This window comes from Bartonella sp. CL162QHHD, assembly GCF_042195435.1.
GTDB lineage: Bacteria > Pseudomonadota > Alphaproteobacteria > Rhizobiales > Rhizobiaceae > Bartonella.
The window spans coordinates 1-57,671 of record NZ_JBHIOG010000024.1; the positions used below are offsets into that span (position 1 = coordinate 1).

Genomic DNA, 57,671 nt, shown 5'->3' on the forward strand with positions numbered 1-57,671 from the left:
GGACCATGCCCACAAATAAAACAAACATCATCGCCTAAGGGTAAAACTTTTTCTCGAAGAGATTGCATCAATTTTTCATAGGAACAGAAGGGGAAGTCCGTACGTCCAATAGAACCACGAAAAAGAACATCACCCAAGAGGGCTAAGCGCTCTTTTTCATTGAAATAAATAACATGACCAGGGGAATGTCCTGGGGTGTGAAAAACCTTAAACACATGTCCAGCAAAATGAACACACTCACCATCTTCTAACCATTTGTCAGGAATACAGATGCAAGCATCAGTGATGCCATAATTTTTTGCGCTTTCGCTCACAGCATCCATCACAGGCTTATCATCGCGATGTGAACCGATAATTTTTACATTAAGCGCTTCTTTCGCTTGCATTGCTGCTCCTACATGATCAAAATGACCATGTGTTACCCAAATAGCCTCAACAATAACACCATTCTTTTCGATTACGTCTTGAATCCGCGGCCAATCACCACCAGGATCAACGAGAACCCCCGTTTTACATTCACTATCAAAAAGCAAAGTGCAATTTTGTTGGAATGTCGTAACGGGAATAATATGTATATTAAGACTACCCATAATATCCTTTTCAAAAGTAACTTTTTTAAATTTATAAATAAAACTTTCTCTCCTTTAAGGTAAAGGTGCTGCTCGACAGCTTTATACAACTTATGTAAACTTGCATTTTGTGTAAACTAAATTTTTATCAAGGTTTTTTTAAGAATGACCAATCACGTTCAAGTTTTGTGTGACGATGCCCCTCACCTTCTTGTGATTGATGACGATACTCGTATTCGCAATCTTTTATTTCAGTTTCTCATTAAAAATGGATTTCGTGTTTCAGTTTCAGCCAATGCGAATGAAGCAAGACGACTGTTGGCAAGTTTAGATTTTGATCTTCTTATTGTTGATGTCATGATGCCTAGCGAAAACGGTATTGATCTCACTCATTCACTCCGCCAAACAAAAGATGTTCCTATCTTGATGCTAACAGCTTTATCAGAAATAGACAATCGTATCCGTGGATTAGAAGCAGGGGCCGATGATTATCTGTCTAAGCCGTTTGACCCTCGTGAACTTCTCCTTCGCATCAACGCCATTTTACGACGTGGTTTTCCCCTTAGCCAACCTAAAATTGAGCAAATCGTTTTTGGTCCTTATATATTTTCAATTTCACGACGCGAACTCAAAAAAGGAGGAGAAATTATTAAATTAACAGATAAAGAACAAGAAATGATGGTCATGTTTGCCGAAAATGCAGGCGATACAATTCCGCGCCATAAATTCGCGACAGATGCCAGCAATATAAGTGAACGTGCCATTGATGTACAGATAAACCGCCTTCGTCGTAAGATCGAAAAAAACCCAGCACTGCCTATATGGCTCCAAACCGTGCGAGGAATAGGGTATAAACTCTCTATTGAATAGGCACAAGAATGATCAAACCTTTAAGATTTTTTCTTCGATGGTTAACGAAAAAAATGCCTAAACGGCTTTATGCTCGCTCTTTAATCATTATTATCGCTCCCATGGTGCTTCTGCAAACGGTCATTGCTTATGTCTTTATGGAACGCCATTGGCAAATGGTAACCGAGCGTCTTTCAACGGCTGTCGTGCATGATATTTCAGCCATTATTGATATTCTTGAAACATATCCCCAACAAGATAACTATGAAGATATCAAGCGTATTGCACAACAACGTATGGGATTAAATATTTCTATTCTATCTCCTACCTCCTTACCCCCTCCAGGACCTAAGCCATTTTTTGCAATTCTTGACTATTTTTTAAGTGAAGAAATCACCCGCCAAATTAACCGTCCCTTCTGGATTGATACCGTAGGAGATTCTGATCTTGTTGAAATCCGTATCCACCTTGGTCACAACATCTTACGCGTCTTTGCTCCACGCAGCCAAGCCTATGCTTCCAATACTGCTATTTTTTTAAGCTGGATGGTAGGAACAGCTCTTGTTTTATTGCTGATAGCAATTTACTTCTTGCGCAATCAAATCAAACCGATTCAACAATTGGCTGAAGCAGCAGAAAGCTTTGGACGCGGTCGTCCTTTACCAAAAGGTTTTCAACCACAAGGAGCTGATGAAGTCCGTCGTGCAGGCATCGCTTTTTTACGCATGCGTGAACGTATTGAACGCCAAATTGAACAACGTACCATGATGCTCTCAGGAGTAAGTCATGATTTAAGAACCATTCTTACACGCTTTAAACTTCAGCTGGCATTAGTAAATACTGACTTTGATATTAAACCGCTTGAGCAAGATGTAAGTGACATGCAAAATATGTTAGAAGATTATCTTGCTTTTGCTCGTGGTGAAGGAAGTGAAAGTGTCAAGACTTTTGATTTAAATGCTCTTATGCAAAAATTCTCCACCGATGCTCGTCTTCACAAACGTCAATTTTCTTACACCATTGAAGGTCCTACAGAAATACAAGTACGTCCCCGTGCTTTCACACGCTTAGTCAGCAATCTTGTAACAAATGCATTTTGTTACGGCACGACTGTTAAACTAACCGCTAACTCTCAACAAGAATCTTTTATATTGATAATCGATGATAATGGACCTGGAATTCATGAAGATATGCGCACAGAAGTTTTTAAGCCATTCTTTCGACTTGATAAAGCGCGAAATCAAGATGCAAGTGGAACAGGACTTGGTCTTTCTATTGCTCAAGACATAGCACGCAGCCATGGTGGCAATATACAATTAGATGAGAGCCCACTCGGGGGAGTGCGCGCTATTCTTGATGTCCCCCTATGAGCAATATTTCCGCAAACCGTCTGTAAAAATAACAGACTGTATATTTTAGGCATTCCCTACAGTTTCAAACAAAGTGTACTGTAGTGCCTTGTAAGCACTTTCTCCCGACAAAGCAACCATCTGAAATGCAACATAATGGCTTTCACAGGCTTTAAGTGCATGTATCAACAATGTTTCAACCTGTATATGAGATGGATGCATCCCACCAGCCAAAAGAAGACCTTGTCGATAAATGACTGAATTATTCCTTTGCCAGTAATCAAAATGTCCCAACAACAACTTTTCATTAATTGCTAGCAATAAGCGCTGTATTTCAGCTGTTCGAGCATTTTTAGTAGAGAGATCAAACGAACAAGCTAAATGAAGTGCTTCATGCTCTTCCATCCATGAAAAAGCAAGACGATAGTTTGCGCGTTTTCCTTCCACACAAACGCTAATTTCATCTTGTGCATCCCGCTCAAACGACCAATCATATTCACAGGCAATCTGTTCGATAAAGTCAACAGGGTGCTCTTTTCTTTCTGTGGCGCAAAATGCAAGCCTCATCACAATCCTCAATCATCTTAAAACATTGTCAACAGAATATAAAACGTCTAAACTGTAACAATATTTTGCTACAATCAGAACCTTTACACCAAACAAATACACATAAAAACATCGACAGTACACAAACACCCAGAACACAATCGCGCTGTTTAGGGCAACCTGATAGTCATAAAACGAATCATCAAGTCTTTTCAGTGTATTGATACAATTTCATAGCGCCAGCCCCCCTGATTCAAAAAAATGTATTTTACCCAAAAAAAAATCAAAAATAAACAAATGCTCCGCTCTAACAGACTCAAGATTAAGCATTTTTTAGTTTCACGCATCACATTGAAAAATTGGGGATATTTTTTGAAGATTCTTTTTTTAAGAAACTATTTTACTTTTTTGTGTCTGCGTTTTTTTAATCACCTTTCTTTAAATCATCAAGGCGCCTTTTCAAATCAGCATTATCAGCATGGATTTTCAGCACCATCTCCTTAAAAGTCTCAAACTCTTCGCGAGAAACAAGATCAAGTTTGTTTGCTATCTTTTCAGCCTGCACACGAAAAGCTGTTCCAGCTTCACGTCGTATGCCTTGCGCAACGTCAGCAGCATCCGTTGCTAATTTTGCTAATTCATCAAGAATACGATTTGATCCATTACGCATAACATTTTTCCTTAAATTTTAATTATTGACGCACGCATTATAGCGTATTCTCATAACATTTAGATACTGTAATTTGTTCCTTTTACTCTATATTTTACATCCTATGTAGACTTTTCATAACGATTTTGTTTAAGATTTTTTAATATTCCTTTATCACCATATTTTTTACCGCGATAAATCAGTGGAAATCTATCTCCCTTTCTGACTAGCCTCCCTACTGACTTGACCATTGTGCATTCATCTGTCATTTCTGACCATCAGAGTCACTTCATATTCATCTCGTATAATGTAAAATGCTTAACTCATGAACAATCTGTCTTGTCCAGCCATTGCTTTTCCGTCTTTCCTTGATCCTGTCATTATCCAGCTAGGTCCCATAGCACTTCATTGGTATGGACTTGGTTACGTACTGGGTATTCTTTTTGCTTGGTGGTATGCGCAAAAATTATTAAAAAAAACATCTCTATGGTATAGAGACCACCCTCCTATGGATAAAGAAAAGATCGGAGATTTTGTTGTCTGGTCTGCCATAAGTGTTGTTATCGGAGGGCGTTTAGGACAAGTTCTTGTATGGGATCCCATTTACTATTTTAACCATCCAAGTGCTATCATTGCCGTATGGGATGGGGGAATGTCCTTTCATGGCGGACTTATTGGTATTATCATTGCTATGATCTGGTTTGCCCGTAAAAATTATATTAACATACGAGCCATGTTTGATATCATTGCTGCAGGTGCTCCTATTGGTATCGGCATTGTACGAATCTGCAACTTCATCAACCAAGAGTTATGGGGCAATATCACTACACATCCTTGGGCTGTTTGTTTTCCTCTCGATCCTTACTATTTACCGCGCCATCCAAGCCAGCTTTACGAAGCATTTATGGAAGGATTTCTTCTCTTCATCATCTTGTGTCTTCTTATTTTTGGGTTCAAAGCATTAAAGCGTCCTGGTGCTGTATCAGGAACATTTATTATAGGCTACGCAGTAGCACGCAGCATTTCTGAAGTTTACCGTGCGCCTCAAGAAGATCCAGAATGGTTTTCGACACTTTTCCATTCTACTGGTTTTACCTATGGCATGGCTTTATCTCTTCCCATGCTTCTTTTAGGGGGGTATCTTCTTCTCCACGCCTTTAAATATAAATCGACAGAAAATGGCCAATCTAAAAGAAAAAATTAAAGAAATTATTGTCCTTAATGGACCAATCACTGTTAGCCAATATATGACGTTGGCACTTACAGATCCTCAGTTTGGTTATTATCAAACACAAACACCTTTTGGACGTGATGGTGATTTCATTACAGCACCTGAAATAAGCCAATTATTTGGAGAGATGATTGGCATTTGGACTCTTGCGAGCTGGAAAGCTCAAGGTTGTCCTCATCCTTTTATCCTCGCTGAGATAGGTCCAGGACGTGGAATTTTGATGGATGACATTTTGCGAACCATCCAAAAGCTTTCTACAAGAGCATTTAATGCTGCTGAAATTTTTCTGATCGAAATAAGCAAAAAACTTGCAAAAGAACAAAAAAAGCGCCTTTGCTCTTATCAAAAACAAATCCATAGCATTGAAAATTTTAATCAAATTCCTTCAAAACCTCTCTTCCTCATTGCTAATGAATTTCTCGATACACTCCCTATCAACCAATATATTAAAGTCAATGGAGAATGGAAAGAGCGCTGCATTACAGTCAATCAAAATGGAGATTTCATCTTTATTGCTGCCCCGCATAAACTTCCCTCTTCTTGTCTACAAACCTATTGTTCTAAAGTGCCTGACGGAACAATTTTTGAACATGCCCCTTTACGGCATCAATTCATGCAACAAATCAGCCACCATTTAGTGCAAGTGACAGGTTCTGCTTTACTTATCGACTATGGTGCTTGTGAGCTTGCCTTTGGCGATACCTTGCAAGCACTCTCAAAACATAGATTTCGTGATGTTTTTGATGCCCCTGGTGAACATGATTTAACATCCCATGTTGATTTTTCTTTTTTAAAAAACATAGCTCTTGAACAGGGCTGTTTTGCTGAAATCTTAGAGCAAGGAGAATTTCTTTTTAAAATGGGGCTACTGGAGCGCGCAAACCAGCTTGGAGTTGGCAAAAGTGCTCCTTTGCAAGACAAAATCCGCCAAGACATCGAACGGCTCGCTGGTCCAGATCAGATGGGAAAATTATTTAAAGTTTTACATTTCAGTGATAAAAACATCTCCATACCTCCTCAATTTTGATGATCGGCGCTTTTGTCAATAAGCACATCATTATCTGAAATATTCATTGACAAATATGAACATCTCCATCCTCATTTCAAATAATCTCCATAAGGAACTTTTATGAAATCTATCCCTCATCCCATTCTTGCAAAAAATCTTTCTACTTTACACACCCATGGGATAAAACATGGATTTTTTACACGTGAAGGTGGTGTTTCAAAAAATCTTTATCATAGTCTTAATGTTGGGAAAGGTTCAAATGATCAGCTTGAATATATTGTACAGAATCGTCTTTTGATCGCCAATTACTTTTCTATTGAGGCGCAAAATTTAGTCACAGTCAATCAAATACACTCCTGTAACGTTGTCGTAGCTCATCAAGCAATTATCGGTGCACCTCCTCAAGCTGATGCTCTGGTTACGACCACCCCAGAACTCGTTATTGGGGTTCTTACAGCAGATTGCGGACCCATTCTGTTTGCTGATCCACAAGCTGGAGTCATCGCTGCAACTCATGCTGGCTGGCGTGGAAGCTTAAATGGAATTATCGAGAAAACAATTGCTGTTATGGAAAAACAAGGAGCCAAAAGACAATCAATAACAGCAGTCCTTGGACCTTGTATTGGCCCTTATCACTACGAAGTAACAAATGAATTTTACGACCAATTTATTGATTACCACAGCAAATACCAAAAATATTTTTTAAAAACAGACAAAATAAATCGCTTTTATTTTAATCTATGGGCATTTATTATAAACCAACTCAAAGAAGCAGGCGTTAATGCTTCTTGTGTAGAGCTTTGTACCTATCAAGATGAACAGCGTTTTTTCTCCTATCGCCGTGCAATACACCGCAACGAACCCGATTACGGACGGCAAATTTCTGCTATTATGCTGAAAAACAAAAGATGAGCCCCTTTTATACTTGAGAACAATACCAAAACTGCAAAACTAAACTTTTTACCCAAATGTAAAAATAAATCCCATTGGACTTTGCTTTTTTCACAAAATTATCTACCAGCACATAAAATATGATAGCCTTCGCTGTGATCATTTTCAATGTTTGGTTATAATAATTGAAGGCAAGATGATACTTCTTTTTATTACTCCCCTTCATTCATCTTAAATATGAAACATTCCCCATATTGAAAGCATTTTTATAAAGTAATAACCAAAAAGATTAATCAATATGTATTTCTTTGCCGCATGGAGAAAAAACTTTGCTCTAAAAGTAACAAACTTTTGGAAAAAGAGAAAACATACTGCATAGCTCTTTAATAATAATCGATAAAATTGTAAGGCTTTTGTAATTGTTCTCTTGCAATTTAATAAAAAGAAATTAAAAACCGTGTCGCATTCCACCATGATAATTCAGAGGTTCTACTATGAAACTTTTCTGCGGAAATTCTAATCCACGCCTAGCTGAAGATGTTGCAAATTATTTGAACATCCCCTTAGGCAAAGCAACTGTAAAGCGCTTTGCTGATCAAGAAATTTTCGTAGAACTGCATGAAAATGTACGTGGCCAAGATGTTTTTGTTTTGCAATCTACATCCTATCCCGCAAATGATCATTTGATGGAATTGCTCATCATGATTGATGCCCTTCGTCGTTCTTCTGCACGTCGTATTACAGCTGTTATCCCCTATTTTGGCTATGCCCGCCAAGATAGAAAACCAGGACCACGGACTCCTATTTCTGCAAAACTTGTTGCCAACCTAATTACGGAAGCAGGGGCCCATCGTGTTTTAACATTGGACCTTCATGCAGGACAAATTCAAGGTTTTTTTGATATCCCTACGGATAATCTCTATGCTGTTCCTGTCATTTCTCGCGATGTCAAAGTGCATTATTCTCTTGAAAATGTTATCGTTGTTTCACCTGATGTGGGTGGTGTGGTTCGCGCGCGTGCGCTCGCCAAGCGCTTGAACAGTTTGCTCGCTATTGTGGATAAACGTCGCGAAAGCCCCGGTGAATCAGAAGTTATGAATATCATTGGAGATGTATCGGGAAAAGATTGCCTTCTGCTTGATGATATTGTTGATTCAGGTGGAACTTTATGCAATGCAGCAAGTGCTCTGCTTAAACATGGTGCCAATAGTGTCACGGCTTATATCACGCACGGTGTTCTTTCTGGTAATGCAATCGAACGAATTGCCAATTCAGAGATGAAAGAATTGGTTATTACAGATTCAATTATGCCAACACAAGCTATTGAGAAAACCCATAATATTCGTGTTTTGCCCATTGCCGACCTTATTGGAGAAGCAATTGCAAGGACAGCAGCAGAACAATCGGTTTCCAGCTTATTTGGTTAAAGTGGTTCCTTGGGGTCTCCCGGTGCTGTTTCAACACCAAGATCAGGAAATGCAACAATACGTTGACCACTAAAATGCGTATGAATAACAATAAGTCCACGCTCTTCAAAGTAGGTTAAAAGTCGGCGTGCACGGCTTAAAGAATGAGTTCCATAAAGACGTGCTAAAAATGCATCAGATGGACATGGCTTTCCCCCTAATGCGGCCTGTGCCACATTCAAGAAGACTCCTTGAACATCTTCTTCCAAACTTTCTGATATCTGCAAAATATGTTTCCAATGTTCACTGACAGCCGTTTGTTCATCAACAAAAGCCTGAGCAATAGCCAATTTACGCCGAAATTGTGAAAGATTAAAAGGAACCTTTGACATACCATGGATACGGCAACGAACTGAAAAATCTTGATAAAGCACCGCTGTTGAACGATAAAAAGCCTCAGAATCCTCAAGAATTTCCCGAATAATATGTTCTGCTTGGCCGTCACGCTCAACATCAGAAAGTTCAGGAAATAAACTCAGGTTTTCTTCCAACAGCTCTTGTTTTTTATGCACTACCTCCTCTAACATCTCGTGCATTGATTTTTCCCTCATCGGCTCTCGTGTTTGTTTAAATGGCGTTAAAATTTCCTCTGGTGAAGCAGTAAAAACGAGCTCTTGCACATCATCCCGCTCTGTTGGAAGTGGCATTAATTTAGGACTAGAAGAGCGTGCCAAAGTTTCAACAGAACCGATAATGATTGGTAAGGGACGTCGTGATAAAGCAGGGCCTAAAGCTATAAAATTTCCCCGTTCAAGATCTCTAAACATTTCCGCTTGGCGACGCTCCATTCCCAAAAGATCAGCAGCGCGCACCATATCAATATCTAAAAAAGTCCGCCCTATTAAAAAGTTTGAAGCTTCAGCAGCAACATTTTTGGCAAGCTTAGCCAAACGTTGTGTCGCAATAACACCAGCAAGACCACGTTTACGTCCTCGACACATAAGATTGGTCATAGCGCTCAAAGAAATTTTACGCGCTTCATCAGAAACTTCTCCTGCTGCAGTTGGAGCAAACAATTGCGCTTCATCGACAACGACAAGCATAGGATACCAATAATCACGTTCCACATCAAAAAGTGCCCCAAGGAAAGCCCCTACAGCACGCATCTGTTGTTCAGTATCCAAGCCTTCAAGATTAAATACCACTGAAACTCGATGTTGTCGAATGCGATGGGCAATACGAGTCAACTCTAATTCACTACGTTGAGCCTCTACAATAACATGACCAAATTTATCTGCCAAAGTTACAAAATCGCCTTCTGGATCAATTACACAATGCTGCACCCACTTAGCACTTTGCTCCAAAAGACGGCGTAAAAGATGTGATTTCCCTGAACCGGAATTACCTTGTACAAGAAGACGTGTCGCCAATAATTCTTCTAAGTCAAGAAGTGCTGGCATCGATTTATGCAAAGCACGATTCTCTGACATCTCACCCAAGGCAATCTCAACCTTCATAACATCTCCAGTGTTTGATTTTGAACATATCAGTGCCAGCACATATTGGTTGATTCTCCATCCACACCGCAATTTGTAACATTTCCTCCTTTTTAACGGTAGAAATCATCGATTTTTCCCACAACTCTTGCATCTATGAATAGTTTGAACTATAGAACAAACTTCTGCGTAGACACCCTTGGAGGCAACGTAGAATGGAGTGATCGCTGTTGGTTAGCGCATATCTTCATATCCATGCAAAAACTATTACTGTTTTTGAAGGATCTCCAATCATGTAAAAAGGACTTAAATTATGAGTAAAAGCTACACTCTTAAGGCCGAAAAACGCGAGCGGGTTGGTAAGGGGTCCTCCCGTGAACTTCGCCGCAACGGTCTTATTCCTGCTGTCATTTATGGTGAAAAACAACCACCCTTGGCAATAACAGTTCCCTATAAAGAAATTTTCTACAAAATTCATGCCGGTGGCTTTCGTACCACCATTGCAACGATTATTCTTGACAAGCAAAAAATTATGGTTTTGCCAAAAGATTATCAATTAGATCCCGTGCGTGACTTTCCCCTCCATGTAGACTTTTTACGCATTTCAGCAAAATCTGTTGTAGAAGTGAATATTCCTGTCCACTTCCTCAATGAAGATACGGCACCTGGACTTAAAAAGGGTGGTGTCCTCAATATTGTTCGGCACGAAATTGAATGTACAGCTCCAGCAAGTGCTATTCCTGAAGCTATTGAAATTGATCTCTCCAGCTACTCTATTGGTGATTCTATTCACATTTCAGCAGTGCAACTGCCAAAAGATGTGACTCCCATCATCCAAGATCGAGACTTTACCATTGCAACTATTGCAACTCCTGCTGGCATGGATGTCAGCGATGAAACTTCTGAGCAAGAAAATGATGAAGAAAACACGGAAACTTCATAAAACTCAAAAGGCGGGAATTTTTTCCGCCTTAATTTATGAGGCATTACCCTTACTCATACTTTGACTGAAGATACACATGTGGCTTATTGCTGGTCTTGGCAATCCTGGTTTACAATATCAAAATAACCGCCATAATATCGGTTTTATGGCTGTTGATGCCATTTATCAGTCCTTCTCTTTTTCTCCATGGTCAAAGAAGTTTCAAGCAGAAATCTCCAATGGTTTCATAAGTAATGAGAAAATTTTTCTTATAAAACCACAAACTTTCATGAATCTTTCTGGTCAAGCTATTGGCGAAGCTTTGCGATTTTATAAATTAGATTTGAAGAATTTGATCATCATTTATGATGAGTTAGACCTGTCACCGGGAAAAGTTCGTATAAAAATTGGTGGAGGAAATAATGGGCATAATGGCATTAAGTCTATTGATGCCCATTGTGGTACTGACTATTGTCGTATACGCATAGGAATTGGTCATCCTGGAAGCAAAGAACTTGTTCATCAGCATGTTCTGGGAAATTTCACCAAATCTGATCAAGAATGGTTATCCCCTCTCTTAGAGGCAATTGCAAAAAATATTGCTCTCCTTATAAAAGATGAGAAATCCCTCTTTATGAATGAAGTTTCACAAACGATAAAAAACAATCAAAACCATTGGCTTGAGTGTCCCAGTCGCGTGAAGAATATGGATAAGAACTCTTAAAAAAAATCCTCTTATAAACTTTCTCAAAGGAAAAATCTGTTGGCAACGTGAGAAGCTAAAAAATAGAATCAGAATACAAGCTTGTATGCACTTTTGAAAAAGAAAGGCTTATTTTCTCTTTTAAGAAAAAGAGAAGATTGAACAGAAAACCAAAACACTTAAACAGCTCTCTCCAATCTTCTCCCCAAAATTAAAAAAATTCATTTGGCTGAATGGTCGACTGTAGCGGATCATAGCCATTTGATTGTTGACTATAAACTGTAGGAATACTCCTATTGTTTTGCAATACCACAACACGCGAACCAACGGGAACACGATCATAAAGATCGATAATATCTTGATTAAGCAAACGAATGCACCCACTTGAAATAGCACGCCCAATTGACCACGATTCGTGTGAACCATGAATACGGAAAAGTGTATCTTTCCCATTTTTGAACAAATAAAGTGCCCGCGCACCTAATGGATTATCGGGTCCTGGTGGCATTCCTTTCCCAAGATGTCCATAACGTTCTGGTTCTCGAGCCATCATAGCTGCAGTAGGAGCCCAATTTGGCCACCGACGCTTGCGCTGTATAACCCCCTCACCTTCAAATGCTAAACCTTCCTTACCGACCCCAATCCCATAACGCAAAGCTTTTCCATTTTCACCAATAAGGTAAAGAAAACACTCTTGCGTATCTACAACCAATGTTCCAGCTGGATAAGATGTATAATAAATCACTTCTTGTCGCCAATATTTTGGATCAATTGTCGCAAGATCAACAGCAGGTAACGAATAAGTCTCATTCGTTACAGGACCATACAAAGCCTGTATTTCTGGTGGAATGTATCGAACTTGTTGAAAAGAAACCGATGACATATCTGACTGATGTGTAGCACATCCAGCCAAAGCCAAAAGTGCTGCAATTAAAAAGGCACAACGAGATAACACTCTTCTATTTTCTCCGATTAATTATTTATGCAGATTTGCATACCATGAAAAACTTAGCACAATATTAACATTAATTCGAAGTTTTCTTATCCTTGAAACTAAGGAGAGAATTAAGATAAGAAGAACTAAGGTAAAAAAAGCAGATACCTGCTACTTTATACTTTTTTCTCACTTATCGCAAGGCAAGGACTATAACTCTTATGAAAATATGCTATAAAAAAGAAGCTTTATCTTGACTATAAAATCAAACGAAAAGAAAGACTCTCATGGGCTTTAAATGCGGTATTGTCGGATTACCTAATGTTGGGAAATCAACTCTTTTTAATGCATTAACAAAAACAGCCACTGCACAGGCTGCCAATTATCCTTTCTGTACCATTGAACCCAATACCGGTGAAGTTGCTGTTCCAGATTTACGAATGGAAAAAATTGCATCAATCGCTGGTTCAAAAGAAATGATTCCTACACGCATTAACTTCGTCGATATTGCGGGGCTTGTGCGAGGAGCTTCAAAAGGCGAAGGTTTAGGAAACAAATTTTTAGCCAATATTCGCGAAGTCGATGCCATTGTCCACGTTTTACGCTGTTTTCAAAATGAAGATATTACCCATGTAGAGGGACGTATTGATCCTGTTAGTGATGCAACAACGGTTGAAACCGAACTCATGCTTGCGGATCTTGAAAGTCTTGAGAGACGAATCATACAAATTCGTAAACGAGCAACCGGAAAAGACAAAGAAGCTCTCACAATTTTGCCTATTATGGAAAAAGCATTAAACATACTGCAACAGGGAAACCCTGTCCGGTTATTGCTCAAAGATATCTCTTCCGATGAACACCACATTCTTAAAAGCTTGAATCTTTTAACCTCCAAGCCTGTACTTTATGTTTGTAATGTAAGCGAAAATGACGCCGCTCATGGAAATAGCTTTACCCAAACAGTTGAAAAAATGGCAACAGAGCAAAATGCGCAAAGCATTATCATTTCTGCTTCTATCGAAGCGGAAATCACACAACTGAGTGATGCTGAAGCATCAGAATATCTCAATGCTTTAGGACTCTTTGAACCGAGTCTCAATCGCCTCATTCGCGCTGGTTACCATTTACTTGATCTCATTACTTACTTCACCTGTGGGCCTAAGGAAACACGAGCATGGACAATTACGCGTGGTACAAAAGCTCCCCAAGCAGCTGGCGTTATTCACTCAGATTTTGAGCGCGGTTTCATTCGTGCCCAAACCATCAGCTACAATGACTATATTGCTCTGGGTGGAGAAAGCGGTGCAAAAGAAGCAGGAAAAGCCCGCGATGAAGGAAAAGAATACATTGTGCAAGATGGCGATATCATGTTATTTAAACATAATACTTAAATCTTCACTCTGCCTTAATAGTTTATCTTGAAAACTTTGGTAATAGCTCCCTGGAATCTTGTCGCAAAAGCTCTCAAGAGTTTTTAGAACAAAAAGACTGTTGCTAGCATATGATTATGATAGCAACAGTTTTATCCATTAAAGAATGAAAATATAAAATTAGCGTGTCCAACGCCCTTCGTATTTAAATGTTGGAGCGTCCTTTAAAGAATCTTTTGTCGCATTTGTAATGAGTTTCCATTTACCATAATCATTTGTCATCTGGATTGTTTCTGGAGAAACGACCACATAACTCTCGCCTATGCCAAGAAAACCACCAACAGCAATAACAAATCCTGCAATATTATTTTCACGTAAAATAATATCTTTTACTTCACCAATATTTTCATCTTCTATATTATATACATTGGCGCCTATAAGACTGGAAGCTACAAAATCCGTTGCTAAAGGTGTCACATAACGCACAGACTTATCTATCCCCACCTGTACAATACCCGTCGAAGAGATCATTTCAGGTTTTGAAGGCACTTCAAAAGACTGAGCATAAGTACTAGAAACCATCAAAATTGACATAAGAGTAGTACATGCAATTTTTTTCATTTTAACATCTCCATTTTTACTTTGCTTTTACTTTATAAAACCTCAATGCATCATAAAAAGATTTGTTCCTTATGCTCTTTATACTCTATACTTTTTCGAGTCTTGTCGCTTTACCCTTTTCTCTTTATTTCGTCTTTTATTTCTTTCTCTAACTCTTTTTCTAAACCACACCAAATACGATTTTTTAAAATATAAACAAGCCCTGCAAAAATGATTAAAAATAAAATAACACGAAAACCGGTTTTTTTACGAATTTCCATATGAGGATCGGCAGCCCACATCAAAAAAGCAGAAACATCGCGCGCATAATGTTCAATGATTTCTGGAGTTCCATCTTCATAAGCAACCATACCATCACTCAAAGGAGGAGCCATCGTTAAAGAATTACCGGCAATAAAATAAGGATTATACCAATAACCATTCGCAATTTTTATCTCCTTCGGTGCCTTCTGATATCCTGTTAAAAGAGCTGTAATATAATCTGGACCAGCTGTATCATAATGAGTTAATACATCCGTAATTAAAGCAGGAAACGGCAAAGATACCCCACGTGCACGTGCCATCAATGACAAATCTGGAGGATAAGCATTATTCAAAATAAATCTTTCTTCTTCTTCATGTGAAAAGGGAGAAGGAAAATAATCCGTTGCAACCCCAGCACGTTTAAAAAATTTTCCTTCTCGATTCGGGCCATCGCGCACTTCATATTGCCCCGCCAAAGCTTTAATCTGTTCTTGATCATACCCTAGAGCTTTTAAATTGCGAAAAGCCACATATTTTAGCCCATGGCAGCTGGAACAAACTTGTTTATAAACCTTTAATCCGCGCCTCAATTGCGCCTTATCATAAAGCCCAAATGGACCTGAAAAACTCCATTCTTGTTTTTTAGGAACTTGTAAAGGAAAAGAAATAAATCCCTCTTCCTGATCAGAGTCATCACTCGCTAAACTCTGAGCAGAAAAGCTCATAGCAACAATAAAAATCAGTCCGACAAAAACATTTACCATAGTCTCTTTTTCTGTTTTAAATCTTGCATAATTGAAGAAGGAAGAGAACAATTTTTTTCAAACGCTGGCAAAATCGGCAAAATAACCAAAAAAAATATAAAATAATAAACAGTAGCCAATTGTGTCCATAAAAGAATTTTATCACTTATTTCTCTTGACCCCAACCAACCAAGAAAAACGACATCAATAACCAACGCCCAAAAGAAAATTTTATAAACAGGTCGATATCTTGCTGAACATATTTTAGAACGGTCTAACCATGGCACAAAAATTAAAATGCAAATCGAACTGACGAATAAAACAAAGCCCACAAAAGTTGAAGGGAAAATACCAATATCAAAAGTTATAGCACGAAGCATCGCATAAAAAGGCAAAAAATACCATTCTGGAACCACACGAAGAGGTACCTTTAAAGGATCTGCCACACTATAATTTTCAGCCTGCCCCATATAATCGGGCATATAAAACAAAAACCAGGCAAAGAAGATCAGAAAAACAGTAATAGCAAAAATATCTTTGATAAGCGCATAAGGCGAAAATGGAACTGTTTCCTTATCTGATTGTATAGCAAGACCCGTTGGATTACCTTGCCCAACACAATGGATTGCCCAAATATGCAGCCCCACAAAAAGAAGCAAAATAAATGATAAAACATAATGGAAAACATAAAAACGATTCAACGTTGGTTGTCCTACGACATAACCACCCAGAAGTGTCTCATGCAACCATGTCCCCACCAAAGGTATCGTTTTAAAAAGCCCTGCAATCACTGAAGCCGCTGAAATAGACATCATCCCCCAAACAAGCACATAACCAAAAAATGCTATTGCCATCATGATGATATAAATAAAAATACCTGTAACCCATACCATTTCTCGCATGTTTTTATAAGAACCATAATAAAGTCCACGTGCCAAATGGATATAAACAGCAATAAAAAAAAACGAAGAGCCTACACAATGCCATGGACGAAAAAGCCAACCAAACTGCCCTTCACGCCGAAATCGTTCACTGGTTTCAAAAGCCAAATGAATATCCGGAACATAATGCATAGCCAAGACAATACCAGTCAAGAGCTGTGATAAAAGCATAATGGTTAAAATACCGCCAAATGTGTAAAAGTAATTAAGATTACGCGGAACAGGAAAAATCACAAATGCATTATAAAAAAAACGAGGAAGAGGAAAACGCTTATCAAACCAACGGGCAAGAGCATTTTTAGGACAATAAGGAGGAAACCTTATCATGACTTTATCCTATTTTGAGCAAAGTATCAGAAAGAAATTGGTAAGGTGGAATAGTCAAATTATAGTTAGCTGGGCCTGACCGCACTCTTCCAGCGGTATCATAAACAGACCCATGACAGGGACACAACCATCCTCCAAATTTACCCGATTGCCCAAGTGTTACACAGCCTAGATGCGTACAAAGATTAATAACAATCAGCCAATTTTCACGTCCTTTACCTGCTGAACGCGCAAAATCTGTTGCTTCTTTTTCACCTTCAAGATTAGGATTGCGCGCTTGACGATCTTTTAGAAGTCTCAATTCAGTAGCGCGCGCATCAGCAATTTCTTTTGCCGTACGATTTCGAATAACAACAGGCTGTCCTCGCCACTTTACCGTTACCGACATCCCCTCTTCAATACCAGAAAGATCAACCTCAACAGAGGAAGATGCCAAAACAGCTTCATCTGGACGCAACTGACGGATAAAAGGCCACGCAACCGCTCCCATTCCAACTGCTCCTGCAACAGCTGTTACCAAAAACAGAAAATCCCGCCTCGTTTGCTCACCCATGGACTTAACTTAAAGAGACACTTTGCTAAAACATTCTTTTACCATACCCTCTCCCATTGTACAATGCTTGATCATTCAGTTACCTCAACCATGAAAACATCCCCGTAAAAAACTCCGCCATTTGTATGGTTTATACAAAAACTGTTTTATAATGATAATTCATCGTTTTACAGAGTGAATGAAATCCTGAAACACCGTAAGTTTCTTTCATTTCAAACCTATTCATATTAATCAATCAAAATTACTCCCCCACCCGTGAAAATCAGAGATAGCATGTAAATAAACACTTCTAAAGAAAGAAACATTGTCTTGTTATGACCATATCTCAGTAAATAAGTTGAGCTTATCGGTTATTTCTTTAACACATTTACAGCATCTCTCCCTTCCTCAATTCCAACTGGTTGCATGAGTATTTTTTTTGCTTCTGTTTTTGCATAAAAAGCATATTTTGTTGATTTTAATTAAAATGGATGATCTAACCTCATTAAATACCCCACTTTTCAACATAATGAGCCAATCCATTTCATGGATCGCTCAATAAAAGGAAGTCTCTAATAGGGAGCTTCTCTCTTATCCCAAACAGACCTGTATACATAACGTTTTCCCTGAAATTTAAAGGGAATAAAAATTAACCGTAAAAACATGTATTTCTCAAAGCATATTTTTCGAATAAATTGTGGTGCTTCTTTACAAAGTCGAAAGAAAAATCATATTACAGAGAACATGACACTTCATATAGCTCTTTTCCAACCTGATATTGCTGGTAATACTGGAACGATTTTACGTCTTAGCGCTTGCTTTGGTTTACATGTGCACATTATTGAACCTGCAGGCTTTAATCTGTCGGATCGTAATCTCAAACGCGCAGGATTGGATTATCTCGAATATGCTTCCTTAGAACGACACATTGATTGGCAACATTTTATAAGCTCCATGAAACACTTAAACCGCCGCCTGTTGCTTTTAAGTACAAAAGCAAAAACATGCTATACGCAGATATGCTATCAAAGAAATGATGTTTTACTTTTTGGTCGTGAAACAGCTGGCGTTCCCGATTATGTTCATGAAGCGGCCGATTACACATTGAAAATTCCCATGCAACCACAGGCACGCTCTCTAAATCTCGCCATGAGCGTAGCCATAACAACAGGAGAAGCATTACGCCAAATTGGTTATCATGAAAGAACCTGTAATCTATAAAACACAGCAATTCCACTAAAATTTTTAATAGAACGATAAAAATACATAAAATATGGTTTTAAATAATTAAAAAATATTTTTTATAGCGTATAATAAGTAATTAAAAGCGCATACGTTTCAATAATACTTTTGGAATAACTTACAGAATTCCTGTAAAAAAACATAAATTATTACGAAAAACAATATACAATATATAAAAAACAGTTAGAGCGTATAATGCCTATCATTTTCCAACAATTAAGTGCTGATAAAATAAACATTTCTTAGTGCCCATCATATCCATTTCATATCACCACCTATAAATGATTAAATACTCCTCCTAGTAAAAATCCATTAGACATCCCCCTCTTCATGCTCATACAAAGTACAAACAGCTATCACTATTCTCTTTATTCGTTCTCATTTTCGAGAATCCTTATCTTTGAGATGGTTCATAAGAGACATTTTTCCTCTCTGTAATCATTTTTCCTCACTTGTGACATCTAAGGCAATAATTTTGATTGATGTAATATGAACAGGTTTGAAATAACCTTACAATATTTGGAGCTCTTGTTTCACATGAAAAATTACTATTATAAATTAATATGTTGACTTAAAAAATATAAACAACAGTGGGTTTGTAAACAGATATATTATAAATCAATTTTTTCTAATAATACATGACGATCCATTAAAAATCCGCTTTCAACCCATATCATTTCTAGCTCTTTAAGCTTTTTTCCTAAAAGTACACCTTTCGTAAAACCTTTCTTTATTAAATCGTTACCATTAATAGGAAAAGTTGGAATCTGCCATTTTTTGGCAAGTTGATGAAGCTTGACATAACCCTCTGCTTTTTGCAAAGCATCACTTTTTTCCAGATGATCAAGATGTGATGCAGCGACAGACAACGATAATTGATCTAAAACTGGCTGTCGTCCATGAAAATAAATCAGTTTTTGCACAAAATGATCAGAACAGTTTTGGTTTATTATTTCTAACTCTGCCCATTCTTTTAATCGCGTTCTTTCTTTATGGGAAAAATGCAAGCGCTGTGCCATTTCATGAAGACGTATGGGGTCAGGAGGAAGAAGGCTTTCTAGCCGTAATAATGGATCAACTTTCCAACCAAGAGTCTGTTCTGTCTTCACCAATGCGTGAATTGCATCAATGCCCCATCGTTCTGTTTCAGGAAAAATGAGTGCCAAAACTCTGCTTTGTCGCATCCATAAAAGAGCACGCGTTGGATCAAACGCCGCAAGAAGCTTTTTCATTTCTGCCCAAATACGTTCAGAAGAAAGTTTTTTTAAACCGTGTTTTAAACGAACACATGCCTTCAATCCTTGCACATCAGGTCGCCCTGCTCCATACCAAGCAAAAAAGCGAAAAAACCGTAAAATACGCAAATAATCTTCGCAAATACGATCTTCTGCAACCCCAATAAAACGAACTGTTCGGCTAGCAATATCACTCAAACCTCCCACATCATCATAAAGGTTTCCAGCAGCATCACAATAAAGTGCATTTATCGTAAAATCCCGCCGTTCAGCATCTTTTTTCCAATCACGACCAAATGCCACTTTTGCATGACGACCATCTGTTTCAATATCGCAGCGAAGCGTTGTAACCTCATAAGAACATGAATGAGCAATTACTGTTATTGTACCAAAAGCAATCCCTGTAGGAATAGCTTTAAATCCTGCTTCTTCTACACGTGCAATAACCTGTTGCGGCAAACAGGTTGTTGCAATATCAATATCACTAATAGGCTGCCCTAGCAGTTGATTGCGCACTGCTCCCCCTACAATACGCGCCTCTTCCCCCTCCTCAGACAAAACACGAAGAAGTGTTTGAATATCACTTTGTTGTAACCACGCAACCTGTTTGAAGTTCTGTCTTATATTCACCCTTTAACCTTTCAAAAAAGTTGTCTTCACTGCTTTAAAGAACTCTCTTCATAAAACAAAATTTTTAAGACATCACTTATAAAACACGTCTATTCCGTCCAAAGAAACTTTTCTCTTCTTATATACGAATATGAAAAAAATGGCATATGATACTTCATTTCTTCTCATTTTCTGTTACAAACAATAAGATATTCATTATCATGCAAAGAAAATTACCATTTTTGCGACAAACGCCTTAAGGAAGAAATATGAGTCAACATGATCCATCATCCAATTTTATAAAAAAGGTCAATATCAATCATGAGGCTCAAGTCATTATTGATGATATTGATACGGCACACAAAGAATTGGATATTTTACAACAAGAAATTGACAAAGTTATTTTTGGGCAAAATCAGGTAATCGAATATGCTTTAATCGCTATTTTTGCTGGTGGTCACGCCCTTCTTGTCGGTGCTCCAGGACTTGCAAAAACACGTCTTGTTGAAACATTGGGAACAGTCTTAGGACTTGATGAAAAACGCATCCAATTCACTCCTGACTTAATGCCATCGGATATTATTGGTTCTGAAATTATGGATTCCGATAAAGACGGTAAACGTTCTTTTCGATACATTCAAGGTCCTATTTTTACGCAACTTCTCATGGCCGATGAAATCAATCGTGCTTCCCCACGGACACAGTCAGCCCTTTTACAAGCTATGCAAGAATATCATGTCACTGTTGCAGGTACCCGTTATGATTTGCCACAACCTTTTCATGTTCTTGCAACGCAAAACCCTCTCGAACAAGAAGGGACATATCCACTTCCTGAAGCACAACTGGATCGCTTTTTGATGCAAATCGATATTGACTATCCTGACCTCACAACAGAGCGACGGATTATTTTAGAAACAACAAAAGAAAAAAAAACAAATGCAAAACCAATTTTATCCGGCAAAAAATTGCAAAAAATTCAAAATATCGTTCGCAAAATGCCTCTTTCAGAAAATGTGATTGAAGCTATTTTAAAAATTGTCCGCTCATCTCGCCCTCATAAAGACAATAGCCTTGCTAATACTTATGTTTCTTGGGGACCTGGTCCACGGGCATCACAAGCCCTTTCACTTTGTGTTCGCGCCCGTGCTCTTTATTATGGACGCTTAGCCCCTTCACTTGATGATGTTGAAGCATTAGCCTATCCCGTATTACAACACCGCATGGCTCTTAATTTTTCTGCCCGTGCTGAAGATATAACCGTAAAAGATATTATCAATAACCTTGTGAAAGATGCTCTTTGAATGGCACTTGGCAAAAAAGTTTTACAAAAGCCTCCATTGTCGCTGGCAAATGAACTGCATAAGGATACTGGCAAAATGCCATATTTCCTTTTGCAAGCGCGTCATATCGCTAATACACTGATAACCGGATGGCACAGACAACGTAAAAGCGGTAATGGGGAAAACTTTTGGCAATTTCGTCCCTATATGGAAGGAGAATCCATTACCCGCATTGATTGGCGTCGCTCAGCGCGTGATGAAAATACGTATCTGCGCGAAAACGAATGGCAAATGACACAAACCGTTTGGCTTTGTCCTGATCAGAGCGCATCAATGCATTACTGTTCGCACTTTTCTAAAATCTCTAAAGGTAATCATGCCATTATTCTTACCCTTACCTTGGCATCCCTTCTTGCACGCAGTGGCGAACATATTGCTATTCCCAACTTAATGTCCCCCACAATGACATCCAATGTCGTAGAACGAATAGCCTTTGCTTTAGAAAATCATTCAGATGAAAATTCATTTCCGGATTTTTCAACGATTACACGCTTTTCACATGTCGTTATAATGAGTGATTTTCTCGACTATCCTGAAAAAATCATCCAACATTTAACCGTTTTAACTACAAAACAGGTGACAGCTCATTTAATTGAAATTTCTGATCCCGCAGAAGAAAGCTTTCCCTACACAGGTCACACAGAATTTTTGGATCCTGAAACGAAAGAGAAACATGTTTCCACTAAAGCAGAAGATCTTCGTAAGAGCTATTGTAAACTATATCACGCAAGGCGACAAGAATTGGTAAATTTTTGCGCACGCCAAGGATGGTCTTATCACGTTAGTACAACGGATCAACCTTTAACAGAGACCATTTTTCATCTTGCAAATACAATGAGCGACTCTCCATTGCAAAAAAGGAGGGCACTTTGAGTTTTGCTGCTCCCTTTCTGTTACTAGGGCTTTTGTTCCTACCGGTCATTTGGTGGCTGTTGCGGATAACTCCTCCATCTCCGCGCAAAGAGCTTTTTCCCCCTTTTCGCTTCTTACCCAAACCAACTCATCAACAAGAAACAGCAAAACATACACCTTGGTGGTTGCTCTTGTTGCGTTTAACCATAGCGGCACTTGTTATCATAGCTCTAGCACGCCCCACTTGGAATCAAAAACCAATCAGCTTTTCTGGATCTCAACCCCTTGCACTCATTATTGATAATGGTTGGGCTTCTGTAAAAGAATGGAAAAAGCGCATCTCTATCACTGAAATGCTTCTTGTACAGGCAGAAAAACAGCAAAAAAATATTTATCTTGTTGCAACGGCTGAAAATGATATCTCCAATATAGAGCCCCAACCAGCCAAGATTATAAAACAGCATTTAATGCATTTGCAACCGCGTCCTTGGCCTGTCAACCGTGTGCATGCCTTCAAAAAACTCAGCGAAATAACCAAAGGAAAACCTCTTGATATTGCTTATTTAAGTGATGGATTACGAACAAATGAAGATGAGCAAGCTTTTGCTCATCTTGAAGAATTAAAACCTAGAAACTTCTTGTGGTATTTGACTGATATTTCCGATTTAACCGGCATAACATCCATAGAAAATAACAATGGAAACATGGGCGCGCGTATTATCCGCTCAACAACACACAGCAACACTCCCGCTATACTCAGCCTCTACGATTCAAATAATCAACTTCTCGGTCAATTTACGAACAATTTCTCTGAAGGAGAAACAACAGCACTTGTTCCTTTTAATGTACCACTTGAACTACGCAATGATATCGCTTGGATAAAAATAAACAATCAAAACCATGCTGCTGCAACCTTCTTGGTAGACAGCCATAACAGGATAAGCCGTGTTGCTCTTCTCTCACCAGATACCAATGAAATGGCACAGCCTTTACTTGCTCCATTTTATTACATTATCAAAGCCTTACAAGGTCATACACAGCTTATAACAGCCGGTGGAAGAGAACTTTCAACGGATATTGATCATTTGCTTAAACAAAATCCATCTGTTTTGATTATGGGTGACATTGTTAACATACCCCCAAAAGCAGAAAAAAAACTTTCTGATTTTGTGAATAAAGGGGGAACACTCATCCGCTTTGCAGGAGAAAAACTCAGTAGTGCAGAACATTACGATAACCTTCTTCCGATACCACTACGCCCAGGTCAACGTTCCCTTGGAAGTATTATGTCTTGGACAAAACCACAAAAGCTTGCCCCTTTTGCAAAAAATAGCTTTTTCTTTGATCTTCCTTTTCCAAAAGATGTCACTGTCTCGCGCCAAATCCTCGCAGAACCAACCCCAGATCTTTTTGAAAAAACGTGGCTTAGCCTTTCGGATGGAACTCCTCTTATTACCGCAGCAAAACGTGGTAAAGGAACCCTCATTCTTATTCATGTTGCTCCTGACCCAACATGGTCTAATCTTCCTCTTTCTGGCTTTTTTGCACAAATGCTGCAAAAATTAATCACATTAGGTTCTAACGAAAACACAAACCTAACACACAGAGAAAAAAGAACCGTGGTACAAAGCCCTTGGCGAACTATAGCCGTTGACGGACAATTACAAGTACCACCCTCTGATGTTGTTCCTTTGATCTTTGACTCTCAAAATCCACCCCATCCTTCCTACCATACTCCCCCAGGACTTTATGGTGTCAAAAACAATTTTTATGCACTCAATCTCTTAACTCATTCGTCGCACTTGATGAAACAATCATCATTGCCAACTTCTCTTAATAAAAGCCCTTTATCTTACGATACAAAAGAAAAAAATCTTATTGGTCCACTTTTAGGATTAGCCATCTTATTATTCGCCTTTGACAATTTTCTCATTTTATGGATGGGAGATATTTTTTCTTTCATGAAACGGCGTAATATGTTTCTCCTCCCCTTTATAAGTCTTATTGCCTTGTTTTCATATGATCCAACTCTTCATGCACAAACGAAAGAAAACCATCATGATAGTGTACAAGCTGCCGGCGCAACACATCTTGCCTATGTTATAACCAATAATCATGAAATTGATACAACGAGTAAAAGTGGTCTAGAAGCGTTAAGTCAATTTATCGCAGAGCGCACAATGCTTACCCTCGGCTCTGTTACAGCACTTGATCTCGATAAAGATGAACTCTCTTTTTATCCTCTTATTTACTGGCCAATTGATGTTAAAAGTCCTATACCAACCCCCAAAAGCCTTGAAAAAATAAATAACTTTATGAAACATGGGGGAACAATTTTATTTGACACGCGCGATCAGATAAAGAGTAATCTTAATCTTGAAGGAGATGCCACTCCAGAAACGCAAAGATTACGAGATATCTTAAAAGAGTTAAATATTCCATCCATTGAGCCAGCATCAACAGATCATGTTGTTGCACGTTCTTTTTATATTATGCCAGATTTTCCAGGTCTCTACCGTGGTTCACCTTTATGGATTGAATCCTCCTCAACAAACAAAAAAAATAAAAATTCTCTTGCCAGCGGCGATAATGTAAGTTCTCTTCTCATTACTGCCAATAACTTTGCCGGTGCTTGGGCACTCGATGAAAAAGGGACATGGAAATATCCCCTTGTTCCCAATGATCCCATGCAACGTCTATGGGCATTTCGTGCAGGTTTAAATATTGTCCTTTATGTTCTTACAGGAAACTATAAAGCGGATCAAGTTCATGTTCCAGCACTCTTGGAACGCTTTAAAAGAGAAAGAAGGCAATGATATCATTTTTCACTTTTCAGCCTTTTTTACCACTCATTTGGATTCTGTTCTTAAGTGGAATATCGATTCTTTTTGTCGTTGTTGGTCTTGTTACGCAACGGCAAGGTTCTTTATTTCGTCTGATGGCATTAAGCGCCCTCATCCTTGCTTTGCTCAATCCAATGATCATAAAAGAACAGCGCGAACCACTGAAAAGCACAGTGGGAATTGTTATTGACCGCAGCAAAAGCCAAACATTTGGAACACGTACAAACGACAGTGATGAAGCGCGCGCGCAATTAACTCAAGCATTGGCGCATTATCCACAATTTGAACCACGCTTTATTGAAGCTGGAAAACTTGCTGATAATCAGTATGCGCCCTCAACGAATTTGTTTGAGGCTTTAACACAAGCAGTATCTGATGTACCGCTCTCTCGTTATGCAGGAACCATTTTTATCACCGATGGACAAGTGCATGACATTCCTGACCTATCAGACCTTCATCATGAAGCCCCTCTCAATGCCCTGATTACAGGGCACTCAGATGAATTTGATCGCCAAATTAAGTTTATCTCTCCTCCACGATTTGCCCTTGTCAACAAACCACAAACGCTCTCCATTTTGGTAGAAGATAAAGGCCCCACCAAAAAAACAATACCACAGAAAGCAAATATTACATTAAGCGTCAATGGACAAGACATTGGCCATTATTCTGTGACTCCTGGCGTGATTTTTCAAACTGAAATTACCCTTCCTCATGCTGAAAAAAATATTATCCAAGTTATAACCGATCCACACAAAGGTGAACTAAGCTTTGAAAACAACCGCGCCATAACAATTATTGAAGGAATCAGAGAAAATTTACGCGTTCTTCTTATTTCAGGTGCTCCTTATAATGGAGAACGGACATGGCGAGACCTTTTGAAAGGTGACTCCAATATTGATCTTGTTCACTTTACTATTTTGCGTCCTCCCACCAAAGCAGATAATACGCCCTCAAGCCAATTATCCTTAGTGGTCTTTCCCACAAGAAAACTCTTTGTTGAAGAAATTAATAACTTTGATCTCATCATCCTTGATGGCTACCAGCACTCTACTGTTCTCCCCTTAATCTATTATGATTATATCGCCCAATATGTACAAAAGGGGGGGGCATTGTTGATGGTAACAGGACCTGAATTTGCCAAAAAAAACTCACTTGCGAAAACACCTTTAATAAGCATTTTACCGGCATTACCTAATGGAACTATTATTGAAAAACCTTTTCGCCCCACATTAACCAAAGAAGGTGAGCGCCATCCTGTCACAAGAGGTCTTGCAACACTTAACCTTCCAGCTTCTCAATGGGGGCAATGGTTGAGACAAATTGCTATTCAAAACATAAATAACGGAATCGCCCTCATGAAAGGAGCCGATGAGCAACCACTTTTACTTCTCTCTCATGTTGATAAAGGACGTGTAGGCATGTTGCTTTCTGATGAAAGTTGGCTTTGGGCTCGAGGTTTCGAAGGCGGCGGTCCTTATGCTGCTCTTTATCGACGAATTGCTCATTGGCTCATGAAAGAACCAGAACTTGAAGAAGAAAAATTAAGTGCGACCAGCAGCCATCATCATTTAACAATTCGCCGCCAAACTCTAAAAGACCATCCAGAACCCGCTGAAATAATCTTTCCCTCTGGAAAAAAAGAAAATATTACTCTGACCAAAGAGCAAGAAGGCCTTTTTACTGCAACTGTGACCACTGATGAGACAGGAATTTTTACCATTAAAAATGGCGATTTAACAATACTTTCTTCTGTAGGGATGCTCGATAATCTTGAGTTGTTTGACTTGACTTCAACACAAGAAAAACTAGCCCCCATTATTAAGCACACAGGCGGCTACATCGGACGTTTACACCCTGAGGGAAAAGAAAACATTCATCTTCCTCCATTCAAACTGATTCAATCAAAAACAAGTCCGTCCTCTTCCCCAGCACATTCAATTGTTCTGAAAGAAGCAACAGAAACCCGTTTAATCAATACCTTTTATTTTTCGATATTTTCTGGTTTTTTTGCATTGCTTGCTTGCCTTTTACTGTTGAGCAGCATGTGGTATTATGAAGGACGTTAAAAGGTTTGAGATTTCGTATAATAGTTTTAAAATTCAGCTTATCTTTTTACGTATTTACTTGTCTTTTATAATTAGATAACGTATTGATTTATAACTAAAAATACAGTATAATTCTCCTTATTTCAAATATCCTCATATTAAAAAAATAAAAAACATTCTCTTGCGTATTATTAGAAGAGATGCAGTATGGATAGAAACCATCGAAGAAAAGAATGAAATACCTCTTATGAATCCTCTTAAAGCAAGGATTTTCATAAAATTGGAGGAAAATAGTATGATGTTTTTTATTTGCACCTTGTATAAGCGTAGAGATGGTAGTGTACAGTAAGCCCTATATACTTCACAGAAGCTTTCTATTATATATAGCATCGAATACCGGTCGTGAAATTAGCTCAAACGCATTGAGAAATGTTTTTTTTACAAATATGTGAATGTACAACACAATGATATTCTATTGGGGATATTCTATTTGGAACATTCCGCTTGAGGCGTTCTTTTTTGCAAGCTAATTTTTATTTTACAATCTTTCTTGCCTTTAAGCACTAACTTATCTTATGTTTATTTTTTAAATCGTTTTTAATACTCTACGAGCTTTTATGTTTTATCTTGCCCATATATCGGATGTACATCTTTCACCTCTCCCGCAACCTTCCCTCTTCGAACTTTCTGGGAAACGTCTTACCGGTTATCTGAATTGGCAAAAAAAACGTAAGAGTCAGATGGCAACAGACGTCCTAGAAACTTTAATAGATGCCTTGAACAAAACAAAACCTGATCACCTTGTGATCTCTGGTGATCTTGTAAATCTTGCTCTCGATAAGGAATTTGAACAAGCACGTCGTTGGCTACTTAACTTAGGACAACCTCAAGATATTTCTTTGACATTTGGAAATCACGATGCCTATGTCCGCGGCGCTTTCCAAAAAGCATGCACTCTCTTTAAACCTTGGATTACAGGTGACATCCCTCAAAAAAGCGTCTTTCCTTATATGCGCATTCGCAAAGATGTTGCCATCATAGCAGCTTCTTCAGCCATTGCGACACTGCCTTTTCAAGCTTCTGGTTATTTTGGTAAAATGCAAGCGCAAACTTTACCGCTCTTTTTAAAAGAAGCAGCACAGCGCAACCTTTTTCGTGTCGTCATGATTCACCATCCCCCCTTTCCCAATGCAACGTCTTGGCATAAAAAACTACGGGATATAAAACGTTTTCTAAACGTTATCAAATATCACGGTTGTGAACTTATTCTTCACGGACATACTCATTTACCCACATTGAATTACATTGAAGGACCAATTAAAAAAATTCCTATTGTTGGTGTTCCTTCCGCATCACAAGCTTTTGGTGATAAAAAACCACCCGCAGGCTTTAATTTATTTTCCATTGAACGCTTACAAAATCAATGGCATTGCCAATTACAACGTTATAGCATTATAAACCCCAAAAACGAGATTGCATGTACTGAAACAATTAATCTTTAAACACCTTCATAGTTGCCAAAACAACCAAAAACGAAAATATTTTTATTTCACATCCCTTTGGAAATCATAATTCTTATTTCCCTTTTTCTCCTTAAAAGACAAAGTTTCACCTTCTCTGTTAATAGATCAATTTTTCTCAGAGAATTCCATCTGCTGCCCCACTTATGTAACGAGCTTTTTACAAACTTATTGGTTTTCTTCCTTCCCGCCCTAAAGGACGAAAATTCTACCCCATCTGATTTATAAATAATCCGGATTCTTGTCGCATGGGTTCCAGCTGCTAATTGCGCATGTGATTTACTTCACAAAGCTCTACACATAAACCCTGCTTTAAATTTCATCATACACTCCTCCAAAAGCATCTAATGCGTAAAATCCTTATAATATTACAATGATGATATTTTATAGAATAATAGAGAAGCTCATTCAGCTTCTATACCTGAAAATAGATGACTAAAAAAGCCAAATAATAACTAAAGTATATAATTTCAATAACCCAACCTATTTGTGATTTATAAACAAATAATGTTGATTGATTTATCGTAAATAGATTTGAAATAATCCCTTACTATTTCACTCGACATTTATTATCGTATATTTAAAAAAAATAATAGATTATATTTCGATAACAGATATAGGTAATAATGTTTTTTATGTCTCGATAAATTCCTAATTTACTATCTATTTTTTCCTATAAATAACTTTATAATACTCTTTATAATTATTTTATTATTATAAATTATTATTTATAATATCACATAAAATATCTAATAATAAAAATTATAATATGAATTTTTATTATTATTGAGTTATATTGCGGATGTAATTTTATGTGCTTTAGAATTTTTTGCGATCTTTTTGTTATTAAATAAAATATTTTACGATAACGCAAAACAGAAAAGTCGATTGTATCAGAGGTCTTTCAAATAAAACAAAACGCCATTAAGTTGCCAATTCATGTGTTGGTTTAAAAAAGCATCTTTTACAGCACCCAAACTCATTTCCCGACGGCACCTATGAATGATGTAATGATAAGTCCATTTAGCATCACCATCTTTACGTTTATGGAAAAGCAAGCTAGTATCAAATCTCACACTTTGCCAATCCCCAATGTAGCGACAGCTTTTGGCACTTAAGATGATTCATAAGAGGCATTTTTATTCTTTCTTTAATGTTGTTTATCTCACTGCTCTCCCTCCTTTTGACGTACAAAAGACGCGGTTTTGATTGGTCAACATGGTATAGGTTTAAAATGAGAAAATCTTATGATCCTTGGATCTCTCACTCAACATGACAAAAAGTAAATTATATTTATAAATCAACGTATTGTTCGAATAAAATAGTAGCTCTTTTGAGTGAAGAATATTTTCCAGCGCATATCTGAAAAATAAAAGCCTCATTCGAAAATGAGACTTTTGAATTGTTTAATTCTGCAAAAAATTAAAATTTATAAGCTACACCCACACGGAAATCATTTGTTTTGTAGCCCATTTCAAATTTATCCTGTATGAACTTTTTTTTGCCAAAATCTGAATAACGATATTCTGCACGCACAATAACATTATCAGTCATTGCAAAATCAATACCACCTCCAAGGGTGTAACCAATCATGGTCTTTTTTTCATCATGCAACCAATCAGAAAAATCAACTTCTCCATTTTTGCTATCAGTAACTAACCCAAAAATATTCTGAAGCTGCGTATAAGCAACCCCTCCGGAAATATAAGGCATCATACGCTCAATCGCAAAACCAACTCTCACCCGTGTAGCACCAGCCCATTTTTGTTTTAAGGTATGACGTACAGCTTTAATACGCCTTGTTGAATCATTCTCATGCAAATCTCTTGTTAGACTTTTTTCTTCTGTAGGTTGTGGTTTTTCTTCAGTTGGACTTTTTTCCGGTAGATCGACATCTTTAGAATCCTTTTTACCAGACCACATAATATCCGTATCAATACCTATAATAAAACTATTATCGATATCAATATTGGAACCTGCATAAACTCCCCCTATAAAACCAGAAAGTTTAGGTAAATTCTCCTTTCCAATTGGATTCCATATCCTTGTCTCATCTTTTAAATAACTTGCAGTTGTTTTACCTGAAAAGTTACCAATCTGTCCTCCAAGATAAAATCCTGTCCAAGAAAAAGCAGGCGCTGCAATAACAGGAACAGGCTGTTCAGGAATAGCGATATCCGACGCCTGTACTACAGAAATTGAAATTAAAGAAAATATAGATGTTGAGGCTAAATACTTTGTAATCATAATTGCTCCCCTAAAAGCTAATGTGATACATAAATAATAATAAATCGTTTCACACTTTTTTCAAAAAATCTATAGCAAAAATGACACAGTTGAAAAATTAAAATCTTATTTATAATTTCCTAAAACTATTAATCTATAGTAGCTTTTATAGCTTCATATTGATCATTATTATCCAGAATTATATAAATAATTATAATATCAATTTTTTGAAAAGAATGAGATAAGGCTCATAAAGCATATCATTCACTAAACTAGTCACTCATCGCTTTTTGTATAAAGAATAATACCTAGAATAGCACATTTAACAGAGAAATTTTTTCATCACACTTGAAAAACCACTAGAGAACTTCACTCTAACCCTCTCAAGCGTGTAATGAAATAAAAGACAAAAATTAATATAAAAATGGAATTAATAATTTTTATTATTCTTATAGAATTATTTTAATGTTTCATGATTTTTGTAAAAACTGAACAGACCAATTGCCCAGTTTCTGCAATTAATTTTTCAACACGAAGCAAATCAGGTTCCCCAACACTATTTAACAAAAGGTCACTTAATCCAGGTGGCATGTCATTGGGATCAAGAGAATCATTTAAGCAAAGCCGTATAATTTGACTCAAATTTGTATAAAGACGATAGGCATAATGTAAATCAGCAATACATGACTGATTAAGAAAACTGTTTGGTAAGTGATCTAAAATATCCGCTGTCGTCGCTCCAATTTGAAACTCAATGACATGCGTAATAAGAGAAAATTGAGCAATAAACTCCAAATCCATAATGCCACCAGACATCGTTTTTAAATCCCATTGATTTTTTGGCGGCTTTTCTTTTGCAATCAAGGAACGCATTTCACACACTTCTTTTGCAACTTCCTTCTTATCACGAGAAATAGCAATAATTGCACACACTTCATTTTCTAGCTTTTGTAAAAAATCAGGATCTCCTGCAATGCCTCGAGCCCTTGTTAAAGCAAGATATTCCCATATCCATGCTTCTTGGCGATAATACTTTTTAAAAAATGGAAAAGAAACAGCAATAGGTCCTTTATTGCCTAACGGCCGTAACCTTAAATCAACGACATAAAGAACACCTTGGCTTGTAAGAGTGGATAAAGCAGAAACGAGGCGCTGTGCTAAACGCGTATAATATTGAGAAATATAAAGAGGCTTTTCTCCATCAGATATTTCTGCATCATCATCATGTTCATAAAGCAAAACGAGGTCAACATCGGAATCTGCTGTTAATTCACGACTTCCAAGTTTCCCCATACCCAATATGCCAACACGCCCCCCTTTAATACGACCATGAAGACGAGAAAATTCCTCTTGAACGGTAGCAAATGTTTTTGTAATCATAAGATCAGCAAGTGCAGTAAAAGCAAAACCCGCTCTTTCTCCTGTAATTGCACCATTCAAAATTCGAATACCAATCAAAAAACGTTGTTCATCTGCAAAAATCCTTAAATGGTCAAGAATCTCCTCATAAGAAAGAACATTTTCAAGAAAATATTCAAGCCGTTTTTCTAAATACGTTTTTGTTGGTAATTCTGAAAGAATATTTGGGTCTAACATTCCATCAAAAACGTGGGATCTGCGTGTAATAATTTCTGCAAGACGTGGAGCAGCACCCATAATAAGGACAAGCATATCCAAAAGAGAGGGATTAGACTGCAAAAGACTAAAAAGCTGAATTCCTGAAGGTAAGCCCTGTAAAAAACCATCAAAACGCAACATCGCCTCATCAGCTCGTTTTGTCCCACCAAAAGCTTTCAAAAGAGCTGGTGTTAATTCCGTTAATCTCTCGCGTGCTTCGGCTGATTGCGTTGCTTTATAACGACCAAAATGGAGCGTGCGCATAATACGACAAATATCACTTGCTCTTTCGAAGCCTAAACGGCTTAACGTTATTAATGTCTCCGGATCATCTTCTTCACCGGTAAAAACTAAATTACCAATTTCTAAACCAAGTTCTTGCTCATTCTCAAACAGTGCTGCATAATGTTTTTCAACAACCTGAAGTGTTTTTAATAAATCACGGATAAAACTGCTACTGTCTTGATAACCCATTAAATAGGCAACACTTGTGAATTGAGCAGTATCATTTGGAAGAAGATGTGTTTGTTCATCGAAAAGCATTTGAATACGATGTTCCACATTTCGAAGAAAAGCATAACTTTTTATAAGGCTATTTCTCGTTTTCTCACTGATCCAACCAAGCGTGTGAAGTTCTGCTAACATTGCAACTGTCTGACGTCCACGTAATTGAGGAAAACGTCCACCAGCAATGAGTTGCTGTGTCTGAACAAAAAACTCAATCTCACGAATACCACCACGACCTAACTTTATATTATGCCCATAAGCTGCAATTTGACCGTAATTTTTATGCGCATGAATTTGACGTTTGATCGAATGAATATCAGCAATAGCAGCGTAATCTAAATATTTCCGCCATACATAGGGAAAAAGCTCTTTGATAAAGTTAAAACCTGCCCTCTTATCACCAGCAACTGGACGTGCTTTAATCATGGCTGCTCGTTCCCAATTTTGCCCACGCCCTTCGTAATAACGCAATGCAGTCCTTACTGGTAAGGCCAAAGGGGTTGATCCTGGATCTGGACGAAGACGAAAATCAAGACGAAAAACATATCCTTCCGCAGTGCGTTCTTGAATGATACGGATTAATCGGCGTACCATTTTAGAAAATACGTCAACACTTTCAGAAAGATTACCAATATGAGGTGATGTTTCATCAATGAAAACAATAAGATCAATATCAGAAGAATAATTAAGTTCCCCTGCTCCTAACTTTCCCATCCCTAAAATAATTAAACCACAGTCTTTTTCTGGATTCTCACGGCTTAATAAATTGATCTTACCATGATCATGCGCTTCTCTTAATAGAAAACGTAGTGCTACACTTAATGCTGCTTCGCCCAAACGTGTCAACCAAGCACATGAAACTTCGTAAGTAAAAACACCTCCCAAATCAGCTAAAGCAATGAGAACATGCGCTTCTCGTTTTTTGCGCCTTAAAGCAGCCATCAATGAAGTTTCATTTATAGTTTCATCCTTATCGATAGCCGTAATATCATCTATAATTTCGCTCAGCCTTGTTTCTATATCAACATTTAATAAAGCACTAAGATATGATGGATTGGCAATTAAAACCTCACGCAAAAAAGGAGATAAGGTCATAACCGAACTGATAAAATCAATCTGCGTTCCACTCTCTGAAATGATGGAAATAAGCGATTCTAAACCTTCTTTCCTTGCTTGTTCTTCCATGTCTTTTAACCATTGGGAACTACTTTTATCGAGAGGGCATAAAGGGAGAAGCTGTGTTTTTAAAAAAGCTTGTTTCGTCTGCGCTCCCTTGAAAAGCATTTTGCTTTCCTTTCTATTGCTTTATACTTTTAAAATAGTTGTTACGTATGAAAAGAGAAAAGTGAAGAAAAATATCTTTAAGGAAATAACAAAATAGCCCTAAGCCCTGGATTTGCATTTTCAAGTAACAATTCACCCCCGTGAAGCTTCATAACTGCTTTTGCTATACTTAAACCAATCCCAAACCCAGGTTGTGTGCGGCTTTCTTCAAGACGAACAAATCGTTCTGTCACTTTTTCACGTTTATCCTCTGCTATTCCTGGTCCATTATCGCTCACAACAACTAATAAATGTTCATCACGATATTCCATTGATAAGCAAACCTCCGCTTTCCTTTCACCTTTAGAGGCATATTTAATGGCATTATCTATAAGATTAAAAATTGATTGTGCAACAAGCTCACGATTCAACTTAAGCTCTTTATCAAATATATTCCCCAACCGAAGTAAAACACCTGACTCTTCAGCAAAAGGTTCGTAAATCTCAACAGCATCCTCAAGGATCAGTTTCATATTCATCATTTCAAGATGCTCAATTGCACTGCTGGCCTCAATACGTGAAATCATTAAAATTGCATTGAACGTACAAATAAGTTGATCTGATTCTGCAATAACCCTATCAAGGACCTGACGATATTCAAGCTTTGTCTTATTTCCTGAAAGCGCTTCTTCAGCACGATTTCTAAGACGCGTTAACGGCGTTTTCAGGTCATGAGCAATATTATCTGATACTTGACGTAAACCAATATTTAACTCTTCAATGCGGTCTAACATAACATTAAGATTGGTTGACAATCGATCAAACTCATCCCCTACTCCAGAGACAGGTAAACGCCCACTGAAGTCACCATCCATCAAGCGCTGTGATGCAGCCGTTACATGATCAATCCTTTGTAAAGCTCTCCTGCCAACAAAAAACCATATGAGTAAAGCGCCTCCAACCATTGCAGCAAGTGCAATGATCACAGCTTTGCGAATAACAACAGCAAAACGTTCTGGCTCATCCAAATCACGTCCTATAAGAATCTTCATAGCATTAGGTAAATCAACAATAACCGCCAAAGCGCGATGTTCACTTGTTTTGCCATGTTCTCCAAAACGGGAATATAAAAAAGAGGTAGAAATAAAACCACTCTGATTCAAAAGACCTAATTCAATACGTGCTACATTTCCTGCTAAAATACGCCCCATAGAATCCGTGACAAGATAAAGAAATGCTCCTGGTTGTCTTGAACGATAATCAATAGTGCGCATTAATAAGGATAATCCCCCATAATTATAAGCATTTTCAATATACTTTAATTCTTCATGTAAAGCCTGTTCAGTTTGCTCTGTTAACAATGAAGCAGAAAATGCCGTCATATAAATAGAAAGTCCTGTTGCCACCAATCCAAACAATAAAATGTAAAGTGCTGAAAGCCTTAGCGCCGTCGTGCGCATTATATTAATCAAACGATTCATGCTTTGTTATCTGGTACTTTTAGCATATATCCAGCTCCACGCACTGTATGAAGAAGGGGAACATCAAAATCTTTTTCAATTTTGGCTCTCAAACGGGAGATATGGACATCAATGACATTCGTTTGTGGATCAAAATGGTAATTCCAAACATTTTCCAAAAGCATAGTGCGTGTAACAACCTGCCCGGCATAACGCATCAAATATTCAAGTAAACGAAACTCTCGTGGTTGCAATAGAATGTTTCTATCACCCCGTTTTACCGTATGTGCTAACCGATCAAGCTCAAGATTACCTACACAGTAAACAGTTTCTGCTTCTTTAGGATTTTTCCGCCGTTGTAAAACTTCAACACGCGCAAGAAGTTCAGAAAAAGCATAAGGCTTTGTCAAATAATCATCTCCCCCTGCACGCAGCCCCGTTACACGATCATTAACTTGCCCTAAAGCAGACAGGATAAGAACCGGTGTTTCATTGCCTTTAGCGCGCAATTCAGCAATAATAGAAAGACCATCACGATGTAAAAGCATTCGGTCAACAACCATAACGTCATAATTTTCCGTGGTTGCTAAAGCATATCCCGTATCCCCATCATAAGCAACATCAACGGAATGCCCTACTTCCAAAAAAGCTTTTTCGAGATAATGCCCCGTCTCATGATCATCTTCAATAACGAGTATCTTCATAAAACGTATCTCCATTATTTTATTATGTTGTAGGACAAATATTTAATAAACATTTGTCCTACAAACTAAAGCCTTACTTTTTGAAAATTGGAAGAGCAACAAAACGATTTTGATCATTTGTCCGCACTTGTAAGAGTATAGCCTTTCGTCCTAACTGCTGAGCATTTTTGATTGTGTTAATAATATCAGAGACTCGTTTAACCGGTTTATTATTTACTGTCACAATGACATCACCAGGGCGTATCCCTTTATCTGCAGCATCTGAATCGGTATCGACATCCGTTACGACAACCCCTACACCATCATCAGAAGGCATAACAATCAGACCATAATCTTCCAATGTTTCATCTAAATCACTCTGTCCATTTGAATATTTTGAAGTCTCTTTCTTACTTTCATCTTCAGACATTGAAGCGAGTTTAACCTTGATGCTCTCCTCCTTACCTGATCTCCAAATCCCTATGGTTACCATTTCTCCTGGTTTAATATTTGCAATACGTTTCGCCAGCTCACGCGCATCAGCAATTTTTTCATTATTCACTGAAATAATTACATCACCCGCTTTAATACCAGCCTTTTCTGCCGGTCCTTTTAACGGATCAGTAACTAAAGCACCTTTGGCTTCTTTCAAACCTATTGAATCGGAAATCTCCTTTGTTACCGGCTGAATCTGAACACCTAACCAACCACGTTGAACTGAACCTTTTTCAATAAGTTGTTGTACAACCTGTTTTACAGTCGCAGCCGGAATAGCAAAAGCAATCCCAACATTTCCTCCAGAAGGAGAAAAAATTGCTGTATTAACCCCAACAACCTTTCCATTAAGATCAAACGTTGGACCACCAGAGTTTCCTCTATTAACAGCAGCATCAATCTGAATAAAATCATCGTACACACCAGTGCCAATATCACGTCCACGTGCAGAAACAATACCTGCTGTCACAGTTCCACCAAGACCAAATGGATTCCCAATGGCAACAACCCAATCCCCAACACGAAGCTTTGAATCATCACCAAAATCAACATAGGAAAATTTTCTTTTATCATTCACTTTTAGTACGGCAAGATCGGTTTTGGGGTCTTTCCCAATGAGCTTTGCATTCAATTCTGTACCATCATCAAGAACAACAGTATAACTTGTTCCATCAGAAATCACATGATCATTGGTCACAATGTAACCATCAGATGAAATAAAAAAACCCGATCCAAAAGCAACAGGACGGAGTCTCTGCGATTGGTGCGGAAATTTATTTTTAGGTTTATCAAAATCATAAAACTCTTTAAAAAATCTTTTTAAAGGATGCTGATCTGGTAATTGATCAAGTCCTGGACCACTAAAAAAGTTGCTAAAGAACCTATCTTCTTTCTTTTTATTGCTCTTTACTTGTACTGCTACAACGGCTGGTTTCACTTGAGCAACAATATCGGCAAATCCCTGTTGTTGCATTAACGAAGTAAATACAGAACTTGCATGAGCCTTTGTCATCCACAAGCTTGATGTACATCCACTAAAAAACAGTGCACTTTCCAATATCGCAGAAAAACTCACTGCGACAAATGTTTTAAAGAAAGCCTTTTTAACCATTTACTCTATGCTCCTATTCAATCATACCTTTATTCCAATTCCGACCACTTATAAAATACCAGACCTTACCGTTTTCTGTCTAAATTATTAAAGTTTTGTAAGGTTTCAGTATTCCCTAATATAATTACAATAAGATTGTATGCTCATTGCAAATGATCTGATTTCTTTTATGTAACATCTTTTTTAATGCAATGACATTTTTGACTGTTCTTTTTCATTCACATAACGCATGATTATTCCGTTTGAAGTGGAAAAATATGATACTTATGCCAATGATAATAATGATCAAAGGCGAGAACCATAAAAACCAAGTTATTTTATTCAATGGTGGCTTCAAGAGAATAAATTCACCATATCGCTCAACAAGAAAGTCAGTGACTTGCTGATTACTATAGCCCATTTTTAGCCTTTCCCGAATTAAAAGCCGTAAATCACGTGCTAAAGCAGCATCTGAATCATCAATTGATTGATTTTGACAAACCGGACAACGTAAATGCGATGAAATATGGCGTGCTCGCGCTTCAAGAATCTTATCCTTTAAAATCTCATCCGGCTCTACTGCTATTGCTAATTGAAAAGGAAACGTTGCAATTAAAAAAAATACAATCCAAAGAATTTTTTTCATCTCAATGTCTTTTCCAAAAATTTAAAGCAAGCACTACCCTATTGTACATGCCAATGCGAAACCAATACCCCAGAAGAGAAAGACATCCCCCCATAGCCATCATGAATGCCCCTAACCAAATACATATTACATAAGGCTTCCACCATACGTGCACAACAAGACCCCGATTATCGATATGTCCCGGTACAATATATAGCTGCGATAAGCCATGATTTTTCAGACCAACTTCTGTTGTTGATGTATTTTGACTTGAGTAAAATCGCTTTGAGGCTGTTACATGACCCACAATGTTTTTATTTTCATATATTTTAAAATAAAACTCCATTGTCGAATAATTCGAACCAACCCCATCATACACTGCATCAAAATGAAGCGTTTTATCCGCTATCGTCACCCTATCCCCTATGTTCATGATTAAAATACGTTCTTGCCCAAAACTTGCCACACAAACAATACCAAATAGTGTAACGCCTAATCCCATATGTGCTATTGCTGCACCAAAAGTAGACCATGGCAATCCAAGAAATCTCTTAACGCGTACTGAAAAAGCTCTCTTGCCATATCCACTCTTTCCCCATAGATCCGCTAAACTGCCTAAAAAAACAAACGCTGAAAGCCCAATCCCTAAAACTGCAAAAATATCACGCACAGATGCCGCATAGAATATTATAAAACAGACGATACCAACGAATACAAAAACAAACCATAACCGTTCAAAAACTGCAAGAAAATCACCGCGTTTCCATGCCATCATTGTCCCAAACGGAACAAACAACAACAGCAAAACCATTAGCGGTCCACAGGTAAGGTTAAAAAAAGCAGCCCCTACAGAAATTTTTTGCCCAGTTAATATCTCAATAAAATAAGGATAAAGCGTACCAATCAATACTGTTGCTGTTATTGTTGTAAGTAACAAATTATTTAAAACAATAAACCCTTCACGTGAAATTGGTTGAAAAAATCTTTCTGTTTTTAAAATAGGGGTGCGCAAAGCAAAAAGAAAAAAAGCCGCTCCTGTAAAAAAAAAGAAAAGCGCAAGCATTGCTTGCCCCCGTGCTGGATCAACAGCAAAACTATGAACAGAAAGTAAAAGCCCAGAACGCACAAGAAAAGTTCCCATCAGAGAAAGGGAAAAAGTAAGCAGCGCTAAAAACAAAGTCCAACTTTTCAATATTTCTCGTTTTTCGAGAACAAGAGCAGAATGTAAAAGAGCCGTTCCTGAAAGCCAAGGCATAAACGAAACATTTTCAACAGGATCCCAAAACCAATAGCCGCCCCATCCTAGCTCATAATAAGCCCAATAGGAGCCAACCATAATACCCAATGTCAAAAAACACCAAGAAAGTAAAAGCCACGGACGAATTCCACGCGCCCAAATTCTATCAACATGTCCCATAATCAATGCCGCAACGGCAAAAGAAAAACAAAGTGAAAAACCAACATAACCTAAATAAAGTAGAGGTGGATGAATTGCTAATGCGATATCTTGTAAAAGAGGATTGAGACCATTTCCCTGCAATGCTGGTGGATTCACGCGTAAAAATGGATTGGATACAAAAAGAATAAATAAAAGAAAAGAAGTTGTAATCCAACTTTGGCAAATTAAAACAAGCGTCTTAAAATCTTCTGGCAAATGTTGGCTAAAAAAAGCCATCAATGCGCTAAAAAAAGCAAGACTTAAAACCCATAACAACATAGAGCCTTCGTGATTTCCCCAAACACCTGTAATTTTATAGAGCATCGGTTTTTCTGAATGAGAATTCTCAACAACGTTCAAAACAGAAAAATCAGATACGACATAAGCATAAATTATCACTAAAAAAGATAAAAGTAGTAATGTAAAAGTGATATATGTTAGAGGAACAGCTGTTTGCATTAACAAACGCTCTCTCCACCAAAAACCTAAAGCAGGTAAAAACGCCCCTAATAAGCTTACTGAAAATGCTGCAGCTAAAAAAATATGACCCAGTTCGACAAGCACAATCGAATTATTTCTCCATAATGTAATGTTTTTTCAAACGATCAGCTGTTTCTTTAGGCATATAAGTTTCATCATGTTTTGCTAAAATACGCATCCCTATAAAAAAGCCCTGTTTATCGAAATGCCCTTCTACAATCACCCCCTGACCTTCACGAAAAAGATCCGGTAAGGCACCATTGAAAACCACTTTTTCATGTTTTTTGTTATCCGTTACAAAAAAAATAACTCCTCTCTCTCCAACATATTGAACGGTTCCCTTTTCAACAAAGCCACCCAAACGCAAAGGGCGCTCCGTTAAAATATCTTCTCTTGTAATTTCAGAGGGCATTCTAAAAAAACTGACCGCATGACGCATTGCATACACTATGAGACTTGCTGCAATTGTCATAACCAAACAACATAATAATATGATCAGTAAGCGCCTTTTTTTTCGCTGCTCTAAAATAACCTTCCATGAGGCAGAACTCTTTAAAGATTGACTGTTCATAGACACTCTGCGAAAAAAGTTTAAATACGTTATAATTAAGTATCAATATTTTATTTTTTAAGAGCTTTGCACATCTTCTACATAGGTGCAAGATTTCTTTTCTCTGTATGCTCACTCGATAAATCACGTAACTGAATCATCATTTTTTTAACACGTGATTGTCCTGAAAAATTTTCAGGCATTGTATCAAGAAAGCTTTGTAAAAATTGCACTGCCTGCGCAGTTTTTCCTGCTTGATGCAATGCATCGGCCAACAACAAACGTGGATAAAAATCTGTTGGGGCTAAATCTGCTGCTTTTTGAAAGGCATTTTGCGCTTCTTGCGTTATCACCCCCCCTTCATAACCAACCAATGCTAAACCGTATCCGACAAGCCTTGGAGCTGTTTCTCCATTCAAACGAAGTGCATCTAAATAAGTATTCACAGCTTCTTGAAAAAGGCTTTCTTCGAGATACCCTACCGCTAACGCATCTGCTAGCTTGCCATCGTGAGGTGCACGGAAAAAAAGCACTTGTAAACGAATAAGCTTTTCTTGCTTACTGAGAGTTTTAGGATCCTTATCCATTAATTCGCTAAAAAAATAACTTTTCACTTCTGGATTGCCTGTCAGCCCATAAATACTCCATGTCATCAGAAGAACAAACAAAATACTCAAAGCCTTAAGAATATTTCTTTTTTTATAATTCATATAAAGCTTGTTAAACTCAATCATACGCTTATGGCTTCTATAACCATCTACGGTTTCAACTGTCCATTCTTTCTTTATCTCATCGTCAAAACGTAGTGAAAGAAAAAGAATACTTGCCAGAAAAGTCAGAAAAAATGCTGCAAAAATTAATAAGAGCATATCGTTTTTTTCCAATACGAACAGAGAATAACTCGCTTACATTTTATCCTCTTCATAAGAAGAGTGATGTGAATTAATAAAAATTCATTTTTTCATGGAGAATATTATAAATATCTATCATATATATCAATTAAGCAAAGAAACTAAAAACAATGTTTCCCTACTCTTTATGTATTGTCTAAAATACTGCTTTATAAACTTTATAGACATTTCTTGCTTAAGAAGAAAATATGTTATTCTCCCATCTTAGGTAACAAAACTTTTGCATACAATCCACCCAAATCAGAACGTGATAAAAAGAGATTGCCACCATATTCACTGACCATATCTGAAACAATTGCTAACCCTAAGCCTGCCCCTAGTTTACTTTCATTAAACCGCCGCCCTCTTTTTAATGCTTCATCAATTTTGTCTTCTGTTAAACCAGGACCATCATCTTCTACAAAGATACTAAAATATTCTTTTTCTTCAACATTTTCTTCTAAACAACAAGAGATCAAAACCTTTGCTCGAGACCACTGAGTAGCATTTTCAATCAAATTCCCTACAATTTCTTCTAAATCTTCCTTCTCTCCAGAAAAAACAATATCATCAACATCCATAATAAATTGAATTTGTTTTTCAGGATTAAGCTTTTTCATAACCCGCACCAAACGTTCAAGCACACTGCGAACAGACGTATGATAGACAATACTATCGCATTGTGCTGCAATCCGTGCACGCTGAAGATAATGATTGATTTGAGCTTGCATTATTTGCGTTTGCTCTCTCAACAAACAAGCCTTTTCTCCGCGCATCTTATCTGTCTCATTCATAATCACAGATAGAGGCGTCTTCAATGAATGCGCGAGATTACCAACTTGTGTGCGAAATCGCTCAATAATACGCTGATTATTATTAATGAGAGCATTCATCTCTTGTACAAGCGGCATCACTTCGCTTACTAAATCCGTATTCACATAATGAACTCTTCCTTCGCGAATATCATTCAATGCGCGTCGAATAAGCTTCAACGGTTGAAAACTAAAGAAAATAATAGCAATATTAATAAGAACACTCCCGATACCGAAACTCCAAAGAAAAATTTGCAAAGTTCGCGTAAATTCCTTTACCTGGGCATGAGCTTCATCGATATTCCCAACAAGCCGAAAACGTGCAATATGATTTTTATTATCAAGAACAACATCACTCTCAATCACTTGTAACTTTTGACCATTGTTCCCCGTTATCCGATAAGAGCGAAAGAATTTATTGTCAAAAGGTATATCAACATCACTTGGTGTAAATATCTCGCCTGTTCCCAATGAGGGGGATGTCAATCTTCCTTTTAAATTATGGGATATCGCAACAACTTCCCAATACCATCCTGTTGTTGGATCAGAATAACGAATATCATCAATCCCAGCCCCTCCTATCAAAGTACCTTCCGATGACACCGTCACTGTTGCAATAAGACTGTAGAGTTGAGCAGAAAGGATACGCTCTAGGCTTTGTTCAGTTGAACGCTTATAAAATAAAATACTTACTGCAGAAATCGATAAAAGAGAAATAACAACCCATAATGTTGATAAGATCATAACACGTAAACTGAGAGATCGAGTAATTACAAAAAAGAACCTCCTACACCAATTATTCTCTTCAAAAACATTCATTAATCACCTAGCATTCTCACGCGATACCCCATTCCTCGAATAGTTTCAATCAAATCCACTCCAAGCTTTTTCCGTAACCGACCTACAAAGACTTCCACCGTATTCGAGTCCTTATCAAAATCCTGATCATAAAGATGTTCTGTAAGCTCTGTTCTTGAAATGACCCTGTCACAATGATGCATGAGATACGAAAGCAGTCTGAATTCATAAGATGTTAGTTTAATCAATTGACCATCTACAAAAACACGAGACGTCTTTGTATCCAACAAAACATTTCCGCAACATAATGCACTTGTCGCATGTCCCGTAGTGCGACGAATTAATGCTCGCAAGCGCGCCATCACTTCCTCCAAATGAAATGGCTTCACAACATAATCGTCAGCTCCAGCATCAATACCGTGCACCTTATCAGACCAACGGTCTCGCGCCGTTAGCATTAAAACAGGCATGGAGAGCCCTTCTTGACGCCACTTTTCAACAACACTAATACCATCAATCTGCGGTAAACCTATATCAAGTATCACCGCGTCGTAAGACTCTGTGCTCCCTAAAAAATAAGCTTCTTCACCATCGAAAGCACTATCGGAAACATATCCTGCACGTCTTACAGCTTCTGCTAATTGATGGTGAAGATTCCGATCATCTTCAACGATTAAGATACGCATCACAACACCATCTGCCAAAAACTAATCAGCAGGAACAAAAAACTCAACACGACGTAACTTTTCACCATTACGGGCTGGTACAACAACTACAATTGCACACATGTCCTTTCCATCCTGAACAACCGGTTTTGAACGGACGAGAACCCCGCTCTCTTGCGCGGCAGCCTTCTTACCTACTTCAGCACACCCAGAAGCTAGAACAGAATCTGCTCCTAAAAAAGCTGCTATTATTACGAACAAGAATTTTTTTTTCATCATAAATATTTCAATAACCCATCTCTTCTCCTTGATAAAGGATAAAAGAAATAATGGTTTTTTTTAGTCGATTTAAAAATCACAAATGGAAATAATTTATCCTCTATCTTACAGAAGAACATATTAACATTACTCCAAATTTTTAAAAAATCAAAAAAATATTTTTAATAATGAGAATAAAATTTATTCAATAAAATAATAAAATATTAATACACTATCTTACGAAAAATGAATAATTCTAAAATAAACTCTTTCTCTGTTAGCACTATAGCAAAAAAATACTTCTACTCCATATAATTATTGTAGATTTGTTTGGTTGTATTTCTTTGCCATAGGCTCTCTTTAAATGTTTGATTTTTTTAAAAAAAAGAAAGGGCAACATCGTAAGCCATTTCACAGTCCTGCTCTCATTGAATTAGACGCACGATTAGACACAGCGCTTTATCACATTCGTTCTGCTAACAGTTTTTTCTGGAAAAAGGCAAAAATCGTCTCACAAAATTTTCATCTTCAAGGATGGAAACGTTTTATCGTTGAAGTTCTCGATGAAATACTGACATTAGGGTTGATGGGATTTACTCTTTTCACTATTTTGGGCATTTCTGTTTTTGAAGTGACCAAAACAGATTGGTCTTCTCCTAAAAACTTTTCCATTCTTTTTCTAGATCGCTATGGAAATTCCATTGGGCACCGTGGTGCACTGCCGGCGATCTCTGTCCCCGTTGAAGAAATGCCTGACACTGTTATTAAAGCGGTTCTCGCTACAGAAGACCGTCGTTTTTTTGATCATTGGGGCATTGATTTTCAAGGACTTACACGGGCAATTTCACAAAATATGCAAGCTAAAGGTGTGGTGCAAGGTGGTTCAACTCTCACACAACAATTGGCTAAAAATTTATTTTTAACAAACGAAAGAACCATAACACGTAAAATCAAAGAAGCTTATCTTGCTCTTTGGCTAGAAGCAAATTTTAGCAAAAAGCAGATTTTACAACTTTACCTTGACCGGGCCTATATGGGAGGAAACAATTTTGGTATTGCCGCAGCAGCAAAATTTTATTTTGGAAAAAACATACGTCATGTCTCTTTAAGTGAATCTGCTATGTTAGCAGGACTCTTTAAAGCTCCAACAAAATATGCTCCTCATAGTCATCTCTTTGCGGCTCAAACACGTGCCAATATCGTCCTTTCTAATCTTGTTAATAGTGGCTTTATGACGAAGAGCCAGATTATCAATGCGCATCGCCACCCTGCTAGGGCACTTCCCCAAATAGAAAATAATCAGCCTGATTATTTTCTTGATTGGGCATTCGAGGAAGTCAAAAAAATGCGCAATCAACTTCCAAGCCATAGTTTAATTATTCAAACGACTCTTGATCCAAATATTCAAAAAGCAGCAGAAGAATCAATTGCATATCATTTACACCAGTATGGTCAACAATATCGCGTAACACAAGCTTCCACTGTTATACTCGATAATAACGGTGCCGTATGCGCAATTGTTGGAGGACAAGATTATAAAAAGAGCCAATTTAACAGAGCAACACAAGGCGGACGACAAACTGGTTCTTCATTCAAACCTTATGTTTACGCAACCGCACTGGAACACGGACTTTCTCCCTCGACAATCGTTTTAGATGCTCCGATCAATTGGGGAGGTTGGACACCAAAAAATAATTCGGGCCGTTATTTGGGGAAAATTGATTTAGCAACAGCTTTAGCTTTTTCTATTAATACAGTCCCTGTGTATCTCACCTATCAATATCTTCACCGCGATACCCAACCTATCATAGATCTCATCAAGAATATGGGGATTAACGCGCATATTTTATCACACAAAACGATGGTTCTTGGCACTTCCAACATGACCCCCATGGATCAAGCAACTGGCTTTAATGTCTTTGCGAATGGTGGGATAGCTGGTAATCGTCATGGGTTCACGCAAATCAGAACAATTGATGGGCATGTGGTATGGGATTTCGAGCATAACGGAAATAAGTTACACCGAGTTCTCAGCAGACAATCAGCTGCTTATATGAACCAAATGATGGTGGGTGTCACAACACGAGGGTCTGGTAAGCGTGCTGCTCTGCCCATGACTCTCGTCGCTGGGAAAACTGGAACATCACAATCCTATCGTGATGCTTGGTTTGTTGGCTTTACTGGCAATTATACTGGAGCGGTATGGATGGGAAATGATAACTTTTCACCGATGAATCGTGCTTTTGGGGGTGGAGTTCCTGCCATGATATGGCAACGCATCATGCTTGCTGCACACCAAAATATTATGCTCAAACAACTCTATGGTGTTAAAGATTCTCTTCTTCCTTATCATCCCCCAATACTTTCCTCCCATGCAGATTCTGAATTTTTTTCCCCAATACCCTCTACGCTTTCTCCTGAAACATTGAATATTGTGCGATTGATTAACAAAGATCTGAAAAAACCATCTGCAATTTCTTTGAAGGTGAAAACAACTGGAGATTCAACATTTTGAATTCAAGATATTCACTGATGTTTTTTAATATCACCATTTTCTTTTTTATCTTCGCTTTTTCCATTTTATGTGGAAAACTGAGTGTCGATTATGTGCTCAATTCCTTTCCTCATTTTGAACGCTTTAGAATTGGAAAATGGAGTGCTTATCCAAAAATGGGAACCGCCAATATGGATCCTTATACCCGCGCCCGCACGACCAAACGAGGCATTGTTTCACTCGGACGCACTGAAGGTCTTCAATTCCAGATTTGGCAAGACAACCAAGGGCGTCCACTCCACCCCCACTGTCATTATTTACTCAAAGGCACCATCCCTGAAACTCGTCTTTTCACCCTTTATACAGCTGACAAATCCCTAAAACCCTATACTTCATCCAAAGAAATACCTTTTGAACTCCACACGAACGCTATTATTTATGAGCATGATGGCTCATTGCGCATCAATATTTCACCTACACCGCAAGCCGGCAATTGGCTTGCAACAGTTAGTCAAAAAGAATTCGGGCTTATTCTTACCTTATACGATACCTCAATCATCTCTGCAACGGCATTACAAAAGCTTACAATGCCATCAATAGAACAAATCCCATCAGGACAAATAAATTGTGACTAGATTCATTTATATCGCACTTCTTGCAATCATTGGCGCTATTATCGTTCATATTTGCGTTCTCTTTCTGATCCCCTATTGGGCACAAAATAATATATGGACAGCACTTAAAAAATCCGGAGCCCCTTATCAATTTGTTGCTTTTACTCCCGATAATCCTATTCAACAATCTGCTGATCCACTCTTTCTTCTTAAAGTCTGCAGATTTAATCTTGAAAATGGACCTGTTCATTTAAAAGCTTTGAAAACACGACAATTTTGGTCACTAGCAGCCTACACACACAAAGGAATTATTTTCTATAGCCTTAATGACCGAACAGCCCCTGATAATACACTCGATCTTATTATTGGAAAACCAATACAAATCATAGAACTCAAAAAATCAAAACCTAAAAAAAATGCCAATTCAGTTTTGGTTGCTAAAAATTTGAATGAAGGTTTTGTCATTTTACGTATTTTTGCCCCTTCTTCACTTGCAAAAAAAGAAAATGAAGCTTTTCTTTCATCTGCGACCTGCCGCATATTTTATGAATAAAAACGGAGTAACCTCTCATTTGTACAATACCTTACTTTCTATACAAAATACATGAAGCCTATCAAAATGGTTATCTTTTTTCTCTATTAATTGAATCTTCGAATTCAGATTTATCTGATTATAAATCCCTCAATTTTTTATTGAGATAGAATGAAATCTCTATTGCACATCATCATATCCTATTTGATTACGCATTATCTGACAGAAAAAACTCCCAGCAATCAGAAGAGAAAATCAAGAGTAAAGTTCTAGAAAAATATGCTGCTAACAACCGTAAAACTTGTTATTTGAGTTTACTTCTTTTTATTTACAAACATTCCCATAAAGTTCGCATCAACAACATGATAAACTATAGAAAAAATACTGATTACCTTCAATGAAGTGCAAAAATAATCGCTGGAAACTTATAAGACATTATGCATCCTTGACCTCAAAAATAAGTGCTTTATTTTTGTTTTATGAGCATAAGCTTTTTGTAAGATATGCACTCTGAAAAACTTGGCTTATAGTTTACAATTGAGGGGAAAAAACTTCATGAAGAAGAGATATGTTCGGTTCATTTCAAGAGCAGCAGTATGGTCCCCTCGATTTGGTGGATTGTCGTTCTTTGTTTTATTATTTTCATTCATTTTACAACGTTTTTCCGTCATTAACGTAACCGACTTCATAATTTTGATCGGAATCTCTACTGGCTGTGTGATTATTTCTCTTTTTCTTGCTTTAAAAGCACTTTACAGCTTATGGGTCTATGGAGCCCTAGGGGGAATGAAAGCTTTAAAAGGGATCATTTATTCGGTAATAACGACTACACCATTGATGCTCTTTTTTGGACTTTGGTTTACCTTACCGGCTCTTTACGATATTTCTACCGATACACAAAGCCCGCCGGCTTTTTTTCGCACAATACGTCCCAGCGATGCTTTACCGCTCAAAAGTGTTTTGACTGAACAAGCAACATTACAGATGTCACAATGGCCAGAAATATCGGGGCGCCGTTATGATGGTTCACCTGATCGTATTCGCGAATCTGTTCTCAATGTTTTAGCAGCCTATGATTGGCCTGTTGTGGCTCAACGAGAGTTTAAAGGTGAAGAAAATGCGCTTTATATTGAAACGAGAGCTAAAACTTTTTACCTTGGGTTTATTTCGGATATCGTGATACGCTTAACTGATGAAGGGGATACAACTTTTGTTGATATGCGTTCTGCTTCTCGTTATTTGCCAAGAGATTTGGGGACAAATGCTGCTTTTATTATCGATTTTATGGATGCCCTTGATACGGAAATCGCTTCCCTTCCTCTTTCACAAGACGATGAATAACGATCAAGAGCGAGAGAGAAGACACTTTATTTCACAAAAATTGCTTATTTTTCAATAAACATGATACATAAGCAAACAATCACTTTTCAAAAGCTATAAACTAAAAATTCTTATACAAAAGATAATATTCTCAAACCTAACCATTCTTGAAATAATGAAAAAGATTAAAAAAATAGGAAATAAAAAACAGAAATATTGATAATAATATTAAAGTCTCTGTCTAACTGTAATCAGTAAATATTTTTTAAAGTTTAATATTAAATAAATTATTATAAAACTCATATCAAAAACATTATTATATAAAGATAATAAATAATCATTTTTCATATAAATAACGTATACAAATAAAAAATGTTATAGAAAGTAATATAACAAATATAATGAACAAAAATGTGCTTAAAAACATTTTTTTCACAATTTCTTTGTTACTATAACCTTTAAATTTATACCGTAAAAACATTGCATAGAAAAATATAAATAAAAAACATGTAGAAGATAATAATTTTGCAATAATACGAATAATATCACTCATAAAAAATCCAAATTAAAAATATATAAAAACAATAAACATTAATATATATTATATCATATAAAACTTAATAATTTAAAATAATATAAAAAACGAATTTATTCTTAATTAATGATTTAATTTTAATATTTTTTTCATTACATACCTTAGATACATAATACAATTTAAATAAATATAATTAAACAAAAAATGCAAAAAACAATTCATAAAGTATATTAAAAATATATATAACAAATAAAATTTCCAAATTAATCTATAATTATAAATTAATAATGAATAATCATTGTTCATAGAAATAACGTATATAAATAAAAAATATTATAGAAAATAATATAAAGAAAAAAAATATTCTTAACAAAATTTTTTTCCAAATTTCTTTTTTACTATAACCTTTAGATTTATAATATGAAAACAATGTATAGAAAAATATAACTAAAGCACCTATAGAAAATAATAATTCTACAATAATACTAATAAGCTCATTCATAAAAAAAATCCAAATTAAATATATAATTTTGTAGAATTATGCACCTAAACCTTCCTGTCAAGTTTGTAGACACATAATTATGCCTACAAGCTTGTTCATTGCTTTACCGCTCAAAAGTGTTTTGACTGAACAAGCAACATTACAGATGTCACAATGGCCAGAAATGTCGGGGCGCCGTTATGATGGTTCACCTGATCGTATTCGCGAATCTGTTCTCAATGTTTTAGCAGCCTATGATTGCCCTGTTGTGGCTCAAAGAAAGTTTAAAGGTGAAGAGAATGAACTGTATATTGAAACGAGAGCTAAAACTTTTTACCTTGGGTTTATTTCGGATATCGTGATACGCTTAACTGATGAAGGGGATACTACTTTTGTTAATATGCGTTCTGCTTCTCGTTATTTACCAAGAGATTTGGGAACGAATGCTGCTTTTATTATCAATTTTATGGATGCACTTGATACAGAAATCGCTTCTCTCCCTCTTTCTCAAGATGATGGATAAAAATCAAGAGAGATAAAGCACTTTATTTCATAAAAATTGCTTATTTTTCAATAAATCATGATACATAAGCAAACAATCACTTTTCAAAAACTATAAACTGATAATCCTTATACAAAAGATAATAATCTCAAAATAACCCATGCTTGAAATAATTAAAAAGATTTAAAATAGGAAGTAAAAAACAGAATTCTTTATGATAATACTGATTTAAAGTATCTATCCCAATGTAATCAGTAAATATTTTTTTAAAGATAAATATTATATAAAAATAATAACTTATTTTTTATAAATAACTCTACAAATAACACCTTATAATTATATTTTAAAATAATATAACAACTTGATTTTATATTATTTTAAAATTCCCATATATTCAATTAATAAATTTGCAGCATAATATAATATAAAAAACCTAATTGTTGTTAATATTGTCCTTTTTATACTCCAGTTCTTACCTTTAAATCTATTGTAAAAAAACATTAAAAATCCATATATAAACGTTGCCAATAAGGAGCCAGTAAAAGTATGCATAACAAAAAATCCAGACTGAAATTTCATCTACTTTATGAATGATTTAATAGAGAGAGCAATAGAGTATAATTCAAATAATAAACTTAACTCAAATAATTATAATTTTATATATAAATAATTTTTATAAAATTCCCATATATTTAACTAATAAATTTCCAGAATAATATAATATAAAAAACATAATTGTTGATAATATTGTCCTTTTTATACTCCAGTTCTCACCTTTAAATCTATTGTAAAAAAACATGCAAAATCCAAATCCAATCGCTGTTACTAAGGAGCGAGTAAAAGTATTCATAACAAAAAAATCCAAAATAAAATATCTATTATCACACACAAAAATATCCCTGAAATCAGTTTAGCCATAGCTTTAAAGTATGTTTACAATATCACTGATCTCAGAAATATCTTACTAGCTATTTTCTAAATAAATTAGAAACAGTGTCCCTCTACTTTACGGATGACATTGATTGTACTTATCTTTAAAACCGTTAATAGCTCCTCCTAATCCGCCTGCTACTGCTGTTTCCGGACCACCTAATAAACCAATTAATGCTCCTACGCCTCCCTTTATGGCTGTTGATACAACATAATCGCTTACTTCACAACTTGGATTCGGATGGCATTCATTGTACTTATCTATCAAACCGTCAGCAGCTCCTTCTAATCCGCCTATTGCTGCTCCTCCCAGACCAAATAATGCACCAGATGCTGCTCCTATACCGCCGTGTATGGCAGCTGCTTCAACATAATCGCTTGTTTCACAACTTGGTGCCGTATAGCATGCATTGTATTTATCTACCACAGCGTCACCAGCTCCTGCTAGTCCACCTCCTATTGCTCCATTGACAAAGCCAGAACTGACACCTCCCGGTCCAGAAAAAAGACCTCCAACTGCACCAGCAATACCTCCTATTACTTCTCCTATGATGCCGCCTGCACCTGCTGCTTGGGAATGAGCTCCTGAGCTACAATCATCTTCTTCTGGAAAAAGCCAACTTTTTGGATGTGAGTTACTAATTGAATCATGTGATGAGCTTGAACTACCCATTTATATCATTCTTTTATTATTAGAAATAACTGTATCATAAAGATACAGTGGGAATTTGATTATTGTTCATTTTAGCAAATGTCAAATATAATTTGTATAAATAACAATAAAAATACTGTATAAATAATAAATACATTATATTTATATTATATTAATACAAGATATATATTTTGTATTAATATAATACTATTTACAATACTGTTTAAATATGCGACATCAATCGCTCTTTCTCTTAAATAAAATCATAAATTCAAATGAGACATTCACAAGAAAAACTAGTATCCTTTTCTCTTGGTTTACAATAACAACAAAGAAATATATTTATTATGTCATCGAACTCAGTTGCGTTGCTGTTGTTTTGCGTTTGCTGGGCTTGGTGAATCCTTTTATTTTTCAAGCGATTATCGACCGTATTCTCCCTTTTCAGCGTATTGAAAGTCTCTATGCTATCGTTGTCTTGATGGTTGCTATCATGCTGTTTAGCATGGCTCTTAGCACTCTTTCAGGTTACTTAGGTGCCTATTTAGCCAATCGGCTTACGCTAGAATTTGGACGGCGCATTTACACCCATCTTTTAAGTCTCTCCTTGCCCACTTTACGCCGTTGGCAAATAGGAGAATTGTTTTCACGTATTGGAGAAGTTGATACAATTCGCGGTTTTTTAACAGGAACCATCGCCACAACTGTGCTAAATGTTCTCTTTGCCATTATTTATATTGCTGCACTCTTTTCCATTAGTCCAAAACTGACCTTTATTGTCCTTATCATTTTACCTTTACAAATGGGTTCTTTAGCGTTTGTCGGTCCCTTCTTGCGCCGCCAATTACGCCGTGCTTTCACTCTGCAAGCTGTCCATAAATCGCGCCTTATTGAAAGTTTTACCAATCTTGAAGCCATAAAAGCACACGTAAAAGAAGCTGCTCATACAATACGCATGCAAGAGACTTTAGCCCGTAGTTTAGATCAAAGCCTTACAACTAGTAAATTGCATCTTCTCAATGGAGCCATGAGTCATATTTTTGGTGATCTTTTCACTATTTTTATTATCTTTTTTGGTGCTCAGGCAGTTCTTCAAAACCAGATTACACTAGGACAACTTATTGCCTTTCATCTCCTCGCTGGAAATGTTTCTGGTCCTATCTTAAACCTTGCATCCCTATGGGAAGAATGACAGCATTTGAAAATCTCTCGTCTTCGTTTGGGCGATATTCTTAACTCCCCTTCAGAATGGGAAGAAGAAAAGCCGCCTCTTCAACTCAGTGCTCCTCCTCATCTTGAAGCCAACGATCTCTGTTTTTCTTATGGAGATAAATCCATTATCAATCATCTTGATGTCTGTTTACAACCTGGGCAACCAATTATGTTACTTGGTCCTTCAGGGTGCGGAAAAACAACCTTGGCGAAGCTCCTTTGTGGACTCTCCCCCCCAACAAGCGGGAAGATATTGATTAACGCCCAACCTTTACAGAATTTTGATGTCCGTAGCGTGCGTGAAACAATCGCGTATTTTCCTCAAAATCCTTGCCTTTTTTCCGGAACCATTCTTGAGAATATGCTTCTTGCTAAACCAGATGCCACTAAAGATGAAATCGACGCTGCACTATATGTTAGTGCTTGCCATGATTTGATTGCTCAGTTGCCTTTAGGACTCAATACTCAAGTAGGAGAGCAAGGTGGTTTTTTATCAGGTGGTCAGCGCCAACGCTTGGCTTTGGCTTGTTTCTTTCTGATAAACCCAAGCCTTCTTATTTTGGATGAACCTACTTCCGCATTGGATGACACTGTCAGTGCACAAATTGTTGAGCATTTATATAAACTTTCGCAAGAACGTATTGTTCTTGTTATTACCCACAAAAGCGACCTCTTTCCTCAGCATGCAACCGTCTTAAACTGTACTGATTTGGAGGCAACAAATGGCAGATAAAGCTCCCTATTTGCGCCCTTTGTCACCAACGCTTCATATGGTGGTTGCTGTTTTGGTCACCTTATTTCTCTTTATTGTGATCGGCAGCTTTATCGCAAAAACAGAGATTGTTGCACGGGGGCAAGGAAGTGTTATTCCCACCGCTTACGTTCAGCTGGTCCAAGCGCAAAATACAGGACGCATTGAGAAAATCCTTGTAAAAGAAGGGCAATTTGTTCATCAAGGGGATCTCCTTATTCAATTAGATCCCCGTGAAGCCCTCAATGAGTGCGCACGTGTTCAAGCAGATATCGCGCAACAAACCCTTCAAGCACAAATCGCAACAGCTATTTTAACAGCTTTGCATGAAAGTGATCCTTTGGATAAAGATTTTGTGACCAAAGGACTTGCCTATCTGCCAGTTCCTCCTTCTGGCAACACGACTGCAAGAATAGAAGGGGAAAAACTCATTAGCGCTGCCCTTCAATCTCTCCAAGATAAATTAAGAGCGCTAAAAGCACAAGCGGACCGCGTCGAGCGCAGCGGTGCAACACAACATGCGCAATTAGATAGGTTGGAAGATGATCGTCAATTAAGCCAAGGAAAATTAAAGGCTGCAAAAAGCCTAATGGAAACAAAAGTCATCAGCCAAGCCGTTTATTTAGAGCGTTTACATGATTTTAAAAATGTCGAGCATGAAATTTTAACCAATCAAAGACGTTTGGAAGAAAATGCCGCCGAAATAAACACCCTCCGCCAACAACGGAAAAGTCTCATTTCCGATGAAATCGCCCGCTATCGGCAACTTTCGCGTGAAACAGAACTGAATCTTCAAGGATTAAAAGCAAAGCTTGATAGCACTCAATACCATCTTGACCACTTATCACTCTATGCACCTGTTGATGGACGTATCGATGATTTAAGTATCCATACTTTGGGCGGCTTTGTAGAGGCTGGTAAAACTCTCATGCGCATTGTCCCTGGTGCGGGTGGTCTCATTATTGAAGCATTTTTTGATAATCGAGATATTGGTTTTTTAGAAAAGGGCCAACGTGCTTACATCAAATTTTCTGCCTTTCCTCCTGAACGTTTCGGTGTTATCCACGGTACAGTCGTTAATGTAGGCGCTACAGCGCGCTATAATAAAGAAATTAATGGTGTCTACGCTGTTTTAATCAAAATTGACCAAGATCACATCACTTTGAATAACAAACAACTTAAATTTATCCCTGGCATGACTGTAACAACGGATGTCATTACCTCAAAACGACGTCTCATTTCTTATTTCTTTGAACCTATCACCAAAATTTTAGAACAATCTCTAAAGGAAAGATGCTGTCTGTAAATGAAAATCCATCACCATCACTCATAGATCCTCTTACAGCGTTAGGAGCTATGGTTGTTTTAATGCTTACATCTCCCTTATACCGCCGCTGGCGAATCTGGGATATCGAACGAAATTTAGGACCAGCTTTACAGACTGGGCAATACAAACTCTATAAAAATGAACGTGGAGAATTTTTACCCGATGTCAATTGGCAGAATAGAAAATACGTATGGTTTATTGATTGTGTAGCACCCTATGGCCATACTGCTCATATTGTACGCGATATGCAACGAAATATATTTCCTGATCAGCGTTATTGCTACGCTGTTCGACGTAATGAAGATGGTGGAATATGAAAAATTGCACGCTGGTGTTGCTATAGAGCGCAAAATCCAGCCAAATAGTTTTTCTAAAGCAAGTGCGCATAAATCATTTACCCCTCGTCTTATAGAAAAGAATCTTTTAAAAGAGTTCTTTGAGCGATAGCTATAGCAAGAGAACCTTACCATATTTAGAGCTAACCCACTATAAATAAGTGTTTCTCAACTTACCAGACTTGCTATGAGTAGCAATAGATGGTTAAGAGGGCTAATCCACTCTCAAGCTGAACTTTGATTAACATTTCACTAGAATTGGCTGGGGTACCTGAATTCGAATCTTAAATTTAATTGCAATAAGATATTGATTTTATTTATATTTTTTAACGGTTAGGGNTACATATGGGGGTGCTCTCTCCTCCCAGCACCCCCGCCCTTTCCTAACAACTTTCAACACATGCGTGCTTCACGCTACGGGTGGATTGTACGCAAATCAAGGAAATAAACCATGGAAAAGAAATACGAACTTACTGATGAAACAACTGAGGTTGATGGCAAAACTCTCCACCGCATTCGTGCCTTACGAGACTTTGGTGGTATTAAAGCAGACGACCTAGGTGGTCTTATAGAGCATGAAGGCAACTTATCCCATGAGGGCAATTGTTGGATTTGGTATAAGGCTTGTGTTTTTGGAGATGCACGTGTTTATGGCAATGCACTTGTTTTCGATGAAGCAAAAGTTTCCGATAATGCACATGTTTACGAGAGCGCATGCGTTTACGATGAAGCGCGCGTTTACGGTAGGGCAGAAATTTATGGAGAAGCAAAAGTTTACGGTGATGCAGAAGTTTACGGTAGGGCAGAGGTTTACGATTGTGCACGCGTTTTTGATGAAGCACGTGTTTACGGTAAGGCAGAGGTTTACGGTTGTGCACGCATTTACGATGAAGCATGCGTTTCCCATAATGCAGAAATTTACGGTTATGCATACGTTTCCGATAAGGCAGAAGTTTATGGCAATGCAAAAATTAAAGACGGACATGTAGGCGATAGTGCAAGGATTTATGGTGATGCTAAAATTTATGACAATGCACGTGTTTACGGTGAGGCATGCGTTTCCCATAATGCAGAGGTTTATGGTTATGCCAAGGTTTTTGGTGATGCCTTGG

The 57,671-nt window shown here is 37.3% G+C and carries 47 protein-coding genes and 1 pseudogene (1 of these 48 running past the window's edge); 25 read left to right on the forward strand and 23 right to left on the reverse strand.

Features of this window, described 5'->3' with window-relative positions; translation table 11 throughout:
* Positions 1-590: MBL fold metallo-hydrolase (locus tag ACFILD_RS02450; protein WP_375664713.1), on the reverse strand; the 590-nt coding region annotated here is incomplete at its 3' end.
* A gap of 144 nt (positions 591-734) precedes the next feature.
* Between ACFILD_RS02450 and ACFILD_RS02455 the strand changes: the two genes are divergently transcribed.
* Positions 735-1,439: a response regulator gene (locus ACFILD_RS02455; protein WP_375664714.1), complete on the forward strand. Its 705-nt coding sequence runs from the start codon at positions 735-737 to the stop codon at positions 1,437-1,439.
* An 8-nt stretch (positions 1,440-1,447) separates the two neighbouring features.
* Positions 1,448-2,788: an ATP-binding protein gene (locus tag ACFILD_RS02460; protein WP_273791227.1), complete on the forward strand. Its 1,341-nt coding sequence runs from the start codon at positions 1,448-1,450 to the stop codon at positions 2,786-2,788.
* A 45-nt stretch (positions 2,789-2,833) separates the two neighbouring features.
* Here the strand turns inward: ACFILD_RS02460 and ACFILD_RS02465 are convergent, their stop codons facing one another.
* Both ACFILD_RS02465 and ACFILD_RS02470 read right to left on the reverse strand, forming a co-directional pair.
* Entirely contained in the window at positions 2,834-3,334 is a 501-nt protein-coding gene (locus tag ACFILD_RS02465; RefSeq protein WP_375629408.1) for a YbjN domain-containing protein, read from the reverse strand.
* Between the two features lie 403 nt (positions 3,335-3,737).
* Positions 3,738-3,983 carry an accessory factor UbiK family protein gene (locus tag ACFILD_RS02470; protein WP_375630830.1) on the reverse strand — a complete coding sequence of 82 codons (246 nt, stop codon included), beginning with the start codon at positions 3,981-3,983 and terminating at the stop codon, positions 3,738-3,740.
* Between the two features lie 304 nt (positions 3,984-4,287).
* On the opposite strand from ACFILD_RS02470, the gene lgt reads away from it, so the two are divergent.
* The 4 genes from lgt (at position 4,288) to ACFILD_RS02490 (ending at position 8,520) form a co-directional block, all read left to right on the forward strand.
* Positions 4,288-5,166 (forward strand): prolipoprotein diacylglyceryl transferase, encoded by an 879-nt coding sequence (gene lgt / locus ACFILD_RS02475; protein ID WP_273791229.1) that lies wholly within the window; start codon positions 4,288-4,290, stop codon positions 5,164-5,166.
* Entirely contained in the window at positions 5,141-6,220 is a 1,080-nt protein-coding gene (locus ACFILD_RS02480) for a class I SAM-dependent methyltransferase (protein ID WP_273791230.1), read from the forward strand. Before lgt ends, ACFILD_RS02480 begins: the two co-directional genes overlap by 26 nt.
* Positions 6,221-6,322: 102 nt before the next feature.
* A complete protein-coding gene (pgeF, locus tag ACFILD_RS02485; RefSeq protein WP_273791231.1) occupies positions 6,323-7,114 on the forward strand; it encodes a peptidoglycan editing factor PgeF in 792 nt (263 codons plus the stop codon).
* A 473-nt stretch (positions 7,115-7,587) separates the two neighbouring features.
* The gene (locus ACFILD_RS02490; protein WP_273791232.1) at positions 7,588-8,520 is read left to right on the forward strand and encodes a ribose-phosphate pyrophosphokinase; all 933 of its coding nucleotides are present in this window, start codon (positions 7,588-7,590) and stop codon (positions 8,518-8,520) included.
* On the opposite strand, the gene ACFILD_RS02495 is transcribed toward ACFILD_RS02490, so the two are convergent.
* Positions 8,517-10,016, reverse strand: a complete 1,500-nt coding sequence (locus tag ACFILD_RS02495) for an ATP-binding protein (protein ID WP_273791233.1) — start codon at positions 10,014-10,016, stop codon at positions 8,517-8,519. The genes ACFILD_RS02490 and ACFILD_RS02495 overlap by 4 nt on opposite strands.
* A gap of 292 nt (positions 10,017-10,308) precedes the next feature.
* Here ACFILD_RS02495 and ACFILD_RS02500 point away from each other — a divergent pair, with 292 nt between their 5' ends.
* A complete protein-coding gene (locus ACFILD_RS02500; RefSeq protein WP_375630835.1) occupies positions 10,309-10,938 on the forward strand; it encodes a 50S ribosomal protein L25/general stress protein Ctc in 630 nt (209 codons plus the stop codon).
* 76 nt (positions 10,939-11,014) lie between these two features.
* On the forward strand, positions 11,015-11,641 hold the full coding sequence (pth, locus tag ACFILD_RS02505; protein ID WP_375630837.1) for an aminoacyl-tRNA hydrolase: 627 nt from the start codon (positions 11,015-11,017) through the stop codon (positions 11,639-11,641).
* 190 nt (positions 11,642-11,831) lie between these two features.
* Here the strand turns inward: pth and ACFILD_RS02510 are convergent, their stop codons facing one another.
* Positions 11,832-12,575, reverse strand: coding sequence for a L,D-transpeptidase (locus ACFILD_RS02510; RefSeq protein WP_273791236.1), 744 nt, complete (start codon positions 12,573-12,575; stop codon positions 11,832-11,834).
* A 266-nt stretch (positions 12,576-12,841) separates the two neighbouring features.
* Between ACFILD_RS02510 and ychF the strand changes: the two genes are divergently transcribed.
* The gene (ychF, locus tag ACFILD_RS02515) at positions 12,842-13,945 is read left to right on the forward strand and encodes a redox-regulated ATPase YchF (protein WP_375630839.1); all 1,104 of its coding nucleotides are present in this window, start codon (positions 12,842-12,844) and stop codon (positions 13,943-13,945) included.
* Positions 13,946-14,104: 159 nt separating this feature from the next.
* On the opposite strand, the gene ACFILD_RS02520 is transcribed toward ychF, so the two are convergent.
* The 4 genes from ACFILD_RS02520 to petA all read right to left on the reverse strand — a co-directional run bounded on the left by ACFILD_RS02520 (position 14,105) and on the right by petA (position 17,352).
* Complete coding sequence (locus tag ACFILD_RS02520) at positions 14,105-14,545, reverse strand: PRC-barrel domain-containing protein (protein WP_273791238.1); 441 nt, start codon at positions 14,543-14,545, stop codon at positions 14,105-14,107.
* 110 nt (positions 14,546-14,655) lie between these two features.
* Positions 14,656-15,552: a cytochrome c1 gene (locus ACFILD_RS02525; protein WP_375664715.1), complete on the reverse strand. Its 897-nt coding sequence runs from the start codon at positions 15,550-15,552 to the stop codon at positions 14,656-14,658.
* Positions 15,546-16,799, reverse strand: coding sequence for a cytochrome bc complex cytochrome b subunit (locus tag ACFILD_RS02530; protein WP_375654397.1), 1,254 nt, complete (start codon positions 16,797-16,799; stop codon positions 15,546-15,548). The genes ACFILD_RS02525 and ACFILD_RS02530 overlap by 7 nt, the downstream gene beginning before the upstream one ends.
* Before the next feature lie 4 nt (positions 16,800-16,803).
* Complete coding sequence (petA, locus tag ACFILD_RS02535; RefSeq protein WP_375622263.1) at positions 16,804-17,352, reverse strand: ubiquinol-cytochrome c reductase iron-sulfur subunit; 549 nt, start codon at positions 17,350-17,352, stop codon at positions 16,804-16,806.
* 723 nt (positions 17,353-18,075) lie between these two features.
* Here petA and ACFILD_RS02540 point away from each other — a divergent pair.
* Complete coding sequence (locus ACFILD_RS02540) at positions 18,076-18,552, forward strand: tRNA (cytidine(34)-2'-O)-methyltransferase (RefSeq protein ID WP_273791242.1); 477 nt, start codon at positions 18,076-18,078, stop codon at positions 18,550-18,552.
* A 632-nt stretch (positions 18,553-19,184) separates the two neighbouring features.
* Here the strand turns inward: ACFILD_RS02540 and ACFILD_RS02545 are convergent.
* Entirely contained in the window at positions 19,185-20,438 is a 1,254-nt protein-coding gene (locus ACFILD_RS02545; RefSeq protein ID WP_375664716.1) for a CCA tRNA nucleotidyltransferase, read from the reverse strand.
* 248 nt (positions 20,439-20,686) lie between these two features.
* Between ACFILD_RS02545 and ACFILD_RS02550 the strand changes: the two genes are divergently transcribed.
* The 5 genes from ACFILD_RS02550 to ACFILD_RS02570 all read left to right on the forward strand — a co-directional run bounded on the left by ACFILD_RS02550 (position 20,687) and on the right by ACFILD_RS02570 (position 28,999).
* Positions 20,687-21,718, forward strand: coding sequence for an AAA family ATPase (locus ACFILD_RS02550; RefSeq protein ID WP_375664717.1), 1,032 nt, complete (start codon positions 20,687-20,689; stop codon positions 21,716-21,718).
* A complete protein-coding gene (locus ACFILD_RS02555; RefSeq protein WP_375664718.1) occupies positions 21,719-22,630 on the forward strand; it encodes a DUF58 domain-containing protein in 912 nt (303 codons plus the stop codon).
* A complete protein-coding gene (locus tag ACFILD_RS02560) occupies positions 22,627-25,425 on the forward strand; it encodes a DUF4159 domain-containing protein (RefSeq protein ID WP_375664719.1) in 2,799 nt (932 codons plus the stop codon). Before ACFILD_RS02555 ends, ACFILD_RS02560 begins: the two co-directional genes overlap by 4 nt.
* Positions 25,422-27,518, forward strand: a complete 2,097-nt coding sequence (locus ACFILD_RS02565) for a glutamine amidotransferase (protein ID WP_375664720.1) — start codon at positions 25,422-25,424, stop codon at positions 27,516-27,518. The genes ACFILD_RS02560 and ACFILD_RS02565 overlap by 4 nt, the downstream gene beginning before the upstream one ends.
* Before the next feature lie 596 nt (positions 27,519-28,114).
* A complete protein-coding gene (locus ACFILD_RS02570; protein WP_375630853.1) occupies positions 28,115-28,999 on the forward strand; it encodes a metallophosphoesterase family protein in 885 nt (294 codons plus the stop codon).
* A gap of 1,440 nt (positions 29,000-30,439) precedes the next feature.
* Here the strand turns inward: ACFILD_RS02570 and ACFILD_RS02575 are convergent.
* The 12 genes from ACFILD_RS02575 to ACFILD_RS02630 all read right to left on the reverse strand — a co-directional run bounded on the left by ACFILD_RS02575 (position 30,440) and on the right by ACFILD_RS02630 (position 44,895).
* Positions 30,440-31,264, reverse strand: a complete 825-nt coding sequence (locus ACFILD_RS02575; protein WP_273791555.1) for an outer membrane protein — start codon at positions 31,262-31,264, stop codon at positions 30,440-30,442.
* A gap of 441 nt (positions 31,265-31,705) precedes the next feature.
* Complete coding sequence (locus tag ACFILD_RS02580; RefSeq protein WP_375664721.1) at positions 31,706-34,651, reverse strand: bifunctional [glutamine synthetase] adenylyltransferase/[glutamine synthetase]-adenylyl-L-tyrosine phosphorylase; 2,946 nt, start codon at positions 34,649-34,651, stop codon at positions 31,706-31,708.
* Between the two features lie 77 nt (positions 34,652-34,728).
* On the reverse strand, positions 34,729-36,111 hold the full coding sequence (locus ACFILD_RS02585; protein ID WP_375637409.1) for an ATP-binding protein: 1,383 nt from the start codon (positions 36,109-36,111) through the stop codon (positions 34,729-34,731).
* Positions 36,108-36,794, reverse strand: coding sequence for a response regulator transcription factor (locus tag ACFILD_RS02590; RefSeq protein ID WP_273791552.1), 687 nt, complete (start codon positions 36,792-36,794; stop codon positions 36,108-36,110). Before ACFILD_RS02590 ends, ACFILD_RS02585 begins: the two co-directional genes overlap by 4 nt.
* A gap of 73 nt (positions 36,795-36,867) precedes the next feature.
* Positions 36,868-38,379, reverse strand: coding sequence for a Do family serine endopeptidase (locus tag ACFILD_RS02595; RefSeq protein ID WP_273791551.1), 1,512 nt, complete (start codon positions 38,377-38,379; stop codon positions 36,868-36,870).
* A 214-nt stretch (positions 38,380-38,593) separates the two neighbouring features.
* On the reverse strand, positions 38,594-39,004 hold the full coding sequence (locus ACFILD_RS02600; protein ID WP_375654403.1) for a cytochrome c-type biogenesis protein CcmH: 411 nt from the start codon (positions 39,002-39,004) through the stop codon (positions 38,594-38,596).
* A 1-nt stretch (position 39,005) separates the two neighbouring features.
* Positions 39,006-40,985, reverse strand: a complete 1,980-nt coding sequence (locus ACFILD_RS02605; RefSeq protein ID WP_375637411.1) for a heme lyase CcmF/NrfE family subunit — start codon at positions 40,983-40,985, stop codon at positions 39,006-39,008.
* A gap of 7 nt (positions 40,986-40,992) precedes the next feature.
* Entirely contained in the window at positions 40,993-41,472 is a 480-nt protein-coding gene (gene ccmE / locus ACFILD_RS02610; protein WP_273791548.1) for a cytochrome c maturation protein CcmE, read from the reverse strand.
* Between the two features lie 77 nt (positions 41,473-41,549).
* Complete coding sequence (locus ACFILD_RS02615; protein WP_273791547.1) at positions 41,550-42,320, reverse strand: tetratricopeptide repeat protein; 771 nt, start codon at positions 42,318-42,320, stop codon at positions 41,550-41,552.
* Positions 42,321-42,553: 233 nt separating this feature from the next.
* Positions 42,554-43,972 carry an ATP-binding protein gene (locus ACFILD_RS02620; RefSeq protein ID WP_375637412.1) on the reverse strand — a complete coding sequence of 473 codons (1,419 nt, stop codon included), beginning with the start codon at positions 43,970-43,972 and terminating at the stop codon, positions 42,554-42,556.
* Positions 43,972-44,637, reverse strand: coding sequence for a response regulator transcription factor (locus ACFILD_RS02625; RefSeq protein WP_375630861.1), 666 nt, complete (start codon positions 44,635-44,637; stop codon positions 43,972-43,974). The genes ACFILD_RS02620 and ACFILD_RS02625 overlap by 1 nt, the downstream gene beginning before the upstream one ends.
* Before the next feature lie 21 nt (positions 44,638-44,658).
* Entirely contained in the window at positions 44,659-44,895 is a 237-nt protein-coding gene (locus ACFILD_RS02630) for a hypothetical protein (protein ID WP_273723886.1), read from the reverse strand.
* Between the two features lie 343 nt (positions 44,896-45,238).
* Between ACFILD_RS02630 and ACFILD_RS02635 the strand changes: the two genes are divergently transcribed.
* The 5 genes and pseudogenes from ACFILD_RS02635 to ACFILD_RS02655 form a co-directional block, all read left to right on the forward strand.
* Entirely contained in the window at positions 45,239-47,389 is a 2,151-nt protein-coding gene (locus ACFILD_RS02635) for a transglycosylase domain-containing protein (protein WP_375630862.1), read from the forward strand.
* 17 nt (positions 47,390-47,406) lie between these two features.
* The gene (locus ACFILD_RS02640; RefSeq protein WP_273791544.1) at positions 47,407-48,003 is read left to right on the forward strand and encodes a DUF1214 domain-containing protein; all 597 of its coding nucleotides are present in this window, start codon (positions 47,407-47,409) and stop codon (positions 48,001-48,003) included.
* Positions 47,996-48,535 (forward strand): hypothetical protein, encoded by a 540-nt coding sequence (locus ACFILD_RS02645; protein ID WP_375645731.1) that lies wholly within the window; start codon positions 47,996-47,998, stop codon positions 48,533-48,535. Before ACFILD_RS02640 ends, ACFILD_RS02645 begins: the two co-directional genes overlap by 8 nt.
* 534 nt (positions 48,536-49,069) lie before the next feature.
* Entirely contained in the window at positions 49,070-49,855 is a 786-nt protein-coding gene (locus ACFILD_RS02650; protein WP_375664722.1) for a DUF1499 domain-containing protein, read from the forward strand.
* Positions 49,856-50,971: 1,116 nt separating this feature from the next.
* A pseudogene (locus ACFILD_RS02655) lies at positions 50,972-51,373 on the forward strand (DUF1499 domain-containing protein); the annotation flags it as partial.
* Positions 51,374-52,358: 985 nt separating this feature from the next.
* Here ACFILD_RS02655 and ACFILD_RS02660 read toward each other — a convergent pair.
* Positions 52,359-52,955 carry a hypothetical protein gene (locus ACFILD_RS02660; RefSeq protein ID WP_375660127.1) on the reverse strand — a complete coding sequence of 199 codons (597 nt, stop codon included), beginning with the start codon at positions 52,953-52,955 and terminating at the stop codon, positions 52,359-52,361.
* 376 nt (positions 52,956-53,331) lie between these two features.
* On the opposite strand from ACFILD_RS02660, the gene ACFILD_RS02665 reads away from it, so the two are divergent.
* The 5 genes from ACFILD_RS02665 to ACFILD_RS02685 form a co-directional block, all read left to right on the forward strand.
* Entirely contained in the window at positions 53,332-54,126 is a 795-nt protein-coding gene (locus ACFILD_RS02665; protein ID WP_375664723.1) for an ABC transporter transmembrane domain-containing protein, read from the forward strand.
* 6 nt (positions 54,127-54,132) lie between these two features.
* On the forward strand, positions 54,133-54,879 hold the full coding sequence (locus ACFILD_RS02670; RefSeq protein WP_375664724.1) for an ATP-binding cassette domain-containing protein: 747 nt from the start codon (positions 54,133-54,135) through the stop codon (positions 54,877-54,879).
* Positions 54,869-56,203 carry an HlyD family type I secretion periplasmic adaptor subunit gene (locus tag ACFILD_RS02675; protein WP_375660181.1) on the forward strand — a complete coding sequence of 445 codons (1,335 nt, stop codon included), beginning with the start codon at positions 54,869-54,871 and terminating at the stop codon, positions 56,201-56,203. The genes ACFILD_RS02670 and ACFILD_RS02675 overlap by 11 nt, the downstream gene beginning before the upstream one ends.
* The gene (locus ACFILD_RS02680; RefSeq protein ID WP_375660180.1) at positions 56,191-56,541 is read left to right on the forward strand and encodes a toxin-activating lysine-acyltransferase; all 351 of its coding nucleotides are present in this window, start codon (positions 56,191-56,193) and stop codon (positions 56,539-56,541) included. The genes ACFILD_RS02675 and ACFILD_RS02680 overlap by 13 nt, the downstream gene beginning before the upstream one ends.
* A 469-nt stretch (positions 56,542-57,010) precedes the next feature.
* Positions 57,011-57,671: the 5' portion of a hypothetical protein gene (locus tag ACFILD_RS02685; RefSeq protein WP_375654554.1), read on the forward strand. The gene runs 188 nt beyond the window's last position; the window shows 661 of its 849 coding nt (coding positions 1-661); its start codon is at positions 57,011-57,013; the stop codon falls past the right edge of the window.

Excerpts from the sequence above, each read along its gene's own strand:
- ACFILD_RS02455 (WP_375664714.1), top strand. The coding sequence starts at position 735 with ATGACCAATCACGTTCAAGTTTTGTGTGACGATGCCCCTCACCTTCTT.
- ACFILD_RS02460 (WP_273791227.1), top strand. The coding sequence starts at position 1,448 with ATGATCAAACCTTTAAGATTTTTTCTTCGATGGTTAACGAAAAAAATG.
- ACFILD_RS02465 (WP_375629408.1), bottom strand. The coding sequence starts at position 3,334 with ATGAGGCTTGCATTTTGCGCCACAGAAAGAAAAGAGCACCCTGTTGAC.
- ACFILD_RS02470 (WP_375630830.1), bottom strand. The coding sequence starts at position 3,983 with ATGCGTAATGGATCAAATCGTATTCTTGATGAATTAGCAAAATTAGCA.
- lgt (WP_273791229.1), top strand. The coding sequence starts at position 4,288 with ATGAACAATCTGTCTTGTCCAGCCATTGCTTTTCCGTCTTTCCTTGAT.
- ACFILD_RS02480 (WP_273791230.1), top strand. The coding sequence starts at position 5,141 with ATGGCCAATCTAAAAGAAAAAATTAAAGAAATTATTGTCCTTAATGGA.
- pgeF (WP_273791231.1), top strand. The coding sequence starts at position 6,323 with ATGAAATCTATCCCTCATCCCATTCTTGCAAAAAATCTTTCTACTTTA.
- ACFILD_RS02490 (WP_273791232.1), top strand. The coding sequence starts at position 7,588 with ATGAAACTTTTCTGCGGAAATTCTAATCCACGCCTAGCTGAAGATGTT.
- ACFILD_RS02495 (WP_273791233.1), bottom strand. The coding sequence starts at position 10,016 with ATGAAGGTTGAGATTGCCTTGGGTGAGATGTCAGAGAATCGTGCTTTG.
- ACFILD_RS02500 (WP_375630835.1), top strand. The coding sequence starts at position 10,309 with ATGAGTAAAAGCTACACTCTTAAGGCCGAAAAACGCGAGCGGGTTGGT.
- pth (WP_375630837.1), top strand. The coding sequence starts at position 11,015 with ATGTGGCTTATTGCTGGTCTTGGCAATCCTGGTTTACAATATCAAAAT.
- ychF (WP_375630839.1), top strand. The coding sequence starts at position 12,842 with ATGGGCTTTAAATGCGGTATTGTCGGATTACCTAATGTTGGGAAATCA.
- ACFILD_RS02520 (WP_273791238.1), bottom strand. The coding sequence starts at position 14,545 with ATGAAAAAAATTGCATGTACTACTCTTATGTCAATTTTGATGGTTTCT.
- ACFILD_RS02525 (WP_375664715.1), bottom strand. The coding sequence starts at position 15,552 with ATGGTAAATGTTTTTGTCGGACTGATTTTTATTGTTGCTATGAGCTTT.
- ACFILD_RS02530 (WP_375654397.1), bottom strand. The coding sequence starts at position 16,799 with ATGATAAGGTTTCCTCCTTATTGTCCTAAAAATGCTCTTGCCCGTTGG.
- petA (WP_375622263.1), bottom strand. The coding sequence starts at position 17,352 with ATGGGTGAGCAAACGAGGCGGGATTTTCTGTTTTTGGTAACAGCTGTT.
- ACFILD_RS02540 (WP_273791242.1), top strand. The coding sequence starts at position 18,076 with ATGACACTTCATATAGCTCTTTTCCAACCTGATATTGCTGGTAATACT.
- ACFILD_RS02550 (WP_375664717.1), top strand. The coding sequence starts at position 20,687 with ATGAGTCAACATGATCCATCATCCAATTTTATAAAAAAGGTCAATATC.
- ACFILD_RS02555 (WP_375664718.1), top strand. The coding sequence starts at position 21,719 with ATGGCACTTGGCAAAAAAGTTTTACAAAAGCCTCCATTGTCGCTGGCA.
- ACFILD_RS02565 (WP_375664720.1), top strand. The coding sequence starts at position 25,422 with ATGATATCATTTTTCACTTTTCAGCCTTTTTTACCACTCATTTGGATT.
- ACFILD_RS02570 (WP_375630853.1), top strand. The coding sequence starts at position 28,115 with ATGTTTTATCTTGCCCATATATCGGATGTACATCTTTCACCTCTCCCG.
- ACFILD_RS02575 (WP_273791555.1), bottom strand. The coding sequence starts at position 31,264 with ATGATTACAAAGTATTTAGCCTCAACATCTATATTTTCTTTAATTTCA.
- ACFILD_RS02580 (WP_375664721.1), bottom strand. The coding sequence starts at position 34,651 with ATGCTTTTCAAGGGAGCGCAGACGAAACAAGCTTTTTTAAAAACACAG.
- ACFILD_RS02585 (WP_375637409.1), bottom strand. The coding sequence starts at position 36,111 with ATGAATCGTTTGATTAATATAATGCGCACGACGGCGCTAAGGCTTTCA.
- ACFILD_RS02590 (WP_273791552.1), bottom strand. The coding sequence starts at position 36,794 with ATGAAGATACTCGTTATTGAAGATGATCATGAGACGGGGCATTATCTC.
- ACFILD_RS02595 (WP_273791551.1), bottom strand. The coding sequence starts at position 38,379 with ATGGTTAAAAAGGCTTTCTTTAAAACATTTGTCGCAGTGAGTTTTTCT.
- ACFILD_RS02600 (WP_375654403.1), bottom strand. The coding sequence starts at position 39,004 with ATGAAAAAAATTCTTTGGATTGTATTTTTTTTAATTGCAACGTTTCCT.
- ccmE (WP_273791548.1), bottom strand. The coding sequence starts at position 41,472 with ATGAACAGTCAATCTTTAAAGAGTTCTGCCTCATGGAAGGTTATTTTA.
- ACFILD_RS02615 (WP_273791547.1), bottom strand. The coding sequence starts at position 42,320 with ATGCTCTTATTAATTTTTGCAGCATTTTTTCTGACTTTTCTGGCAAGT.
- ACFILD_RS02620 (WP_375637412.1), bottom strand. The coding sequence starts at position 43,972 with ATGAATGTTTTTGAAGAGAATAATTGGTGTAGGAGGTTCTTTTTTGTA.
- ACFILD_RS02625 (WP_375630861.1), bottom strand. The coding sequence starts at position 44,637 with ATGCGTATCTTAATCGTTGAAGATGATCGGAATCTTCACCATCAATTA.
- ACFILD_RS02630 (WP_273723886.1), bottom strand. The coding sequence starts at position 44,895 with ATGATGAAAAAAAAATTCTTGTTCGTAATAATAGCAGCTTTTTTAGGA.
- ACFILD_RS02635 (WP_375630862.1), top strand. The coding sequence starts at position 45,239 with ATGTTTGATTTTTTTAAAAAAAAGAAAGGGCAACATCGTAAGCCATTT.
- ACFILD_RS02640 (WP_273791544.1), top strand. The coding sequence starts at position 47,407 with ATGTTTTTTAATATCACCATTTTCTTTTTTATCTTCGCTTTTTCCATT.
- ACFILD_RS02650 (WP_375664722.1), top strand. The coding sequence starts at position 49,070 with ATGAAGAAGAGATATGTTCGGTTCATTTCAAGAGCAGCAGTATGGTCC.
- ACFILD_RS02660 (WP_375660127.1), bottom strand. The coding sequence starts at position 52,955 with ATGGGTAGTTCAAGCTCATCACATGATTCAATTAGTAACTCACATCCA.
- ACFILD_RS02675 (WP_375660181.1), top strand. The coding sequence starts at position 54,869 with ATGGCAGATAAAGCTCCCTATTTGCGCCCTTTGTCACCAACGCTTCAT.
- ACFILD_RS02680 (WP_375660180.1), top strand. The coding sequence starts at position 56,191 with ATGCTGTCTGTAAATGAAAATCCATCACCATCACTCATAGATCCTCTT.